This window comes from Microvirga lotononidis, assembly GCF_034627025.1.
In the GTDB taxonomy this organism is placed as follows: Bacteria; Pseudomonadota; Alphaproteobacteria; order Rhizobiales; family Beijerinckiaceae; genus Microvirga; species Microvirga lotononidis.
In genome coordinates this window covers 168,520-222,300 of sequence record NZ_CP141050.1, presented here as the reverse complement: position 1 = coordinate 222,300, position 53,781 = coordinate 168,520, and the positions used below count along the sequence as shown (strand labels likewise).

The window sequence follows — 53,781 nt, the reverse complement described above, 5'->3', positions numbered from 1 at the left end:
GCCGCCCTCTCCGCCGAACAGGTATCCTGGATGAGCTCGTGATGGAGCATGCGCCGCAACTCGCCGGCCAGCGATTGGTGGCCACTGTGAGGTTGGGGCAAGCCTGCCCTGCGAGGGGACGGCATTTTCATGGCGTCAGGCTGCGACAAGACGGAGAGACGTGCTTGCTCGAATGGGACAGCCTTTTGACAGTTCGGATAGGAGTGTACCTCAAGAGCCGGGGTCGTCGTGTCCCAGCCCTTCCTGTCGCTCGATTTCCTCCAGGATGATCTGCCGGTGCCACCGCCATTGCTCCAGGGTGTCCTCAAAATTCTGGAGCACCTTTTCGGCTGCGGTCACGTCGTGACCATCCCGGGCCAGTTCCTTGATCAGGAGGATCTGCTCGCTCACGCGCTTCTCGCCTGCGGTGATGTCAGCTTCCGCCTTGACAAGGTCCTCACGTTCTTTCCAAGCATTGGGCATGGTCTGACTTCTGTCCTTGGTCTCGAACAACAGGCCAATGCTGCCGGCGTTCGACGAGGGGCTTGGTTGCGGCCAGCAACTCGCGTGAGTGCTTGACCAGTTCCCAGGAGACTTGGATGAGCGATGTGTCGTCTGGGTTGTCGTCAGGCCTTGGGGACGTCTTCGCCATGACGATGCTCCTGGCGGTGCAGGCGGGAGCACACGTCTCTCTCTGCCACCAGCGCCTATGGTATCGGACCGGCTGGTGATGGTCCCACTATGCGCCGGCTTTCCCCGAAAGTCCAAGCAAAGCACGCTTGTCGCTGAAGTTATGCATGAAACCGCGCCCGCCCTGCGTCAGGCGAGGTTCTCTACCAGGAGCGCGAGGCGCTGGTCGAGGTGAAGTCGGTTGATGCAACCGAGCCCGCGCCGTGAGGTCGGGGTTGCAGGGATGGCGTGCGGCAAATGCGGCCCGGCAGGGCACCCCAATGTGTCCGACCCGGCGGGCATATGGTCATGCATGCGGCATCCCGCCAGCAGGTATTGCCAAGCTTAGAATCCGACACATTTCGTGACTGGTTCGCTCCCGTTCATCTCAGGTACGGTAAAAGCGAAACGAGCGAGCGTACTGCATGAGCAACCCTCCAGGTTTGCTTCTGGCTTTACGCTCCGGTTTCGCCCGAATTGAGGGTTGATCGACTGAGGCGCGGAAGATTCATGGCACGCTGGTGGCAACAGACCCTCATCGCGGTTGCAGGCCTTGCAATTGCCCTTCCCGTGCGCGTTCAACTGGACCTCGGCCACGGTTCGAGCCTGCCCATCCTGAACGGATCCGCCCTCGCCAAGGGTGACGGTGGTGGGAACGGCAACGGTGGCGGGAATGGGAATGGCGATGGCAATGGAAACGGGGGCGGCCGGGGCGACGGCGGCGGACGTGGCAACGGCAATGCTGGCGGCAACGGCAATTCCGATGGCGGCGGACGCGGTGGTGGAAACGGGAACGCTCGCGGTAACGGGAACGGCAGTGGCCCAGCAGGCGGTGCAGGAAACGGCAACGGTGCCAATAACGGCAATGCCAATGGAGGCGGCGCGGGTAGTGGTGCCGGTAACGGAAACGCCGGAGGCAACGGCAACAATGGAGGAGGCCGAGGCGGCGGAAGCGGCAACGCAGGCAATCAGGGGAATGTCGGTGGGAACGGAAATGGCAACAACAACGGGATTGGCAACAGCAATGGCGGCAGAGGCAACTCCAACGCCGGCGGTCTGGGCGGCGGCATAGGCGGCCAGGGGAACGGTCGAGGCAACGGAAACGCAGGCGGCAACGGAAACGGCGCTGGCAACGCGGCCGGTGCGGGCAAGGGCAACACCAATGCCGGTGGCACCAGCGGCACGGCCAGCTCCGGCAACAACGGGAATGCCAATCCCGGCAAGGGAGCGGGTGCGGCCGCGGGCCCCAGCGGCAGCAAGGGCAATTCAGGAGCTAGCACGCCGAGTGCCGCAACCGCATCGAGCGGCACGAGCCAACGGACCCAAGCCGGCACGGGCACGGCTCCGGCGAGCCGAAGCAAGGCTGCGGCATCTCCTCAGCCACCCAGCCGAGCCAAGGCTGCCGCTCAGGTGCAGGCGGCAAAGACCGCACCTGCGGTTACAGCCCGGCTCAACCGTGCCGTGCCTGTGGCCGACGAGATCGACCGCCGTCCCAAGCCGCGGCGATCCACGCGCTCCATCGTGGCCTCGGGCCTATCCCCGGCCGACCTGGCCCGGCTAACCGCGCAGGGCTTCCGGATCGAGAGCCGGACCCAGGGCAGCCTCACGGCTCGCGTGATCAGGCTCCAGGTGCCAAGCGGTGTCCCGGTCGCGCAGGCCCGGCAACAGGTCCGTCTCGTCGATGCCCAGGCCTTGGTCGACTTCGACCAGTTCTACTATCTCGATGAGGGCAGCCCGGCCTGCACCGGCGTCGAGTGCAAGTCTCCCTCGCTGGTGAACTGGGCCTCCCTTGTGAAGTGGTCAGCATCAAATACCTCTCAATGCGGCTCCGCTCCTCTCATCGGGGTGATCGATACGGGGATCAATGTCGAGCACGCCGCCCTGAAGGGTCAGGCGATCGAGATCGTGCCCCAACCCACCCGCCGCGCTACCGCCTCGTTGCAGGATCATGGCACAGCCGTTGCGGCTCTCCTCGTCGGCCGGCCGGGAAGCCAAACCCCTGGCTTGGTGCCGGACGCACGGCTCGTTGCCGTGGACGCCTTTTATCGCGACGGCGGCACCGCTGACCGGACGGACGTGACGTCGCTGGTCACAGCGATCGAAGCCTTGGCAGAGCATGGGGTGCGGGTGATCAACATGAGCCTGTCGGGTCCGGCGAACGAGGTTCTTCAGAAGGCCATTGCCGCCGCCCAGGCGAAGGGCATCGTCTTCGTCGCGGCGGCCGGCAACAATGGTGCCGGTGCCGAGCCGTCCTATCCCGCCGCCTATCCAGGTGTCGTGGCCGTCACGGCCGTCGATCAGGAATTGAACGTGTACCGACGGGCGACGCACGGCCCGTACATTGATCTGTCCGCACCCGGCGTGAATGTCTGGACGGCCTCGGCCCAGGGGACCGGCTCCCTCAAGTCGGGCACGTCCTATGCCGTGCCGTTCGTGTCCGCTGCCACAGGAATCCTGCTGGCCTCGCGTCCCGATCTCGACATGTCAGCAATGCGGGCCCGGCTGGAGACGGCCACCCTCGATCTGGGCGAGCCCGGGCGGGATCCCGTCTTCGGCTTCGGCCTCATCCAAATGGCCAGCCTGTGTGAGCCGTCAGCGGATCCTCCAGCGATTGCAACCGCTCCGAGGACCCGACCTGCGGTGCCCTACACGGGGCTACGCGTCGATGTGCCCTGACTTACACCTGTCCAGCCGCTCCGGATCTGGTCCTGCGACCGTGCATTGCGCTTCGATGTCGGCAGACGTGGGTGGGCGACCTTCTCGCGAGAGCTGCGGCGTCATCATCCTAACGGTGCGCTGGAGCAGCTCGGCATCCGTCATCTGCCGGATCGGGCGCACGTCACAGTGCCCCATGCCCCGGATCCTCTTCAGGAGGGTTGGGCCGATGGCCGGAGTTGCAAGCCATCGGGGATCCGCGACCCCATCGTCAGAAATCGGTCAACCTTTCACCTTCCAGCCGGCCAATGAACGTCGCCTCATGACCACTGAAGCGGACCAAGCGCTTACGTCTCGGGCGTGCCAAAAAGTGATCCTCCGCGTTAGCGGCCTTCACAATAGGCTGTTGATTGAGCTGACGACCAAGGCTTCGTTCGTGCAGCCAGCCACCATCACAGGGCTGTATTGGTCAGGCCTCTCCGTTTCGTGCCTGATGATAGGCCACGAGAGCGTTGGCATGTCCTTGGCCCATTTCGTGTTGTGACTTAAGGGCAGCAACCATTTCCATGTGCTTCTTGCCCTTCATGGCATCCAGAACGTTCATCCAATGGCTGATCGGATGGCCGTACTTCTTCTCGATGGAAGGGAAATATGAAGCGGGACCTTTGACTTGGTTTCCTTGAGTCATCTGACGGACGCTTTACCAACCCAGTGTGAATGCGAGGGCTCAAAAATCATGGAGGATTCGCTGACGTCAAGCGACAGACAGACGTGGTTCTGTGCACAAACTCTGTAAGCCCGGCTAACTGAACTCGGTTTGGTCATTTGAGAAAATTGCTGGCGCGCGAGGAATGTCTGTTGTCCCCTCCGTCCGCAGACATTCGCTTTACTTCGCAAATGTGCCGAAAGCGACATTCCTGAGTTTATTTCCGGCCCTTCGGACCTGGAACAACGGACGCATGATGAGACGCAAAAGTGTGGCATCGAGACCGCCCACACTCCAGACTGGCTTTAGAAAAGCCCCTGCATCGCAACCCAGGCCAGGACTGGATACAGAGCGATCCCTATGATGTTGCCGATGACGCTCCCCGCACGGACGGCCGGATCGTTGGTGGGCTCATCGCCGAGCAATCTGTCGAACATTTATAACCTCCTTGGGGTGAACCTGGCTCTCTTACCCGCTTCAGGGCATTGTTCAACATCCCAAATGCTTCCAGGCCATAGACCGAGATCACGTTCCGGCTATGTAAGACGGTCATAAGGCGCCTCGTTGCCGCCGACCTCACATCGCGGGAGACCTGATCGTGACCGAAACGACCCGACGCCAAGCCCTTCTCATCAGCGCCACCCTTCTGGCCGGCACAGCCTTCGGCCTTACGCCTGCTCTCGCTCAGACCTTCCCGGCCCGTCCAATCACCATGGTGGTGCCTTTCGCAGCCGGCGGCTCCACGGACGTGGTCGCCCGCATCATCGCCCAGAAGATGTCTGAGGGGCTGGGACAGCAGGTGATCGTCGAGAACGTCGCCGGGGCGGGCGGCAGCACCGGGGCGGCCCGCGTCGCCAAGGCCGAGCCCGACGGCTACACGATCCTGATGGGCACGGTGGCTACGCATGCGCTCAATCCGCTCATGCTCAAGCGCAAGCCCTACGATGCGGTGACGGACTTCACGCCGATCTCTTTGCTCGTGGTCGTACCGAACGTGCTGGTGGTGCATCCCAGCCTGCCGGCCAAGACCGTGCCGGAGCTGATCGCGCTCCTCAAGGCTGATCCGTCCAAGTACAACTACGCCTCATCCGGTGTCGGCACCCCGCTGCACCTGTCAGGCGAGCTTTTCAAAACCATGGCCAAGGTCAACATGCAGCACATTGCCTACCGCGGCGCCGGCCCGGCCCTGAACGATGTGGTAGCCGGCCAAGTGCCCATTATGTTCGACAACCTTCCCTCATCCTCCGAGTTCATTCGCGCGGGCACGCTGCGCGGCATTGCCGTGACCACCAAGGAACGGGCCCCGTCCTTCCCGGACATGCCGACCATCGCCGAGGGCGGGCTTTCCGGCTATGAGACCTATACCTGGAATGCCCTGTTTGCCCCGCCCAAGACCCCGAAGGAGATCGTCGATCGGTTGAATGCCGAGGCGCTCAAGGCTGTGAAGGACCCGGCCGTGCAGGAGCGGCTGAAGACCTTCAGTGCCACGGTGGTCGGATCGACCCCGGAGGCCCTTGGCGAGCACGTCAAGGCGGAGATCGCCAAGTGGACCCCGGTCGTGAAGGAAGCTGGTGTTCAGATCGACTGATTGAGGCCGAGGGTGGGCTGATCGTTAAAGGGAGCGAAGCGTTCGCACCCGTTGCTTGGGGAACACCGGTCGATCACCCGTGTTCTCTGCCCAGTGACCAGAGTGTACAAAGAGCGCGCCTTCCCCAAGGAGGGGGCACATGGCGAACCTTCTGAAATCCCTCGATGAGCAGTTGTCGGATAATCTGCAACAGCATGGCCACTACCTGACCGATCCTGAAGCCCTGGACGAGGAGCAGTTGAACGCTGCAATCAGCCAGCTTGCTCCCTTTGTCCCGGAAGATCGATGGCCCCAGATGCGGGAAGAACTGCTGCGCATCATACGTGCCAGTCGGGAACCGCGCTGAGCGGACACCGGGCGGCCTCCTGTTCGACCGGCCGCCCGAGAAAGTGATGGATGCACTGCAAAGGTCGTGATCCGTGATTTCGAAGCGGCTCGAACACATGCCCTCCTGGTGAGTTAAGTCCGCTCCCGCCACCGAGTGAGACCCCATGCACCAGAAGCTCCGTGAGCCCTTCGACACCAGGGAACAGGGCCACCCGCCTCAGAAGGGCGGCCTCTTTCGCGTTCTTGGCTCTGGCATCATCACGGGTGCGGCCGATGATGACCCGTCTGCAATCGGCACCTACGCCAGTGCAGGCGCCAAGTTCGGGCTCGGCTTCCTGTGGATCGCGCCCGTCCTGCTGCCGATGATGTACGTGGTGGTTTATCTTTCGGCCAAGCTCGGGCAGGTCTACGGCAAGGGTCTGTTCGCCATCATCCGGGATCAGTTCCCGCGCTGGGTGCTCTACCCGACCATGATCGGCGCCTTCATTGGCAACATCATCGAGGCGGCGGCTGATCTGGGCGGCATCGGCGCGGCCATGAATCTCCTGATCCCGCTTCCGGTTCCGGTGCTGGTGGCCGGAACGGCAGCAGTGATCTTCGCGCTTCAGTACTTCGGCTCGTACTCGACGATCCGGAAGATCTTCCGCTGGCTCGCCCTGATCCTGTTCGCCTATGTGGTGGCCGCCATCCTGGCCAAACCGGATCCGGTGGAAGTCCTCATAGGCACCGTCATCCCGCGCATCCAGTTCAACATCGAGTTCCTCTCGATCGTGGTCGCCTGCATCGGCACCTCCCTCTCGGCCTATGTCTACACCTGGCAGTCCAACCAGGAGGTCGAGGAGGAGATCCTGAAAGGGCGACGCCACCTCTGGCAGCGCAAGGGAGCCACAAACGTCGAGATCGAACGCACCCGGCGGGATGTGCTCACTGGTATGATCTTCTCGAACGTGATCCTCTACTTCATCATCCTGGCCACCGGCAGCACGCTGCACGCCTCCGGTCAGACGCAGATCGAGACCGCCGCGCAGGCCGCGACCGCGCTTGAGCCCTTGGCCGGGCCCGCAGCGAAATGGCTGTTTGCCGCCGGGATCATCGGTGTCGGCTTCCTGGCCGTCCCGATCATGACCACGGGCGCCGCCTACGACATCGTTCAGGGCTTCGGCAAGAAGGGCAGCCTGCATGCCAAGCCATCGGAGAACAAGTTCTTCTACGCCACGATCGGCGTTGTGACGGCATTGGCGGTGGGGCTGAACTTTCTCGGCTTCAACCCAATGAGAGCCTTGGTCTGGTCGGGTATCGTGCAGGGCTTCTCCGTGCCGCCCCTGCTGTTCATGATGATGCTCCTGGCAAATGACCGGAAGGTCATGGGCGAGCGGGTGAATGGCCGGTTCACCAATATCCTGGGCTGGGCCACCACCGGCATTACCTTCCTGGCCACCGTTTGCCTGGTCGTCACGTGGTTCCTCTAGGGGGCCCTGCAAACCCTCGCGATATGTTCCGGCGTCGCCTGATCGTGTCGGGGATCGTCATCCTTGTGGGTATTCTCGGCCTCGTTCTTGAGAAGCTCATGATCCAGGGCAGTAGCGTCATACAGAGCCTCAGCGCCCTGCTGGTGACAGGTGGGGCAGCGCTCGAATTGGGAGCTGTCTGGTACTTCGTGCGGCAGGGCCGCCATTGAGGTTGCTGCCCGCCTCACAGGATTTTGGGATGCAGTTCGCGGACGACCAAAATACCAAGCTGCAAGCAATGGTTGGAACTTCTCCCTTGTGTCAACCACGGCCGTTCAGCATGGCGGTGACAACGGCTGCTCACGCCGCCAAAGCGGAAATGCGGCCAAGGTCCGCCCTGTGCCAAGAGGAGACCTTCGCACTCCGTGACGTTCCAGCCCTCGGTTCAGAGAAACCTGGCGAGCAACCGCCTCGACGTGCGTTATGACTGGAATGTGAAGACGATCATCCATGACACGGCTCTACGTAGCAACGTGATAGATTTGTGTGTCACCGGTTTAAGAGTCTGACCAAACCGGAGCATATATTGACCCGGGTGGTGCAAGGGACTGTCTCTCCGTCTTGCGCAGCCTTTGTTGCACCTTCCGCCTCAGCGGTTCGCTTCCCATTTCCCTAAGGATCCAATCAAAGCCCACTCTTCGCTCGGAAGGGTGGGCTTTCTTGCGGTCCGTGATCGACGGCTCCGGCATCGAGCCCTTAGGCCGAGTCCGGCACCGTCGTGCCCCACCGAGCCAAGCGCGACTAGGATTTGAACAGGTTCTTCGTGACTGAGTCGAAGAAGCTGAAGAGAGCGTCCCCGGCGATGACACCGGCCGCGAACACCTCCATGTCGCCTTCCCCTTCCGGCCCACGCAGTCGCTCCCAGGCGATGCGGGCCACGATGCCGGTCAGCACCGCCCAGCCGGCCATCGGGAAGCTGATCAGGAGCCCTGTGGCAAACAGCACCCCGATCTGACGTTTCGAGCCGCCCAGGAATTGGAGGACAGCTCCCGGAATGGCCCAGATGAACAGAGACCAGGCGACTCCCGGCGCCACGCCCGCGTTGATCGTCGCCGCATAGACGCGGTTGACCGGCGCTACGAGGTTCTGGGCAAAGAAGGTCTCATACGAGAAGAACACCATGACGCCCGCGATAACGAACGCGAACATCGCCGCGTAGAGCTGCTGGCGCCGTCCTGCGAGCTCGAAAGCGGGATCCGCGCCATTGCCGCGCAGGATGTAGCCGGCCTTGAGGTCGTAGCCCATGTCGGCAAAGGCCGGCCCTGTCGCCGCCGAGAATCCGACGAGCATGGCGAGCGCCGGAATCGGAAAGCCGATCAACATGCCGATGATGAGCGTGATCAGGGCCACCGCGAAGGCCGGGAACCAGCCGGAATGCATGGCCGCGAGGCCAACGATCAGTTCGTGGACGTAGGCCGCAAACGCCGCATAGAGCACGAAGAGCACCAGCATGCCAAACGACATTTCCATCATCAGGCCACCGGTGACGGCGATCAGCACGGCGATCCCGATGTAGGCGATGGTGCCGAGACCGAGGGCCTTCTTGAGGCCGATATCCGCGGGTCCGGCTGGGGTTCCGTCTCGGCTGCGCTGCATCAGCACCTGACCGACTTGCACGAGAGCGACCAGGCCTGCGCCGATCATGAAGCCATGCGGGATGTAAGCCTTCATGAGATCGCCGCCCGGAATGACGGACGAGAACAAGGGCGTGTTGAAGATCGTCGTCGAGTAGCCCCTGAGCAGCAGGCCGATGCCGAACATCGCGAGTGCCCAGATGTTGCCGATGAAGGCGACACCGAACGCCGACATCGGAATCTTGAACCAGGAGCCCACCACGCCGACGGCAACGCCGATGCCCATCAGCACCGCCTTGCGCCCGCCTTGGTCGCCGGCCTTGATCGCCTCGGCCGCCGCGACGCCGGGAGGCCAGGCTCCCGTCGCCGGGAACACCTTCGTGTCGAACATGCGATACAGGAGATAGGCATCGAGCAGCATCGCCAGGAACACGCCGGCGAACATGGGCAGGATCAGATCGGGTCGTCCCAAGACGAAGGGAATGCCGATCGGCAGGAGCAGGCTGTTTCCGGCCCCGAACGTCGACGATGAGATCGCGGTCTGGGCCAGGTTCTGAACGTGGATCGAGCGATAGCGCGTCAGGGCCGCGAGCGGCACCCGGGCCAGCGCCATCGCGGCAAGGGCACCGATGAGTGACGTGTTCGCGGTGATCCCGAGCGAGACGAGCAGTTGCATCCCGATGATGGCGCCGAAGATGCAGAGCACCGTGATCAGGAGAAGGGTGGTCGGCTCGAACAGGCTGGGATGAGCCCGCGAGGATGATACGGCCGCGGCCGGTGGCGGCTCACGGCTGGTCAAGGGATGCAGATTGTCGGTCATGGACGTTTCCCACTGTCTTGGTGTTGGCGCCGCCCCGGGGATTCCCGGGGCGGATGAAGCCGGAGGCGCTTGTCGCGCTCTTCACGATGCGTACGCGGCGGTGTCGAGCGGGGCTGGCGCCCGACGCTCGTCCTGCTTCGGCGCAAGCCCCTCGCGGTCCTCCGCATGCAGGCGGCGCCGGGTCTCCGCGGTGGCGGCCTCCTCGATGCGGCCGTCACCGCTGACGACGACACCGTAATCATGAGCAGCCGCGCGGGCGGTCACGTAGCCGTTGGCAAGGTCATCCGCGACCTTGTCGAGGGCCCGCTCGAGCGGATCGCCGAATCCGGCTCCGCCGGCCAGAACCACTTCGGCCACCTCCTCCGTGGAGGTCAGCGACACGAGATCACCTGTGCCGCAATCCTTGAGCAGCTTGCCGTCGAGGGTCCGCACGGCACCGGAGGCTGCTCCTCCGGGACGGCCCCGGAAGGGCCCTGGCAGAACGACCTTCACGCCCTCGGGATAAATCGAGACGAGCGTCGTCTGCCCATCGTCCTCGAGCTTGCGGAACCGGACCCGCTGACCCAGGCCGCCGCGATGACGCCCCGGCCCGCCGCTGTTGGGCAGGTAGGCTTTCTCGAGAACGAGCACCGGCACGCGGGACTCGAACAGCTCGATCGAGGTGTTGGCCGCGGAGGTCGGCCACATCAGGCCCGACTTGCCGTCACCGCGGTCCGAGCCGCCCTGTCCACCGCCGACGAAGAGATGGTCGGCATAGAGGCGTCCGGAGGGATCGTATCCATAGATGCTGGTCGCAACGGGAAGCCCCGTGGCGGCCTGGACCTTGTCGGGCGCCGCCTCGGCCAGGGCCCGGAAGACGTTCGGCGCGATGTACCACCCGGTGCGGGTGCGCAGGTTGACGGCCGCGGGCTTGCGGCAATTCAGGATCGAGCCCTCGGGAGCCTTGACGGTAAAGGCGCGATAACAGCCCGCATTGCCGCGAACGCCTGGCGTCAGCATGCACTTGAGCGGATACGTCGCGTGCGCGGCCGTATAGTTCAGCGTCGAGTTGAAGCCGCCTTGGGCCACCTGCGGCGGAGCGCCCTCAAAATCGAGCTCGACTGTGTCGCCGCTGACCGTCAGCTTGAGCGGGAAACGCATTGGCTCGCCGAGAGGATTGTTCGAGATCTCCGACGTGTAGATCCCGTCCGGCAGGGCACGGATGGCGTCCCGCATGGCCTTCTCCGAGCGGCCCTGGACTACCGCGGCAAGCGCCTTGAGGTCCTGCATGCCGTACTCATCCATGAAGGCGACCAGGCGCTCGGCTCCGAGCGCATTGGCCGCCACGAAGGCGTGGATGTCCCCGATCACTTGGGCGGAGTTGCGGACGTTTTCGCCGATCAGGGCGAACAGGTCCTCACTGGGCTGCCCAGCCTTGAACAGCTTCATCGGAGGAATCTGGAGGCCCTCTTCGTAAATCTCGCGGGCGCTCAGACTGGCCTTGGTGCCACCTATGTCGGCCACGTGTCCAACGGTCCCCATGAGACCGACCAACCGCCCGTCCTTGAAGGCCGGCGTCACCACGGCAATGTCGAACAGGTGTCCGGCGCACAGCCACGGATCGTTGGTGACCAGGACGTCTCCGGGCTGGAGGGTCTCGGCCGGGAACTTCTCGAGCAGCGCCTTCACGGCCCGCGGCAGAGTAAGATTGAACACCGGCATCGCGCGGGGCGAATGAGCCAGTGTCTCCCCCGTGGGATCGAGCAGTTCGCAGGCGAAGTCCTGCGACTCGGCAATGATGAGCGAGAACGCGGTGCGCACGATCGTGAGCCACATCTCGTCGACGACCGTGATCAGGCGGCTCCACATGATCTCAAGGGCAATCGGATCGGCCTCGATCTGCCGGATTGCATCCTCGAGCGACATCTCGGAGGTCACGACCGCATCGCGAGCCGAGACTTCCGCGATTGCGATGCGAAGATTGCCAACCTCGTCGACCGTGACGTGATCACCCGGCGGCACGATCGTGGTGGCCTCGCGCTCCTCGATGATCGCCGGTCCCGCAATCCTGTCGCCGGACGCGAGCGCATACCGATCATAGACCGCGGCGTCGACGAAGCCTGCGCCATCGCCGAAGCAGGCCTGGCGCGTGCCCTTCTGCTTCCGGCCTTGCGCGTCGCCTGTCGCATCGCGCACTTGCAGATCGGGGGCCGGACCGGTGCACCGCACCCGGAAGTTGACCGCTTCCACTTGCGCGCCCGGATAGAGCGAGGTGTAACGGGCAGTGTAGGCCTTGGCGAACGCCGCGTGGATTTCAGGCAGGCTCGCCTCGTCGATGCGGCCACCCGGAAGGGGAACGGTAATCTCGTGCATCTGGCCCACGAGGCGCATGTCGGCCGAGCGCTCGACCGTCACCGCGGCCCCGCTGATCCCGGCCTCGGCCAGGAGTTCGCGCCCGTGGCTTTCGAGTTCGTCGAGAGTCCGGTTGAGGGCGACCGCGTCCAAGCCTTCCGACAAGCGCACGGGCAGGGAGCGCACCTGCTCGAAGGAGAGCGGAGCGACGAGGAAGCCAAGCGCGGAGGCTGCGCCGGACGCAGGCGGGATGATAAGCTCGCGCACGCCGAGCGTGCGGGCGACCTCCGCCGCATGAGCCGGACCGGCGCCGCCGAAGCCGACCATCGCATAATTCCGCGGGTCCTTGCCTTTCTCGACGAGGTAGACCCGCGCGGCATCGGCCATGCTCTCGACCACGACCTTGTGGATGCCCCAGGCCGCCTCCGCAGCCGACAGGCCAAGCGGATCTGCGACGGATCGCATGGCGTCCTCGGCGGCGCTTTTGTCGAGGCTCATCTTGCCGCCGAGAAAGAAGCCCGGGTCATAGTAGCCGAGGACGAGATTGGCATCGGTGACGGTGGGCTTCGTGCCGCCGCGGCCGTAGCACGCCGGTCCTGGATCGGCACCGGCGGAATGCGGCCCCACCCGGAGCAGACCGACCTCGTCGATGGCGGCGATCGAGCCGCCGCCGGCGCCGATCTCGATCATGTCGATGACGGGGGCCTTGATCGGGAGCCCCGAGCCCTTCTTGAAACGATGGACGCGGCCGGCCTCCAGCATGGGGGCGATTTCCGCGCGGCCGTCCTCGATAAGGCAGGCCTTGGCGGTCGTTCCTCCCATGTCGAAGGCAATCACGTCCTTCTTGCCGGCCCGCTCGCCGAAGAGCGCCGTGGCAAGGGCACCGCCGGCGGGACCGGATTCGAGCAGACGGATCGGAAAGGCCCGGGCGGTCGCAGGTGAGACAAGGCCCCCTGCGGAATGCATGAGGCGGAGGGTTCCGCTGAAGCCGCGCTGGTCGAGCTCGTGCTCGAGACGTGTCAGATAGCCGTTCATCAACGGCTGGACATAGGCATTGGCGCAGGTCGTGACGCAGCGCTGGTATTCCCAAAGTTCCGCGACAACCTCCGATGAGACCGAGACCGCGGCTTCTGGCATCTCCTCACGCACGATGCGGGCGGCCGCCTGTTCATGCGCAGGATTGCGGTAGGAATGGAGAAAGCAGATCGCGACGGCTTCGACGCCCCGCTCACGCAGACTGCGTGCCGCGCGTCGGACCTCGCTCTCGTCGAGGTCCGTGACGATGCTTCCATCGCGGTCGATGCGTTCCGTCACCTCCAGACGGTTGCGGCGTTCGACGAAGGGTTCCGGATAGGTGAGGAACAGGTCGTAGATGTCGTAGCGCTGCTCCGTGCCCATCTCCAGCAGGTCACCGAAGCCCTGGGTCGTAATGAGCCCGAGCCGGGCCCCTTTCCGCTCAATGACGGCATTCGTGACCAGGGTGGTGCCATGCACGATCTCGCCGATGTCCGACAGCGTCAGCCCGGCATCTTGCGTGATGGCGTTGAGTCCCTCGAGAGCACCGATGGACGGATCCTCCGGTGTCGTCAGGCACTTGTAGAGGCGGATGTCGCCGCTCCGCGCGTCTGAGAGCACGAAATCCGTGAAGGTTCCGCCGATGTCGAAGCCTATGCGATAGCGATCGCGGGTCATGCAAGCCTCCCTGTAAAGCGCATGTTGGTTCGTGGCAGCCTCAGGCTGCCGTGTGCCGGACCCGGGCCGATGGCATCGGACGGGAGGTCCAGAAGGAATCGTCGAAGCGGCGACCGAGCTCGCTCGCCCCGGAGACGAGTCTTCCCCGGATCGCCTGACGCTCGTCGGCCGAGACGTTCGACAGCGGAAACGAGATGCAGGCGGAAACCGCCTCCCTGGCAGCCGGGTCGGCAATCGAGACGGCCACCGAGCCGACCCCCCTGTTGCCCTCGTCGTCGGCTTCGGCGAAGCCCGCCTGGCGCACGGTGGCGAGGCGTGGGAGCAACTCGTCCAAGGTCCCTGGAGCCTGGTCCGAAATCCTTGGCAGGGGACGCTGGAACAGTTCGCGGACGTCCTCGTCCGAATTGCGGGCGAGAAGGCTGCGCCCCACGGCGGTTGCGAAAGCCGGCAGGCGCAGGCCGATCGGGGTCACGACCCGGAGATGATGGCTGCCGGGATGCATCCGGATGGCGAAGACGTCCGTCCCATCGAGGATCGAGATGTATCCGGTGTGGCCGACCTCGGCGACGACGACGGCGATGAATTCGTGGACGGCCCCAACCAGCGACGAGGTTGTGCGGAAGAGGTGGCCCGATGCGATGAGGAGAGGTCCGGGTCGATAGCGACGGCTGGCAGCGGCCACCTCGAGAAAGCCCTCCTCGGCCATCAGCTTCAGGAGCCAGGAGGTGGTGCTTTTGGCGAGGCCGAGACGCTCGACGATGTCCGTGACGGACAGCTCCGGCGTGGCCGCGGTGAAGCAGCGCAGGACGGCGGCGGCATTGCGAAGTGCACTCATCGGCGCTTGTCCAAATATGTTGAACTAGGTTCGATATAATTGGACTGTAATTGAGGCTCAGGCTTTCGCCAAGGCAGTCCCTCTTGCCCAGCTTGTTATCCATTAGTTGGACAAACAGGCCGGCGAATGATCCCCTATATGGCAACCCCTGAAAGTCCCCTGTGGGTCTCCTGAGTCCTTGGGCGACGTTCTGCGAAGGTCCCGATACCGATCCATTGCGGAAATACGGCCAAGTTCAGCCCAGTGCCATTTGGAGACCTTCCCGCCGAAAAAGGGTGCAGGTCGCAGAGGAACCCGGCTGCACCGTGCAGCCGGTCCAAAACCAACGCCCATTTAAGTGGTGCATCCGGTATGTTCAGGGGGTATAATCGCGGCTTGCTGGCCTGCGGGCGGGAGGTGACCCATGACACCGATCTGCTTACGGGATTTGACCGCTGAGGAGTGTGCACGGGTCCAGACGTTGGCTCACGCGCGCACCGCTCCGGCTCAGATGGTGCAACGGGCTCAAATCATCTGGCGCGCGCGTCACGGCGAGAGCGCATCCGCCATTGCCTCTCGCCTGGGCCTGGATGTCGAGACGGTGCGAAGGCGCATCCACCGCTTCAATGCAGAAGGAGTGGAGGCCCTGAAGGATCGGCATCGCTCCGGCCGCCCGCCCACCTATCCGCCTGAGCAAGCCGCCACCGTGATCGCCACGGCGCTGATCAAGCCAGAGACGCTCGGGCTGCCGTTTGCCGCCTGGACGCTCGACCGGCTGGCCGCCTACCTGCACGAGGTCAAAGGCATTGCGATGCAGCGCAGCCGCATCGACGAGATCCTGCTCCAGGAGGGCTTGCGCTGGCACAAGCATGAGACCTGGTTCGGCGAGCGGGTCGATCCGGCCTTCGCCACAAAAAGGGGGCGATCGAAACGCTCTACACCGCACCGCCTGCAGGCAGTTGTGTGATCTGCCTGGATGAAATGGGACCGGTGAGCGCGAAGAGCTACGCGGGTCGTGCGCTGGTGCAAACAAAGACACGGCCGGCCGAGCGCGCGAGGCAGGAGATCGACTATGGTCGGCGCGCCAAGGGCTACATCTTCGGGGCCTTCTGTCCAGCGACCGGCGCAGCGTTCACGCATCCCTATCCCGGACGGGGTGGCGCGCACTGGGTCGACTTCCTGGAGCACGTTGAGGCCTGGATCCCGAGTTCGACCAAGCGGGTCTATGCGATCATGGATAATCTGAGTTCGCATCGCACGACCGACGTGTTGCTGTTTCTGCTCGCCCATCCGCGCTGGGAGATGGTGTTCCAGCCCAAGTACGCGGCTTATCTCAACCTGATCGAGCCGTGGTGGAAGATCCTGCGCTCGCTGGCATCGGCGGGCCGGCGGTTCGAGAGCTGGGACGAGATCATCGATGCGATCGACCGCGCCACGACCTACTGGAATGCGCATCGCCATCCCTTCGTCTGGGGTCAACGCCGCCGCCATCGGACCCGCCGCTCACCCGGCATCGCCCTGCTGCCCAAGGCAGCATGACTTGCCGGATGCACCACTTATACCCGCTCATGGAATTCCTGACGCAGTGAGATACGGGTAGGCCGTCAATGTTGTGAGACGGCCTGTCTCATCGAGGAGCCGGTTCCAGGCGCGGCAGACCGCGTCCAACACGGCTTCATAATCGTCGAGCATCCGATGCGAGAGATAGCGCTCACGCAGGTAGAGCCAGACCCGCTCCACCGGGTTCAGCTGGGGTGACGCCGGCGGCAAAGGCAACAGCGTGATCGTCTCTGGCACGTGCAAGGCCCGCGCGTCGTGCCAGCCAGCCTGATCCAGCACGAGCACTGCATGTACGCCGGGTTCGAGCTGCCGGGCAAACTGCTCCAGAAAGATCGTCATCGCGTCGGCATTCACCCGCGGCAGAGCCAACGCGAAGGTCTCATCCGTGCCGGGACGGCAGGCGGCAAACAGGTACAAGCTCTCGAAGCGCTGATCGACCACGCCGGGCGGACGTACCCCACGCTCGTACCAAACGCGGGTGGTCCGGCCCTTCTGGCCAAAGCGCGCTTCGTCCTGGCACCAGAGCTGAAGACGCGCCTCAGGATGCTCTGCCGCGACGGCCTGCAGCGCTGAGGGCAGCTCCTTTTTTGAACGCCGCCTGGGCGGCCGGATTGCCTTTCGGGTGCGAGGGCCGGGTCTTCTGCCGTGACAGGTCCAGCCGCTTGAGCAGGCACGAGAGCCCCCACTCACTGTAGCTCACGCCATACGTCCGCTCGACGTACTCGCACAGATCGACCAGACGCCAGGCGCTCACCCCATCGCGCTCGGGCTCCGGCCCGTGCAGGATGTGGGCCTTGAGAGCGGCCTGCTGACCAGGGCTGAGCTGCTCCGGGCGACCGGAACGATGGCGGTCATGCAGACCGTCCGGTCCCTCGGCATTGAAGCGCAGGATGGCATCGTGCAGAGCCTGACGTTCCATGCCGGCCAGGCGGGCGGCCTCCGTTCGGGTCATGCCCTCAAGCGCATTGGCAATGGCCAGCAACCGCAGGCTGGCCCGGGTGTCCCTCTCACGAGCAGCCCGTTGGCGTAAGTCGGATGGTGAGTAGTCCTGGCGGATCCGGAGGGCAGCCATGCTGATCCCCTCAACAACGCCCCCGCTCCGCAGTGAATCACGTCAGGCGCCCCGACGCAAATCCGAGTCAGCAATTCCCTGGCTGGGTATTAGTACTACTATGTCATAAACTTTGTATGGCAGCAGGGACATCGTGGGAGCCTTCGCACGAGAGCGCAGATGAGTTCAGCCCGGATGGTGGCGATCGACTGGGCGACGTGGCGTTCGGGGCGGATGGGCGCAGCCACGAGGCTGGTCGGCTTTCGAGAGGCGGGACGCTTGGCCGGTCGTGAGCCGGACCGGCGCTGAGGGGGGAAACCGGCTCCGCTCGGAAACCAAGAAGCCGTAAGCCGCAAGGCACAGCGTGGCGTGGTGATGAAACCCGCGCCAGCCCCGTCCCTCAAAGTGTCCCAGACCGATCTCCTGCTTGAGCTCCTGATAATCCCGCTCAATCCGCCAGCGCAGTTTCGCCAGATCAACAAGGTCCCGCAGGACGGTGTTGGCCGGCAGGGTCGAGAGCCAGTACTTGGTCGGCCGCTTCTCGCCTTCAGGCCATTCGATCAGACACCACTCCTCCGGCCGCAGGGTCGCACGCCAGTAGTCGCGGTGCGCCGGCCGCACCCGCACGGCCGCAAAGCGCGACGTCAGCGGAGCCTTGGAGCCTTCCCGCCACGGAACTATGTGCCAAGCGCTTCGAGGCAGATCTTTCGCTAACTTCAGGGCTGAGACCGGCTTGTGCTGAGCGTCCCGCCGCAACAGTGTAGGCGGACGCCCACGCCCGCTCCAGGGCTGCGGCGGCACGAGCCCGGTGCCGGGCGCCCACAGGCTGGTGCTCGACGCAATGCCCACGATGTAGGTCAGGCCCATGGTGGTCAGCGCGGTGCGAAACGCCGTCTCTGAGCCATATCCGGCATCGGCCAGCACCACAGCCGGTGACCCCCCCCGCCAACAGCGCCGCCCGGATCTGGGCGAGCGCGATGGTGGGTTTGCTGCGAAACGGGATCGAATCCGGCACGCCGGCCTTGATCCGTCGCTCGGGATCCAGCGCCCACTCCTTGGGCAGATAAAGCTGATAGGCGATCGGCAGGCTTGCGTGAGCGTTGGCCAGCGACAGGCTGACCGCGACCTGGCAGTTGTCCTGCTTGCCCAACGGCCCGCAGTATTGCCGGGCCACTCCAACCGAATGGCTGCCCTTCTTGGGAAAGCCGGTGTCATCGACAATCCAGGCGCGGATGGCCCCATGCCGTTCAATGACGGGCAGCACCTGCTCACGCACGCACGCCAGCAGGATCTCATCCGACCACTCGGCCTGCGCTACGAGATGATGCAGGGATTGGTGGGCCGCCCGGGCGCGGTGAGGGGCGAGCCGCGCCGCCATGGGCTCGATGCTCTTGCGTTCACCCGGCAGGAGAAGCCCGGTACAGTAGGCCTGCATCGGGGCGACCCGGTCGGCATGGCCGAGCCCTTCCGCAAGGGCATCAACATACGTGGCAAACCGCGCCTCGCGCGTCTCCGATGGGATAGGAAGGTTCATCACACGCCCTCCGTATGATGGCACTTCCGACTATACCTCGACCCGTCAGTTTATGACACGGTAGTACTAGGCCGATCCGGGCCTGTGTAGAGGTCACAGTTCCTGATGAATCCCACAACTTATATTTGATCGACATCTCGACTCCGTCGACTATCCTGACTTGCGATGTTCTCCGCAGGTCCAAGGACGCTATGCCTCGTTAACGCTTGCACCTGCATGGTGGGTTGAACCCTGTTCCCAACGAAAATAGCGGCGAGTTCGAGATCCTCGCCGCGGTGTGAGGAGCATCCCGTTGGCTTGAGATCAAGCCCCACCGAATTCGACGGCCGATGACTCATTGCGAGCTGTTGCAGGAGACGCAATGGTCGGCGGAGGTTTCGCGTGGCTCCCAGCACGGAGGAGTGCAGCATGGCCGACTTCAACATTGGCTTTGTGATCTTTCCCGGGATCACGCAACTTGACTTCACCGGCCCGTTCGAAGTCCTCAGTCGGCTGGGAACACCTCCGTCACCTACGGTCCTCAGCCGGTTTCCACAATCAGCGGCTCACGTGATCGCCAAGACGTTGCAGCCGGTTTCGAGCGACCGTGGATTGGGGATCATGCCGACGTGCACGTTCGACACCTCTCCCAGGCTCGACCTGATCTGCGTGCCGGGTGGGGCTGGCGTTGTCGATGCGCTGGCCGACACCGAGACGGTTGAGTTCGTCCGCACCCAGGGTGGGCAGGCCCGGTACGTGACGTCCGTATGCACGGGGGCCTTTCTTCTCGGGGCGGCCGGGTTGCTCGTGGGGCGTCGCGCGGCAACGCATTGGGCCTATGTCGACCTGTTGCCGCTGGTCGGCGCTCGTCACGAAAAGGCGAGGATCGTGCACGACGGCAATGTCTTCACCTCAGGTGGCGTGTCAGCGGGGATCGACTTCGCAATCAGCGTCGTCGCCGAACTAGCAGGGGCCGAGGTCGCCCAGGCTATTCAACTCGCCATCGAGTACGATCCTTCTCCTCCGCTTGATGCCGGCCACCCTGATCAGGCGCCTGAACCCGCCACCGCACTCATGATCCAGCGCAACGAAAGCGCTCATGAGGGAATCCGCCGCCGGCTGGAATCCCAGCGGCCCTTGCAATAGATCACCAGCGAACGTGTCCGAGCATCGTTTGACCCATCGGCAATTGGTCAAGATTAATGGCGCCGTGAGCGGTGTCTGCGCTGGGTCAACGAGTAACGAACAACAAATCAAATGAAGGTCGGCTCACCGCGTCATGGGCAGACCAAAGCCTTAATTCCGAGAAGTGTCAAAAGGCGCCGTCGCTGCTGCGGGAGCAGGAATCCCTCTGCCGATTGGAATCGGACGCCCCCGGGATCAATCCGCGCTGTGCTCGCTCCCTGGTAAAGATCAGGTCGGGGTGATGAGTTCGCCCAACCGATGGCGTTCTCCCTAGGGATGGGCATTATTCTTGGCCATCCGATGACCGAACACGACAGTGAACGGAAGTTCGGAGACGAACTCGTGCGCGGCATTGGCGATCACGATGGAAAAGTCCTGCGGAGACTGGCCCCGGGCCACAAACTCATGCCTCAGGTCCAGGCCAGCCCGGCACGCCTCAAGGTAGGCAGCCTCCACGTCAGGGCAGTCGAGCCCCAATTCGTCGCGACTCAGTCCGAGACGAACGTCCCGGATGTGGAAAAAGAACCGAGGCATGACCCCCTCCGGCTTTGCCCCGTGTCAACTGTTTCGTCATGCTGATCCGATCCGCGGCATCTGCTTGTCCGGTTGGGACATTCGCTTTGCATTTCGTGACGAGGGTCGCGTATGCGCATCGCGTTGGCTGCAATGGCCTCACAACTGCGGATGGATCAGCACCGAGCTTCACGGATTGCGGAGCGGCGGAGTGATGCCTGGCCGTGTCCCAAACCTGGAGCGGAGGAGGTGTGGGAAGGACGCCTGCGTGTCCAGCGCGACTTCAGAAGCACCCCAGTTCTATAGGCTGTCAAATTCCTCAGGTGAGCCCTGCTTGCTGCGCTTACTGCTTTTCCGCCCGCCATTGTCCGGAACAGTTCAATCGTCCCGCCATGGTCCATTGGCCTGACCCGGAGCGTCCTGACAAGTTGCCGGTAACATCGACCCTGGTCCTGTTGCGTTCGGCACTTCCCTGAACGCGACCACTCGGGTCCAGCCGCCCCCTGATCACGGCACGCCTTGGGGTGTTGCTGCGGATGGTGCCGTTTTCAACGGTGACGGCGTATCGGTAGACCCTCTTACAGGCCCCCTTGGTCGGGATCGCCTCGATACCCCAACGTCCGTCGAACTGCTGCTGCGCCCCGACAGGGCTTGCGCCCACGACGAGGAGGCCCATCAATCCAAGGCCAGCCACAAGACGATGCATGGAGGTCTCCTGGGTCCCAGACAGAGCCCGCTTGGTCAATCGAACGGATCTCAGCCGTGGCTTTCGCTGCGCCACGCGCTGGGCGTCTGGCCCGACCAGCGCCGGAAGGCACGGGTGAAGGCGCTCGCCTCGGAGTAGCCCAGCGCTGCCGCGATCTGGCCGAGCGACACGTCAGTGTCCTCCAGCAACTGGCGGGCGATCTCGAACCGGGTCTCGTTCGTCATCGAGCGATAACCCTGACCGCTATCCTTGAGCCGCCGGCTCAACGTACGGCGGTGCATGGTCAGCAGCTCGGCGATGTCTTCGGCCGAACAGCGCCGGCTCATGATCCGCGTGCGTAGCAGCCGCCGGATGTCGTCCGAGAACTCGGAGCCCTGAACGCCCTTCAATTGCTGGATCCGCTCCTCCAGCATGGCCCAGAGGATGGGATCGGCACCGGCAATCCGGAGTCCCAGGTCCCGGGCCCGGAACACGAGAGTGGCGATCTCCTGGTTGAACCGCACTGGAGCACGGAAGTGGCGCCGGTATGGCTCGGTTTCCGCCGGAGCAGCTCGGGGCACCAGAGCCTCGGTTGGGTGCCAGTTCGCCCCGCACAAGCTCCGCAGGATGTTGACGGTCACACCCAGGGCGGCGTCGAGGACCTGCTGCACGCCCGCGCTCTCCGCTTGGTAGGTCGCAAAGGTGAGCAGGGCCATGCCGTCGCTGAGCATCAGCGCGGGAGCCACCGCCCGGTCGTGGAGGCTCAGGTGCGCCACCAAGGCCCGCATGGCATCGCCAACCGTGTCCGCGTGCTGCATCAGGCGGCCGACCAGACCGAGCGACAGGATGCTCGCCCGCCGGCCGACCAAGAGCCCGAAGTGAGGACAGTTCGTGCGGGTCCCGCATAGGGCATACAGCCGGCCCAGGGCTGCAAACGGGATCACGCTCGTCCCATCGGCGAACAGGCGCGGGTCGAGGCCTGCCGCGCGGATGAGCGGCTCGGGATTGAGGCCGAACTCGTGCAGGACCGGCACGATCTCCTGGGAGACGCCGGGGTAGACGTAGCCGGGAGGCAGGGTCAGGCTGGCTGGTGATTGGGATGAGGCAGGCTGTACGCTGGCACTCGCAGGCGGAAGCACAATGTCTGTCATCGCCGTCGCCCCTAGTGGAGGTCCGAGAGTAGAAGCACGGTCCACAAGGTCGGCATGACTGAACACGCAGGCTGCGATCCGCAAAAGTTAACGTAGGTTAATAAATAATTGGGGCCAAGATGTGGGGATGATCGATCCCTTTTCTTGCAAGCGGCGCAGCTAAGCTGTTCCGTGACCTGTCCCGCGCAAGTCTTGCGTCTGACCTTATGGGAAGGCTCTAAAGGCCCATCAGGACCTGATCCGCGTGCTGACGGAACGCCTCGCCGATTTCCGCTAGGGCGTTATCGAACAGGGATGTCGTGGCCAAGCCCCTCCAGACGCTCGATCGCCTCCAGGATCAGGCGACGATGCTCGCGCCACCCCGCAAGGGTGGTCTGGTAATTCCAGAGCAGCTTCGTTGCTTCCTCTGTATCGTGCCTCTTCTGGGCCATCCACCCGATCAGGGTGATCTGCTGGGCCACGCGCCTCTCGCCCTCGGAGATGTCAATGTCTGCCTTGGCAAGGTCTTCGCATTCTTTCCAGGCATGGGGCATGGCCTACCGATCATGTGCCGAATTGCGCGCGAGGCTATGGAAATTCTGATAACCGTTTATCGGCTCGGATAGAGTTCCGTTCGAGCGTCTTCGGAAGACGATTTCCCGGATGCACAGTCTGCTCCACACGCTCGGTCCATCCACATGCTCCGATCACGGGATGGTCCGCACTGGGTCAACCCTTCACGTTCCGGCCGACCAACGAACGTCGGCTCCTGGCCGCTAGCTCTCGGACCAATAAAAGCACTGTTAAACCGAAACCGAAAAGGGCCGATGAACCGGCGGTATAGCTGTGGGACACTTAGTGGTGCATCCGGCAAGTCATGCTGCCTTGGGCAGCAGGGCGATGCCGGGTGAGCGGCGCGGCCGATGCCGGCGGCGTTGACCCCAGACGAAGGGATGGCGATGCGCATTCCAGTAGATCGTGGCGCGGTCGATCGCATCGATGATCTCGTCCCAGCTCTCGAACCGCCGGCCCGCCAGTGCCAGCGAGCGCAGGATCTTCCACCACGGCTCGATCAGGTTGAGATAAGCCGCGTACTTGGGCTGGAACACCATCTCCCAGCGCGGATGGGCGAGCAGAAACAGCAACACGTCGGTCGTGCGATGCGAACTCAGATTATCCATGATCGCATAGATCCGCTGGGTCGTGCGCGGGATCCAGGCCTCAACGTGCTCCAGGAAGTCGACCCAATGCGCGCCACCCCGTCCGGGATAGGGATGCGTGAACGCTGCGCCGGTCGCGGGACAGAAGGCCCCGAAGATGTAGCCCTTGGCGCGCCGGCCGTAGTCGATCTCCCGCTTCGCGCGCTCGGCTGGTCGCGTCTTTGTTTGCACCAGCGCACGACCCGCGTCGCTCTTCGCGCTCACCGGTCCCATTTCGTCGAGACAGACTACCCAACTGCCTGCAGGCGGTGCGGTGTAGAGCGTTTCGATCGCCCCCTTTTTGTGGCGAAGGCCGGATCGACCCGCTCGCCGAACCAGGTCTCATGCTTGTGCCAGCGCAAGCCCTCCTGGAGCAGGATCTCGTCGATGCGGCTGCGCTGCATCGCAATGCCTTTGACCTCGTGCAGGTAGGCGGCCAGTCGGTCGAGCGTCCAGGCGGCAAACGGCAGCCCGAGCGTCTCTGGCTTGATCAGCGCCGTGGCGATCACGGTGGCGGCTTGCTCAGGCGGATAGGTGGGCGGGCGTCCGGAGCGATGCCGATCCTTCAGGGCCTCCACTCCTTCTGCATTGAAGCGGTGGATGCGCTTGCGCACCGTCTCGACATCCAGGCCCAGGCGAGAGGCAATGGCGGATGGGCTCTCGCCGTGACGCGCGCGCCAGATGATTTGAGCCCGTTGCACCATCTGAGCCGGAGCGGTGCGCGCGTGAGCCAACGTCTGGACCCGTGCACACTCCTCAACGGTCAAATCCCGTAAGCAGATCGGTGTCATGGGTCACCTCCCGCCCGCAGGCCAGCAAGCCGCGATTATACCCCCTGAACATACCGGATGCACCACTTAGAGGACGTCACCGAGGTGTTTCACTTTGGGTGTCATTCAAATGAACTGGACGTGATAGAGTGGCTTCGACAAGCGGTTTTGTCCCGACAGGGAGCGTTTCGTCATGACCACCGCAATCGCAGAGACTTACCGCCGCTTCGCCCGGGAGGAGGCCCGGGGTCGCTCACCGCTGTATGAGGCGCTCAGCGAGAGTATCGCAGACGACCCTGACATGCTCGCGCATCTCGCCGATCTGCCTCCGGCGAAGCAGCAGCCCAACCTTCTTCTTGCTGCTGTACGTCACGTCACCGGCGTGCCGGGGGGCTGGGCTGACTTTCGGCGCAATGCGCTCGCGCATTGGGGCGAGATCCGCACCGTAATCATGGAACGATCGACGCAGACCAACGAGGCTGGACGTTGCGCAGCCCTCCTGCCGGTCCTCGCATTGCTCCCGCAGCCCCTCGCCCTTCTCGAAGTTGGCACGTCGGCTGGCCTCTGCCTGCTGCCTGACCGCTATGCTTACGACTACGGCGTCCACGTGCTCAGGCCGGTTGACATGACGGCAGACACTCCGGTTTTTCCGTGTCGCGCGGATGAGGCCACGCCTGTGCCCAAGAGCTTGCCTCGTGTGGTTTGGCGGGCCGGCTTGGATATTCGTCCGCTTGACGTCAAGGACGCCGATCAAATGGCCTGGCTTGAGACGCTCGTCTGGCCCGAGCAGTCGGATCGGCTGGCGCGCCTACGCGCCGCCGTGCAGGTCGCCCGCGCAGACCCGCCTTCCATCGTGCAAGGAGACCTTACCCGGGATCTCCCCCTGCTCGTGAAGGAAGCTCCCCGTGACGCAACTCTGGTGGTGTTTCACACAGCCGTGCTCGCTTACGTGTCTGATCAAGCTCAACGTGACGCGTTCGCCGCGCAGGCGCTCTCATTGTGCGACTATTGGATCAGCAACGAGGAGCCGAGGGTTTTCCCAAGCATCGCAGCGAAGATCGATCGCGAGTTGCGCCCCCCTCTCTTCATGTTGGCTGTGAATGGGCAACCTGTCGCTGCGGCCCATCCCCATGGTGCGACCCTCGACTGGATTGCTGAACCGCCCCCGGCAAACGGTCGAAGGAAGAGCACCATGTGATCTCTAGCACCCGCCAGTCGCCGCGCAGTCTTCACGTGTGACGTTCGTATCAGCCTCAGGACGTATTTGTGAGATCCATGCACGTGATGTGTTTACGCACCTTCCGTCGAGCGTCTTCCTGATCCTGACTGCCTTCGCGCCGACGCTCTGGATCGCATTCGGGCTGCTGATCCTCCGGAGCCTGCTGTCCCAGATGGATGTTCCGACCCGCTCCTATCCGGATGGCTGCTGACGGGGTCGCCTTTCGGCCGGCCGCTTGTTCCCGCGGGAGCCCTGAAGACAGCCTACGACCTCCTGCGGACAATTCTTCAGGTCAAGACGCCGGCAGGGCGCACCAGGCTCCTCGTACCTGCCAAAGTAGTGCTCGGCGGCCCTATTAATGTCCGGAGGTCCGGAATGGGTCACGAGGAGGAGATCGACGCCAAGTAACGAACGTCCGGGTTACCTTGGTGAGCTGACGAAGGCTTTGAACGGAATGCTCAGCCTGGGTTTCCTGTCGGCATAAACGGCCAAGGTTCATTGCGGGGGCTTCACTTCGGGAGCACTGCAATGCAAGACATGATCGCTAACCATCCCTGCCGAACCACCGCACCTTGGAACCGGGGCAAGCTGATCGGTCCCAAACCGCCTCTTAAGGCGAAGAGATCTGGTCCATTCGGGTCAGGCTTCAGGTTGCTCATCGCATCCGGGATTTGGCTCTGTTCAATCTCGCCCTCGACAGCAAGCTGCGAGCTTGTGACCTCGTCGCGCTCCGCGTCGATGATGTGGCCCTCAATGGGCGGGTGCGCTCCCGAGCTACGGTCATGCAGCGGAAGACGGGCCGGCCTGTTCAGTTCGAGATCACAGAGCAAACCCGGGAGGCTGTGGGCCGCTGGCTGGAGAAGAAGGATCTGCACAAGGGGGAGCCGCTGTTCCCGAGCAGGGTCAATCGGCGAAAGGCAATGACGACGCGCCAGTACGCCCGCCTGCTGGCATCCTGGCTTCGCGCGATTGGGCTGGATCCCCTCGCCTACGGTACCCATTCCTTGCGGCGTACCAAAGCGTCGATGATCTATCGGAGAACCGGCAATCTCCGAGCCGTCCAACTTCTGCTCGGCCACACCAAGATCGAGAGCACTGTTCGGTATCTTGGGATCGACGTCGGCGATGCCCTTCTGATTGCGGAGCAGATTGAAATCTGAACTCTAAGGCGGCTCCCCGACGAGCCACCTTAGAGTTCACCAAGCATCACGAATGCAACGCCCGGACTTGAGGCTTAAGCAGCCACGGAACAAACGACCGGCATGTGCCAGGAGCGGTCCTTAGAGACCTGCGCATTGCGGGTTGCTCCCAGGTGCGGCGTACGGCCATCCCCGTTTGGGTGACGCCGGGTGACCGGATCAGAACGGGTCGACATAGTTCAGGATGGCGGTCTGCCGCAGCACGACCTTGCGGATCATGTGGGCCGCCTGCACATGATCCGTGTAGATCATCCGGCGGAACATCGGGGCCATTGCCCTTTTCCGGGCTATGGCCTTCAAGGGCCGGGCAGTGCGTTGGAGACGAACGCACCCGGTGCCTCATCGGACAGGCGGAACAGCAAGGATGTCGAGGGACCGCAGCACCTCCTCGGTCACGCTGCCCAGTTGCATCCTGGCGAGGACCGAGCGGCCATGCGTTCCCATGACCAGGACGTCGGGCTCCACCTGCGCCACGGCCTTGGAGATCACCTCGAACGCGGTGCCCTCCTCCACCACGCACATCGGTTGCCCGTTATCGTCGAGACCGTTCGCCTCGAGGAACGCGATCAGCTCGTTGGTGGCCCGGATGCGCTCGTCGGCCACGTACCCGTTGATGGTGTCCTGGCTGAGCCCGGCATAGAACATCTGGCCCTTCGCCAGCGGCAGGAAGGCATGAACGAGCCCGAGCCGGGCACCGGCAGGCAAGCCCAAGGCTATACCGGTCCTCATGGCGAGAACGGACGGCTCGGACAGGTCGATGGCAGCCAGGGCCGTCCGGTAAGGCTGCTCCACCTCCCCGTTCAACATCAGGACTGGAAACGGACCCGCGCGGATCACCCGCTCGATGGTCGTCCCGACAAAGACGTCCCGCAGGAGCTGCTTGCGGTGGGCACCCATGACAATGAGGCCTGCCTCCGTTGATGCTGCGGCGCGCAGGATGCCGTCGAACGGGTCGCCAGCGATGACGAGGGCGCGCGAGGGGAGTCCGCGCAATTCGGCCACCGCGCCGATCTGCTCGCCGAGGATCCGTTCGGCCTCGCGCGTTTCGAGCGCGACCAGGTCCGTCGGCTGGTCGTCATCGACGACGTGCAGGAGGGTCAGCTCGGCGCCGATGTCCCGGGCCAACAGTCCGGCCCGCCGCACCGCCCGTTGCGGCCAGAATGTGCATGGGTTCGTCTCCTGTGGGTCGGGAAGTGGAGGCGCGTCCGTCGCGGGATTGCGGCAGACGCCGCCGCTATCCGATCTGGTCGATCACGATCTTCCGGATCTCCTCGCGGGTCATCGGACTGGGTTGCGGTGCCCACTCCCGGACCACGACCGCCTTTGCCTCGGTCGGCCGATGATCAGGCGGCCCTTTTGGAACTGGGACCTTGCCCGTGTCTGCAATCTTGTCTGCGGCTTTCATGTTTCTTCTCCTTGGCTGCTCGGCAGCATATCCCGGCTGCATGTTGCGTGTTCGGATTCAGGCGCTCAGTCCGGCCATGCGCTCGGGCTGGAAACGCACCCGATGCACCGTTAGCTTGCGCCGTCCGCCCGTCGGCCCCTGCCATTCCATCGACTGTCCCTCCGACAGTCCGATCAGGGCCGCCCCGACCGGCGTCAGGACCGAGATCCGTCCGGCGTCGAGATCCTCCTCGCCCGGATACACCAGGGTGGCGCGCCGCACCTCGCCCGTGACCTCGTCCCGGTACTCGACCTCCGAATGCATCGTCACGATGTCCGGGCGGATGGCGCCCGGCGCCGCGACCGTCGCACGATCGAGTTCGTCAGCCAGCATCTCGGCGACGGTGTAGCGTTGGCCGTTGACGCCGGCGGACGCGATCCAGGCCAGACGGTCGTAATCGACCGTGGTGATCGTGATGGGGGGAAGGGTTACCTGTCTCATTGTTGTCTCCGATGTGTCGCTGCGCTCCGACATGGGGAAGCGGCAAGCCTTGTGATTCCCGGAATCAGGACCGTCCGCAAATGATGACCGAGACCGGGTCGCTGGCCGGGAAGGTCTCCATCAGGGCCTCGTCGAGCCGGCGATCGAGATCGTCCCGCGCGTTACCGTCGCCGGGTTCCGAGTGGTCGGTTTCATCCGGCAGGAGCCTGAATTGGACATCCTCCACCACGACCTCGTGCAATGGACCGTCCCGGTCAGTCCGATAGGACATCCGGTCGCCCACGCGAAGCCCCAGCAGCGCTATCCCCAGGGGCGTCAGTACGGACAATTCCGCGCCCGGCCATTGCAGATCCTGCGGGTGGACCAGGACGTGCGCCCTCGGCTGTCCGTCATTGATCCGGTACGTGACCTTCACGTTGGTCGAGACCACGTCGTCCGGCAACGCCGCGGGATGACAGAGCGAGGCCCGCCGCAGCTCCGACAGCAGGAACTCGCGATGCGGCTTGCGCCGATTGTGCTCCATGGCCGCGACGGACATGAGGCGGTTGTAGTCGCGCGTCGCGACGGTGACGGGCGGCAGGTCAACGGTTGTGTGCATGAGATCCTCCTGGGCAATGCCGATCCCGGCCTGCGGACGCGCGTCGTCGAGACGAACGGCGGCATCCAGGACCCGGCGTGCTGAATTCGAATTGTTTGCGAGATTGGTCATGACCCCGAACGACGGCGGCGCAGGACGTGCGCCCGGGTTCGGGGATCAGCCGCCTGCGAGGAGGCGGCCTCCGCAGAGGTGGAGGATATGATGCGAAGTAATCATGACAATATAAACATAATCATCAATAGATGAAATTCAAGCGCGCCGATGCAGAAGGAGCATGCGCGCCAGTTTCCTCCCTGCAAGGATTCCGTCAGATGCTTGGGGCGGCGCTCATGACCTTGACGACGCCCCCTTTGGGGCGTGAGCGCACGTAGTCGATGATCGTGAAGATCAACTACGTCGAATACATTACGAATGACGGCAGATTGAAATCAATGACGAGAGAGCAAAGTATTGCCAAGGCCCCAATACCATTGAGCGCTACGAATTGGCCATCGTCGACCTTCACCCTGCCAAGTAGCAGCAGTCCGTAGGCCGACAAGCAGGCCGCAGCCCCAATCAACCTCACGAAGTTGGCTGTGCTCATAATCCCAATACCCAGGTGATCCTCGAACCTCCCCTGCTTCAAGCCAGGCTGTCCTGGGGTTAGCCCACAATGGGGCGGTCCACCCCATTCCCTCGCGCCGCCGCGACCTCCTGCCGCTTGCTGCCGAGCCCGCCGGTCACCATGTTTCAGGAAATTCTGAAATTTCGGAACGACTCATGAGCATGAACCACAGTGCCAAGGAGGCCATCTTCAAGCACGGCCTGCTGTGCCGCTGCCCCCGGTGCGGCAAGGGCCGCCTGTTCAGCGGATTCCTCAAGCTCGCCCCGCGCTGCGAGGCCTGTGGCCTGGACTACTCCTTCGCCGACCCGGCCGACGGCCCGGCCTTCTTCATCATGATCATCATGGGCATCCCGGCGGCCGGGTTCGGCGTCTGGGTCGAGATCATGTGGGAACCATCCGTCTGGGTTCACCTGCTCACATCGGGGCCGTTCCTCCTGCTGACCTGCATTCCGCCCATCCGCATCGCCAAGGGCATGCTGGTCGCGAGCCAGTACTTCCACAAGGCCGAGGAAGGCCGCTTCGCCGTCCCGCAACATGCAGCCGCGAAGGACCCCTCCTCTCCCAATAATCCCATTGGGACCAGCGGCTGAACCGCCTGTCACCATCGAAGGCCACCGCCATGTCCAATGCCGCTCCCTCGCCCGAACGGATCGATCCGGCCTCCGATGAACTGGCCTCCCAACCCAAACAATCCCGGCCTCCTGTTGCGGCAGTCGTGATTCCGTCGACATTCTTCGGCATGGTCCTTGGCCTTGGCGGGCTCGGCAACGGGTAGCGCACTGCCGCCCGGGTATGGGGAGCTCCCGCTCCGGTCGGCGAGGCCCTGTCCCTTGCAGCGGCATTCGTCTGGCTCATCTGGATGGCGTTGTACGTCCTGAAGTGGGCGACTTCCCGAGATGAGGCGCTTGCCGAGTTCCGACATCCGGTTCAGGCGTTCTTCATCGCGCTGGTTCCGGTTGCGACCCTTATCGCGTCAATCGCAATCGCCCCTTATCTCCCTGCCGTGGCATCGGCGATGTTCATGCTGGGCGTCGCAAGCCAGGTCATGTTCAGTGCCTGGATGGTCGGCGCATTGTGGCAGGGCGGACGCCACACGGATGCGACCACCCCGGCACTGAACATGCCCACGGTGGGTGGGTGCTTCGTCAGTGCGATCGCCTGCGGGTCCTTCGGTTATCCCGACGCCGGGCTGCTCTTCTTCGGGGCGGGTTTCCTGTCGATGGTCGTGCTGGAATCCATCGTGCTGCACCGCCTGATGACCCATACCTTGCCCGTAGGGTTGCGCGCCACGATGGGATTGCATCTCGCCACCCCGGCAGTCGGATCCGTCGCATACCTCGCCGTCACCGAGGGTCCGCCGGACCGCTTTGTCCAGATGCTGTTCGGATACGCCCTGCTCCAGGCGCTCGTTATGTTGCGCCTCGTGCCCTGGCTTCGGCAGCCGTTCTCGCCGGCCGCGTGGGCCTACACCTTCGGCATCTCCGCCCTGCCACTCGCAGCCCTGCGTCTCGTCGAGCGGGGACAAACGGGGCTGATCGCGTTCCTCATGGCCCCGCTCTTCATCGGCGCCAACCTGATCATCGGCTGGATCGCGCTGCGGACGCTGCGGCTCGCGGTGTCGGAGAGGCTCCTGCCGCGGAGCTTGTCGGCATAGAATTCCTCGAAATGGGGCATCTCATTTCACTCCGTTCACCATGCCCGGCCTTCGGCCACGGGGAATGACATCTGCCACGTCATGGCCGGGCCTGTCCCGGCCATCCCGATAGATTGAAACGCTGCGCTCTTCGCATCGAGATCACCGGCACGAGGCCGGTGATGACAACAGACGCGTGTTACCGCACCAGCACGTTCCGGAACTGCCACGGATCGGAGGTGTCGATGTCCTCCGGAAAGAACCCGGGCCGGTCGGTGAGCGGCGTCCAATCCGTGTAGTACCCGTTCACCGGACCAAGATAGGGCATCTGCACCTCGAGGCAGCGACGGAAATCGATGTCGTCAGCCTCCACGATCCCGGCCTCCGGGTTCTCGAGTGCCCAAACCATGCCGGCGAGCACGGCGGAGGTCACCTGAAGGCCCGTGGCGTTCTGGTACGGCGCGAGCTTGCGCGTCTCCTCGATGGAGAGCTGCGAGCCGTACCAGTAGGCATTCCTGTCATGGCCGTAGAGCAGCACGCCGAGTTCGTCGATGCCGTCGACGATCTCATCCTCGGTCAGGATGTGGTGCTTCCCCTGGAACTGTCCGGCATTGCCGAACATCTCGTGCATCGAGAGAACGGCATCGTTCGCCGGGTGGTAGGCGTAGTGGCAGGTCGGCCGATAGGCGACCTCGTCGCCTTCGCGCACGGTGAAGAAGTCCGCGATCGAGATTGCCTCGTTGTGCGTGACAAGGAAGCCGTATTGCGGGCCGGGCGTCGGGCACCAGGTGCGGACACGCGTGTTGGCGCCGGGCTGGAGCAGGTAGATCGCGGCACCGCAGCCCTTGTCGTGCGTGCGGCCGTTCTCCGGCATCCATTTCTCGTGCGTGCCCCAGCCGAGTTCGGCCGGCTGCAAGCCCTCGGACACGAAGCCTTCCACGGACCAAGTATTTACGAAGACCCCCATGGGCTTCGGCTTCTCGGCGCGCTGCGTGTCGCGCTCGGCGATGTGGATGCCCTTCACGCCGACGCGCTGCATCAGACGCGCCCAGTCCTCGCGGCTCTGCGGATCCTCGTGCTCGATGCCGGTGTCTCTGGCGACGTTGAGCAGTGCCTGCTTCACGAACCAGGACACCATGCCGGGATTAGCGCCGCAGCAGTTCACCGCCGTGGGACCGCCCGGCGACTTGCGGCGCGCCTCGAGGATGTTCTCACGCAGGGCGTAGTTGGTGCGCGCCTCCGGCCCCACGCTCTTGTCGAAATAGAACCCGGCCCAGGGCTCGGCCACGGTGTCGACGTAGAGCGTACCGAGTTCGCGGCAGAGCTCCATAATGGCGCGGGACGACGTGTCCACCGAGACGTTCACGCAGAAGCCCTGCCCGCCGCCTTCCGTCAGCAGTGGCGTGAGGATCTCGCGGTAGTTGTCCGGCGTCAGGGCCTTGGTGATGAGCGTCACGCCGCGCACGTCCAGCATGTCACGGTCGGTGTCGACCGGATCGATGACCGTGAAGCGGTTCCTGTCGAACTCGAAATGCCGCTCGATCAGGGGCAGCATGCCCTTGCCGATCGAGCCGAAGCCGATCATGACGATCGGGCCGGTGATGCGGCCATGGATGGGCGAGTGGTCGTTCCTGGTTTCGGTTCTGTCCATGGTGGTACTCCTGACCTCGCGAGAGGCAGCGAAAAGGGTTCGGCAGGGATGGCCGCAGCAGGGGCATCAGCCGATAGGAATCGTCCGGGATGATCCATTCACCCGCGCCTGATGGCCTGGATGCCGGACGAGGAAGAGGGAAGGGTCGGTTGGCGCGCGGCACGGTCAGGTGCCGCTGCAACCGGACGCTGGCGATCAATGCCGCTGGATGGGGCGGGCAGGTGCCCTTGGTCCCCGAGCTCGGACGCGTGTTGAGCTCGGGGCTAATTGCCCGCGATCAGATTCCCTGCTCGGTGCAGGCCACGACGGAATGGTACGAAGCTCGGCATGATGGACGGTTCATGCGTATCTTTGGCCCGAATGTCAAATGGCCGGGCAGATGGCTGGCCCTGAGCAACACCGGACGTCAGCTCGTGAAGAACTGCCGGGTGCAGTGCGCCTCAATGCTGGGAATCCCGTCGAGGCACTTGGACTGCGGCCAAACGCCGATCCTTCCCTGTCCGAGTTGAACTCCAGGAGCTGGGCTCCATGTTGATGGGATCATGTTCGGCCCCTTGTCGCCGGAGACGCTGCCGTTCTGCCGACAGGGCTTCTCATCTCGCTCGTTGTCGTTCTCCTCCTGATCTATACGGGCTGGCGCGGGTGGGAGATGGTCTACCGCCACCGGGTCGCCGTCTCGGAGCGGGTTCCCTGATCCGAATGCTTCATGCGGCAGAGAATTTAAGGAAATCGGGGATGGATCTGACCCGACTTGTTGCAGAAGCCATTCTCTCCGCTGCCGCCAATGCCGTGGTGGCGATGGACCCCGACGGGATCATCCGGGTGTGGAACCCCAGTGCCGAGCGGATCTTCGGCCATCGCGCCGCCGAGGCGCTCGGGCAGTCCCTCGATCTCATCATCCCCGAGCGCCTGCGTGCGCGGCATTGGGAGGGGTTCCGCCGCGTGATGGCCTCCGGCGAGAGCCACTACGGCGCGGGCGACCTCCTGTCGGTGCCGGGCCTCCGCAAGGACGGGCAGCGCATCTCCTTGGAGTTCACCATCGTGCCGCTCAAGTATGAGCAGGGTCAGATGCACGGCCTCGCCGCAGTCATGCGCGACGTGACCAGCCGCTTCGAGGAGATCAGAAGGCTGAAGCAGAAGCTGGCGGAAGCAACCGCACACCCGAGTCCCCACTGACCAGCATGGCAAACCCGTTCTACACCATCGGGCACTCCACCCGCACCATTCCGGAATTCGTGGACCTTCTCCGCGAGGCGAAAGTCGGCCTCGTGGTGGATGTCCGAACGGTTCCGCGCTCCCGGACGAATCCACAGTTCAACCGTGATGTTCTATCCGACAATCTTGCCAGCTATCAGATCGGATACGAGCACATCGCCGAACTCGGCGGGCTCCGCGGCAAGCAGCGTCTGGCCCAGCCCTCACCAAACACGTATTGGGAGAACGACAGCTTCCGGAACTATTCCGACTATGCCTTGACCGACAAGTTCCACATGGGCCTAGCGATGTTGCGCGAGCTTGGTGATGCGAACGTCACGGCCATCATGTGCGCCGAGGCGGTGTGGTGGCGCTGCCACCGCCGGATCATCGCCGACTACCTGCTCGCCTCCGGCCATGCGGCATTCCACATCCTCGGACCCGGCAAAATCGGGCCGGCGTCGATGACGCCCGCAGCCCGGTTGACGCCTGATGGGAATGTCTACGCGGACCTGCCGGAGCCGGACCCGTCGAGCGGAGCCGAGGCGGCGTCGCGCCACATCTGATAGAGATCGCCCTCCGCCCCAGCGCGCAAGGGCAGATGAGTGGCCTTGAGCGACTGCTCCGCCAGCGGCTTTGCCAGTTCAGCATAAATGGCCGCCGTCGACAGGCCATACGGCTCTCCGTCCTCGTTGGAATAGGCGTAGGTCACTTCGCGGATGCCCGTAAGGTACATCGCCGAAAGGCACATCGGGCAGGGATGGCCGCTGGCATAGATCACGCAGCCGTCGAGGCGCGGGCTGCCGAGCGCCCGGCTCGCCGCGCGGATCGCCTGGAGTTCGGCATGGGTGGTCGGGTCTTGCGTCATATGGATTTCGTTGACGCCCGTGGCAATGACGGCGCCGTCCTTGACGAGAACTGCACCGAACGGCCGTCCGCCCTTTCGGACGTTGTCACGAGCCAGATCGATGACCTCGCAGAGAAAATCCCGGCTGGTGGACATCTCGTTCCTCCCCTCCTCGCGTGGTCAGCGGCACCGGCCGCCGTCAGGAGCTGCTCGATCTCGCGGTAGCCGCGCTGGCGCGCATGCTGCAACGGCGTGACCCCGTCGCGGTCGGCAAGGCTGGCCTCCGCATCCGCGTCGAGCAGCAGCCGAACAATTTCCACATGTCTCGGCCCACCGTCCCCGAGGATGATCGCCTCCAGCAGCGCGGTCCAACCCAGCTTGTTCACGTGGTCGACATCGACACCAGCTTCGATCAGGGTGTGCACCGTCTCCACGTGCCCGCGCTCGGCTGCGGGGATGAGAGCCGTGCCGCCATAGCGGTTCGTGCTCCGGAGATCGGCACCATGGGCGAGGGTGAGGCGCAGGATCTCAAGATACCCCCTGGCGCCGGCCAGCAGGTAGGGACTGTCGTTGATCTCGTCCTTCGCGTTCACGTCGGCGCCGGCCTCGATCAGGGCTCTTGCGGCCGCGACCTGGTTGCTCTGGACGGCTGCCATGAGAGCCGTGCGCTGGCGACCGTCACGCGCGTCGATGCTCGCTCCTTCGCCCAGGGCACGCCTGACGGCATCGACGTCCCCCCGCTCCGCGGCGGCGATGAGATGGCGGTCGAGCGGCGGAGGGGAGTCCGTCGAACCGAGCCCCGGAAACGTGCTCATCAGCAAGGCTCCCAACACCATGACGGGGAAGAACAGTCTCATCATCATGCCAACCACGCCATCATACAGCTCCTTCCCAGCCAGAGGCGATCTGGACCGGAACGTCCAGCATCGCCTTCTCGGCGGGCGTGAGTGGCCGGACGGTGCCCCTCGGAAGATCGCCCAGCCGCACACCGCCCACATCGATGCGCACGAGCCGGAGCACCTCCGCGCCAACGGCGCCCAGCAGGCGCCGGATCTGGCGGTTTCGGCCTTCGCTCAGGATCACCTCGATCCACGCGTTGCGTGCGCCGGCACGGAGCAGGCTCGCCGACCTTGCGACCAAGCGCTCGCCATCGAGCGTCATGCCCGCCTGAAGCCGCTCCAGCATGCCCTCATCCGGCACGCGGTCGATCTGGACGTGGTAGACCTTCTCGACGTTCGATGCGGGATCCAGCACGCGCTGCGCCCAGCGCGTGTCGTTGGTCATGAGCAGCAGGCCCTCGCTCGCCTTGTCGAGGCGTCCCACGGGCGCAACGAACGGGAGATCGAGTCCTTTGAGGCAGTCGTATACCGTCGCCCGCTCCTCTGGGTCGTCGCGGGTCGTAACGAGGCCGCGCGGCTTGTTGAGCATCAGGTAGACCTTGCGCTCGGCCACGAGCGGCTCGCCGTCGACGGTAATGCGGGCGCGTGCGGGATCGACGCGCGCCGTCACCGCTCGGATGACCCGGCCGTCGACGCGCACGCGTCCTTCCGCGATCAAGGCCTCGGCTTGCGTGCGGGAGCAGAACCCAAGCTTCGACAGGGCACGCGGCAGGCTGACTACGGCGCCGTTCCGACGCTGTGTCCGAGCCGCGCCCCGTAATCGGGGCGGTGGTTTCATGATGGTGTCGGACCTTGCGTCAGCTCGTGAAGAACTGCTGCGTGCCGTGCGCCTCGATGGCGCCCGCGAGCCGCGAGAGCGCATGCACGTAGGCCGCGCTGCGCAGGCTTATGCCCTTGTCCTGGGCGAGCGCCCAGATGGCGTCCCCCTCCCGCTCCATCATCGCCTTCAGCCGCGCATGCACGTCCTCGACGGGCCAGTAGTAGCCCTGCCGGTTCTGCACCCACTCGAAGTACGAGACAGTCACACCGCCCGCGTTCGCCAGGATGTCCGGCAGGACGACGACGTTCCCGTCGGCCAGGATTGCGTCGGCCTCGGGTGTGATCGGGCCGTTGGCGAGTTCAAGAACGATGCGGGCCTTCACGCTGGCGGCATTGCCTTCGTGGATCATGTCCTCCAGTGCCGCCGGAACGAGCAGCTCGCAATCGACGGAAACGAGCTCGTCGGAGGGAATGGCGGAGATGCCGTCAGCCCCGGCAAGGTACGTCACGCTCCCCTGCCCTTTGGCCTTGAACACCTTGTCGACATCGAGTCCAGTCGGGCAGTGGATGGCGCCCTTCGAATCGGAAACCGCCACGATACTGTACCCGTCGCCGGCGAGCAGCCGCGCGATGTGCTGGCCCGCGTTGCCGAAACCCTGGATCGCCACCCGTGCTCCCGGCTCCAATCCGAGTTGCCGTGCCAGGCGCTGGACGAGATAGTAGCCCCCGCGGGCGGTCGCGTCGTCACGCCCTAGCGAGCCGCCAAGGGCGATGGGTTTGCCCGTGATCACCGCCAGGGTCGCCTCGCCGACGATGGAGGCGTACTCGTCGGCCATCCAGCCCATGATCATCGCATTGGTGTAAACGTCGGGCGCCGGGATGTCGCGGTCAGGCCCGATGATCTTGGCGAAAGCCTGCACGTAGGCGCGCGAGAGGCGTTCCAGTTCGGCCTTCGACAGGGTATGCGGATCGAACTGCACGGCGCCCTTGCCGCCGCCATACGGCAGGTTCATCACCGCGCATTTGAAAGTCATCCAGAAGGCGAGCGTCTCGACCTCCTCCATGGTCGAATCCGGGTGGAAGCGGATGCCGCCCTTGGTCGGACCGCGGGTGTCGTCATAGCGGCAGCGCCATGCCATGAAGGATTTGCGCGAGCCGTCGTCCATGCGGATCATCAGTCGGACCTTCGTGGTCTCGCGCGGGTACTTCAGCTTTTCGAGAACGTCCGCGTCGAGGTCGAGGTGCCGGGCTGCGTCGTCGAGCCGTGTCAGGGCCTGGTCCAGCATGGAGGCTGCATGCAATTGATCTCACTCCTGTGTCGGTGATGTAGATGAGGCAGTTTGCCGTTCGAAAGCCTTAATGGCCACTTCCGTCACGCAGGGCAATATCCCGGCGATGGGTGCGTCCATTCGCTGTTCTTTCCGATCGCCTACTCCGTTCGCGTGAACGCCTGCATCGACCGCAGGCTTGCATTCGCGGGCAACGTGGCTATCTTGTAGACGTCATGAACACGGTCGTGAAAAACCTTCGCTTCTTCGCCCACGCGGGCTGCCTCAAAGCAGGCAGGTAAGCCCCGAGACCCGGCTGGACCGCTCCGGTCGCCGGCCCTCGGGGAAATGACGTCCTTCTCCATCCATCGTCGTGCCATCGCATGCGCCACCCCCGCATGCCGGGCCGATATGTCCGGTCCTCCTGCGGACGCGCGTGCGCCCCGCGGGAGGACCGTTCCCCGAGGAGATGTTCATGAACGCGCAGCGCCATCCCCCGCCGATCACCATCGCGACCAGCGACTACAACCGCCTGCTCTCCACGGCGATAATCCAGCAGGAGCACGACCGCAGGGCGTCCAACTTCCTGCTGGAGGAGCTGCGCCGCGCGAAGGTTTGCCATCCATCGGAGCTGCCTGAGGATATCGTCTCGACGAACTGCCGCGTGATCTTCCGTATCGACGACGAGCCGAAGACACGGGCGTACCTGCTCGTCCATCCCGACGACCTGATCTGGCCCGGCGCGGAGATCTCCGTGACGACACCGCTGGGTACGGCGCTTCTGGGTCTGCGCGTCGGCGACCGCATGTCCTTCATCGAGGAAGGCACGGCCCATGAGGTGGTCGTGGAGGGCATCGGCCTTCGCTTTCTCGACGACGGCACGGCTATCACGCGCACTCCCGGCAGCATCTGGTGGGTATGAGGGAAGTGGAGGACATGATGATCGAGCAAGAGACCCTTCCGCCCCTGACGATCTCGACGGGCGACTATGACCGGCTCGCCTTTCTCGCGTCGTTCGGCTTGAACTTCGAGCAGGACCGCCCTGCGGCGGCGATGCTTGCCGACGAGCTGATCCGGGCGACGGTCGTGACGCCACGGACCCTTCCGCCATCGCTCGCCACGATGCGCTCGCGGCTGGAATATCGTGACGACGTCACCGGGGACGTCCGGTGTGCGACGCTGGTCTATCCCGGCGAGGACGATGGGGATGCCGCCCGCGTCTGCGTGTTGTCGCCGGAAGGCGCGGCGTTGATCGGCCTCAGTGTAGGCCAATCGATCGCGTGGCGGACGCCAGAGGGATTGCGCAGCCTGACGCTCCTGCGCGTGCTGTACCAGCCGCATGGACGGTTCGTTGAGCCGTGGAGGGAACTGTCATGAAATCGATCGCGGAGCGCCGGCGATGATGGATCAGGTACTTTCCTCCGTCGTGCTCATCATGGCCTGCCTCCTTGTCTACCAGGCAGTCGTCCGCTCAGGATCTCCACGGCATCCTGATGATCGCAACGTTCGGGAGTGAGCCCGAGGGTCGTGCGGAACCATGTCGTCATCGGCACCAGGAGGGGATCCAGGGCAATGCCGGAGCGGATCGATGACATCAGCCTCCCTGTGGGCCAGGGACGCCCTTGGAAGCAACGCGCAGAACCGCATCGACAACGCCGTCGAGGCAGGGGGTGCCCGCAGCGACCACCCGGCTGAAGACCGCCGGACGCAGTTCCGTCGCCACCTTGCGGCTGATCGCGATGGCCGTCATGCGGGCGCAGGCATCCGCGATGCCGGACGTGATGACGAGGTCGCGGAAGATCGCCGCCGTGCGTGCCGACAGGAACACCGCCGCGTCGATCCGATTGCGGGAGATCGCGCGCATCACCTCCGCGCTCAGGCGCTCCACCGCGGCGGCACGGTATGCGACCACCCGGTCGACCACGAACCCGGCCGGCGCGAGGGCGACGGCGAGATCGCGCGTGATGTCATGGCCGCTGAGGTGGAGAAGCCGCCCTGCGCGCGGATCGACACGGCGACGGACATGGGCAATGAGATCCACCGCCGTCCCGCCCGCCGCCTGCACGTCCGTGAAGCCCGCCGCCAGGAGCGGCGCCGCGGTGCCCGGCCCGACCACGTGGATCGGCAGGTCCCGGCGGCCCCCGGGAACCCGAAGCAGTTCGCGGGACGCGTTGGGCGAAGTCAGCAGGAGCGCCTGCTTGCCCGCAAGGGTGCCGGGATCCCATGGAACCGGAACGATCCGGAGCAATGGCTCCCCGAGCCACTCGATGCCATGCCCCTCGAGGACCGTTCCAAGCTCCTGCGATTGCGCCTGCGGGCGCGTCAGCAGAATCCGCATTGCCGCATCGCTCCTAGAGCCTGACCGGCATGAGCCCACCCGTGACCCTCAGTCCGACGCCCTCGACCTCGACCCAGGCATCCATCGGCCCGTCGGATCCGATCACCGGCATCCGGTCCCCGGGGCGAAGCCCGAGAAGGGACAGGCCCACCGGCGTCAGGACGGACACCTCGGCGTGCGGCCACATGCCATCCTCCGAAAGGATGAGGGCCCGCCTTTCGACGCGACCCCCATCCGCGAGCCGATAGGTCACGAACCTGTCGAGCGTCACGACGTCGTCCGGGAGTTGATCGGGCGCGTGCAGGGTGGCCCTGTCGAGTTCCCGCCGGAGAGGCGACGCCAGCGGATGGACCTGCTCCGCGAGTTCCCGGGCCGTCCGCATCAGGCGCCTGTGGTCTTTGTGCGTCATCATGACGGGTGGCAGACTAGCGTGCATTGCAATCCTCCTCATGTCGGATGCCTCGGCCATTGGCCTTGGGGGCGGCGCCTCAAGGATTGAGGGGACTGCCCGCAGGCAGGGGCTGGCCACCCGACGGAAGGATGGCGGTCGCCGAGATCTCCACGATGGCGGCCGGGTCGACCAACCCGGAAACCTCCACCAGCACCATCGCCGGATAATGGCTCCCCATGACCTCGCGATAGACCACCCCGAGCTCCTTGAGTCGCGCCCGGTAGTGATCGACATCGAGTACGTACCAGGTCATCTGCGCGATGTGCTCGGGTGCCCCGCCCGCTTCGGCCAGCGCCGTGCGGACGTTCCGCAGCGCCTGGCGCGCCTGGAGCAGGAGCCCGACGGTCGTCACCTTGCCCATGTGGTCGGTGGCGGTCTGGCCGCTGACGAACACGAAGGTGCCCGTGCCCGCAACCGCGTGCGAATACCCGCGCGGGCGCGGCAACTCCGGCGGGTTGATCTTGCGGAGCGGGGGCGCCAGCGGCTGGGCGATGGTCATGATGTCCTCCTTGTTGGCGGGACGATGCCGATGGGGATGCGAGGAGGCCTCCGCGACCAGTGGGACGCGCGGGGCGCATGTCTTCGGTGGAGGGCACGGGGGCATGCGCACTTACGCGTGTCGCGGCTTCATGGAAGCCGGGTCGAGCGTCGGAGCAATGAGGATCGCAAGAATGCCGATGGCTGCCCAGGCTTTCGCCGCGTGCCGATCAACCCCGGACGGGAAGCGTCCGGGGTTCAGTCTCCCGTTTTCAGGCGGCCTGCGCGAATGGAGGAAATGGCATGGGTCGTGGGCATGATGCTCCCAATCTCGGTTGTGCCCTCCCCGAAATCAAGGATGCCCGCCCGCGTCAGAATGCGGCGTTTGGCAAAGCCCTGGCGCGGCCTAGGCTCGCCCGCTATGTCGATGTCCGCAAGACACATCCGTGGCCTCTGCCACGCGGGAACCCTGATCACAGGACACTGCCCCCGAGGCCCGTCGCTTGAGCCCCGCGGCCCCGGGGCACCTAACCTGCCGAACATTCAAGCAAACACGGCCTCGCACGCTCGGGTCCGCATGAGGCGTCGGCCGACGCGCCTGCACGCCGGCTTTACCATGCGCCGATGAGCGCGACGATGCCGCGATCAAAACAGGGAGAGCAAGATGTCCCATCATTCGCAACGTTCCTCGAGCCCGCGCGACGATGCATCCACGCGCGCCGACGCCGAGGCATTGGCCCGTGAACTGTTCGAGCGGACCCGCCGCGACGAGGCCTTCGACGACCTCAAGCGACGGGCCGCGTTCAATCGGCAGGACGCGGGCAGGATCCGACATTGGATCAGGGCCGCGCGTGCCATGGCCGCGAAGAGGCAAGCTTGATTTCGAGGATTCCGTGCTTACGTGTAGGACGTCATGATTACGCTGTCTTGCATCTCAATCCTTCGTGCGGGTCGCCTCCTCGCAGGCCACTGAACCCCGAAGGCAGGCCTGCCGCATCGCGGGGCCCGCCGTTCGGGGCCATGACGTTTCCTGAACAATCATCGGACACACGGCGCCCTGTCAGGACCGTCCCCCAGCCTTCTGCATGCTGCGCCGCGCGGAGGAGGAGACATGACCGCAAGACATAAGCGCTCGACCGAGCCGCTGTCGCCGCACCCGTTGCCATCGCCAGCCTTTGGCCCGTCCTCCGTTCCGGGTGATGGCCCCATCGACATTCTGCCCTGGCGCCTGAGGCGGGAAACCCTTGGCCGCTCTCCGCAGGGCACGCCCGACAACCAGGATCGCGGGTCGCGGCATCCGCCCGAGGACGAGGCGCCACGTCCACTCACCGTCGCGGATGTGATGACGCGCGACGTGGTTTCCGTCTCGACGGCCAGCCCGGTGAGTGAGATCGCCGGCGTCCTCGCCGGCAAGCGGATCAGCGCCGTGCCGGTGGTCGGTGCGGATGGGCATGTCGTAGGCATCGTCAGCGAGAGCGATCTGATCCGGCGGGCCGAGATCGGAACCCAGCGCCGGCGCTCCTGGTGGCGCAGGATCCTCGCCGACATCGAGGCGGAGGCCGCCGAGTACGTCCGGACCCATGGCCGCAAGGCACGGCACGTCATGACCTCGCGTGTCGTGACGGCCACGGAGGACATGACGCTCGCCGACGTCACCGACGTCATGGAGAAGCGGCGGCTCAAGCGTCTTCCCGTCGCGCGCGGAAAGCATCTCGTCGGCATCGTCAGCCGCAGCGACCTCGTCAAGGCCGTGGCGCGCCACCGCGATCCCCTGTTCGCCGATCCTCCCACGGATGATGCCGTCCGGCAGGACCTGACGGAGCGTGTGAAGTCGGTGACGCCATCCCATAGGCTCATCCACATCTCGGTGCATCGCGGCAACGCGGACATTGCCGGCGTCGTGGACTCGGCGGCCGAGCGTGAGGCGATCCTCGTCGCCGCGGAGAACACCCCGGGAATCCGCTCGATCCAGAACCGGATGCTCGTGCGATCCCGCTCGATTTCCTGATCCGGAAGGAGGAACCGATGATGCGATTTCGAGCGACCATGATGGCAGCCATCCTGTTCGGCGGCGTGTGCCTGATGCTCGGAACCCTCGGGGCGATGATGATCGAGTCAGGCAGGATTCTCTCGATCTACGGCATCGCCGTTCTCGGCTTCGCCGCCTGGGTGTCCCGGGACTCGTTCCAGAGAAACAGGGCAGGACAAGGCGGGTCGAAGCCGAAGGGATCGCTGCCATGAGGGGCCTGGCGCCCTGCACCGCCTTTGGGGAGGGTTGGGTGCAGGCGTGTCCAGTGTCACCTGCGGGGTCCAGGCCAAGGCCGGCAATCAAGCAGCAACGAGAGGAAGCCCATGACCGGCAAACGCGAGCGCTCGCCCTTCCGATCGGAACCGCATCTTCCCCGCATGTACTCCCCCGAGGTCGGACCCTTGCTGCAATCGCTCCTGGTCACCCTCGCCGACCTCGATTTTGCGCATCAGAGCGACATCGAGACGGTCAGGAACAGCTCGGCGGAGGACTGGCTCAAGCACTCCACGATCCACAGGCTGCAACAACTCCACCGCGAGCGGCGCGAACCCTACGTCCGGCAGCTCGAGGCCGTGCAGAAGCGCATCCGGGCCATGGCGGCCTAGCGGCCACGCCCAGGGCCGGCATCGCGGCCCGCCCGCTTTGCACCCGACGAACGAATGTCGGGGCCGATGGGCCTGGCACCGTCGCACATGAACCTCGGACGCTGTAGAGTGTGCGATGGCGGTCGGCAGACCGGGTCCATAAAGAAGGCATCGGTCCCGGACTGCACCATCCGCCTGACCCGGGGAGTTCATGATCCAGGATACCGCCGGGCGCGCATCCCGGCCGTCCGAAGCGGCACGAGACATGGAGGCGCTGGCGGAGCAACGCGCCCTGAAGCTGTCCATTGCCGTGACGGCGCTGACGGGCGTGGCGGGCATCCTCGGCGGCCTGGTGATCGGGTCGCGCGCGATCACGTTCGACGGCATGTACAGCTTCGTCGACGTCGCCCTGACTTTCGGGGCGCTCGCCGTGGCGAAGCTGCTGATGCAGGAGCCAAGTCCCCGCTTCCAGTACGGCTACTGGCATCTCGAGCCACTGATTGCTGCGGCCGAGAGTGCGATCCTGGTCACCGCCTGCCTCTACGCCGTCATCGACGCCCTGCGGGGACTGATGAATGGCGGGAACCCAATGGCTTACGGGGCCGGCTTGGCCTGGGCCGGCCTGATGGGCACCACCGGCTTCGTCATGGCGGACTACATGAGCCATCTGGCGCATCGCCAGCGCTCGATCCTGCTCGCCGTCGATGCCCGGGCCTGGCTCATGAGCGGCTTCGTGAGCCTCGCCCTTCTGTTCGCCTATGCCATCGCAGTGGGTCTGACAGCCTCAGGGCATCACGGGTGGGCGCCTTACGTCGATCCGGCGGTCCTGCTGTGCATCTCGCTTGCCTTGCTGCCCGTGCCGCTGAAGACCTTGCGCCGCGCCATGCGGGACGTGCTCGAGGTGGCGCCGGAGGAACTCGACCGCCGCGTCCGGCAGGTCGTGGACGAGCTCGTGCGGGAGCGCGGCTTTCTCACCTATTCGAGCCACGTCGCCCAGATCGGCCGCGGGCAGTTCGTCGAGATCCACATCCTCGTGGCGCCCGATTACCAGGTCGGGACGGTCGCGGCCGTCGACGGCATCCGCCGCGATGTCGCCGCCCGGCTGGACGCGAGCTGGCCGCAGGTCTGGCTCACCGTCGACGTGACGACGGACCCGGACTACCTGTGACCGTAGCGTAGGGTATCCGCGGCAATCACCATTGCACTTGATTGCCGGATCCGGCGATCCAGATCGATTGAAGCCCTCACGCTCTGGCGGCCTGCGGGCCGATCGAGGGAGGAGCACCATGCCCACCAACCAAACGAGGCCTGACGACCTCGATGCCGTGGACGAGGCCAGCCTCGAGTCGTTCCCGGCCAGCGACCCGCCGGCATGGACCGGGACGGGTTCCGGCCCGGTCGATGTCTCGGCCCTTCTGGAGCGTGCCAGCCGGGCCCGGGCAGTCTGGAACCAGGCGCTGGAGGAGGCCGCCCGGCTGTGCGACGAGAACGGTACACCAGAACTGTCCTCCCGCATCCGATCCCTGAAGCGGCCGGAGCCTGATGTCTGACACGCCGCCAGGCCTGCTCCGGCGACTTTGCTCGGTTACTTGGTTCCTCCGTGTGTCACCCGGAAGATCGTGCCGTTGGCATCGTCGCTGACAAGCAACGCGCCGTCAGGCGCAACCGCGAGACCCGTCGGCCGCCCCCAGACCGTGTCCTTGTCGAGCACGAACCCCGTCATGAAGTCCTCATACACGCCGGTCGGCTTGCCATCCTTCATGCGGGCACGGACCACCTTGTAGCCGGTCCTGTCCTCCCGGTTCCAGGACCCGCGCATGGTCGCGAAGGCATCGCCGCGGTACTCGGCCGGGAACGCGTCCTTATCGTAGAACACGATCTGCATCGTGGATGAATGCGGCTGGAGCAGGACATCGGGCACGAGGACCTTGTCCTTGAGGTCCAGGCGCTCGCCGGCATGGGCCGGATCCTCGTTGCCGCCCGTGTAGTACCACGGCCAGCCGTAGAACCCGCCCTCGCGCACGCTGGTCAGGAAATCCGGCACCAGGTTGGCGCCGAGGTGGTCGCGCTCGTTGCCCGTGCACCACAGGGTGTCGGTACCCGGTTGGATGGTCATGCCGGAGCAGTTGCGCAGGCCGGTCGCAAAGTTGCGGACGTCGTTGCCTTCCGGATCGAACACCTGCACCACTGCGCGGTCCTCCTCCTCGCCCCAGGCGGCACCGACCCCGTGCGTCTTCTCGAATGCCTTGATCTCCTCAGCCGACTTGTTCGGCATCACGGCGGCGACGTTGGAGGCCGAGCCGATCGAGACGAACAGGCGCTGGCCGTCACGGGAGACCGCGAGGTCGCGGGTCCAATGCCGTTTGGTCGGGATGTCCGCAATGATGACCTCGGCCGGCCCCCGTGCCTTGCGGTCACCGTTGCGGTACGGGAAGCGCACGACCTGGTTGGCCGCCGCCACGTAGACATAGCGGGGGTCGGTCGGCGGATAGAACGCGATGCCGAAGGGTCGGTCCAGGTTCTCGGCGAAGGCCTGGGGTGTCGCCGACCCGCCCTTGGTTGCTTCTGCGGGGACGACCAGGACGCGCCCACCGCCGCTCTCCGCCACGAAGACGTCGCCGTTCGGGGCGATCCGGATTACGCGGGGCTTGTTCATGTCTTTCGCGACCACCTGCACCGCGAAGCCCTGCGGCACGGCCGGCAGCTTGCCTTGCGGGGCATCGACGACCTTCGGCAGCCGCTCGAAATCAGGTGCTTCGGGGTCGTTCTGGTGAAGGCTCGGCGGCGGCAGGTCGGCGGGCGTGATGTGCCGGCTGACGCCGGGGGCATCATCCTGCCAGGTGCCGAAGGCATTGGCCCCGGTGCGCATCTCCTGGGCGTGTAGGGGCGTCAGCAGGAGGAAGGCCAGTGGAAGACTCATCACGGTCGCCGATTTGCGCATCGATGCCTCCCGACAACGCTCCCCGGCCCAGCCCTGAAGAAACGGGTGCCGATGGTTCCCAGTTCCGCGGAAAGGCCACCACGGACGTCCGTCCCACCCGTCCTTCCGTGAATCGACCTGTTGAAGGGTCGGCAGAGCGGCGCGGCTCAAAGACAGGCCGACGTCGTGACGACCGGGACCAGCGTCCACAGCGTGGCGACCAGGGCCACGACCGCCAGCGTCAGGCTGACCCCGCGCACGAAGGCCGAGCGCGATGCGAAGCGGGGCGAGCGCAGGGCGAGGAGGAAGGCAACCTGGAGGATGGCGGCGGCGATCCAGGCCGCCGTCATGGCGGCGCGGCCCGCGGCGAGGTCGAAGCCCGCCTCGGCCCAGCGCGGCGAGCAGACGAGGCCCTGGAGCCCGTACACGGCACTGAAGGCGGCGAGCCAGGCCGTGAGCGGGACCGCGATCCGGAGGATGTCGGTCATGTCGGCACTCCCGGCAGCCAGGCGGCCCCGAGGCCGAGCAACGCGACCGCGACGGCGTAGTCGGTCCAGAGCCGCACCACCCGCGCCTCGCCGACGCGCCGGGCCGAGAGGTACCCGCCAGCCGCGCGCAGCGCGAGGAACACCGTCATGAGGCCCGCGACGGTCGCGTGGAAGACGACGTAGCCCGCCACCACCCAGAGCGTGGCGTCGTAGGCGTGGGCGTCGTGGGACGTCCGCGTGAGCACCGTGACGGCGGCGGCCCCAAGCGCGGAGAGACCCGCGAGGCTCAGGAGCAGGCCGAGCCAGGGTCCACCGTCGCGCCGGAGCGCACGGTCGGCCAGGCGGATGCCTCCCAGGGCCAGGACCGCGCCGCCGAGTGCCAGCAGCGGTCCCCGAAGGCCAGGTTCGAGCCAGGCGGGCGGCGGCCAGTTCGGCGCCACCGTCCAGAGGAAGGCGTAGCCGAAGAGGAGCGAACCGAAGAACACCCCGTCGGCGAGGAGCAGGAACAGCGAGCCCCACCAGCCCGGCGGCCGCTCCACCTCCGTGGCCGGCGGCAGGACAAGCCCATGCCCGACCGGGCGTGAATCCTGGTCCTCGCGGCTCCCCAGGCTCCAGGCCCACCAAATCCCGAGCGCCGCCACGCCCACGAGGGAAAGCGGCACGAGCCAGTACGCCTTGATCAGCATTCCGACGAAGAGACCGCCGGTGACGAAGGCCATGACGATCGGCAACGCCGAGTTGGTCGGGAAGATCACGAGGGAGTTCGGCCGCCCGCTCGCGATCTCCACCGTCAGGATCTCGCGCAGGCCGCTGCCCGGGTCGCCGAGGTAGCCCTCGCCGCGCGCGATGCGCACGGGCAGGTCGGGATCGTCATGAAGGGGATTGCGGCTGTGCACCTTGGGGATCGAGGCGAGGTTGTAGGAAGGCGACGGCGCAGGCATGGCCCATTCCAGCGTTCCCGCCTGCCAAGGGTTGCGCCGACCGCGGACGGCCACGACCGCGTTCACCACCACATCGATGAGCACGAGCGCGAACCCGATCGCCATGACGAAGCCGCCGATCGAGGCCAGGAGGTTGATGAGTTCCCACCCCGACCCGGGCTCGATGTGGTCGATCCGCCGCCGCATCCCCAGGAGTCCTGCCCAGTGCAGCAGTAGGAAGGTTCCGTGGAACCCCACCACGACGAGCCAGAATGCCGTCTTGCCCAGCTTGAAGTAGCGCCTCCGCCCGGTGAAGTTCGGCAGCCAGTAGTAGAGTCCCGCGAGCATCGGGAACACGAACCCGCCCACCAAGACGTAGTGGAGGTGCGCCACGATGAAGTAGGTGTCGTGCGACTGCCAGTCGAAGGGCACCACCGCCACCATGACCCCGGTGAGCCCTCCCATGACGAAGGTGGCGAAGAAGGCGAGGATCCAGAGCATTGGCAGATGCATCTCGGGACGGCCCTTCCAGAGCGTCCCGATCCAGGCGAAGACCTGCACCCCCGTGGGCACCGCCACCAGCGTCGAGGCCGCCGAGAAGAAGGCGAGTCCCATGTGCGGGATGCCGGTCGCGTACATGTGGTGGACCCAGATCCCGAAGCTCAGGATCCCGAGGGAGACGGCGGCGGCCACGATCCAGCCGTAGCCCAGCAGCGTCGTGCGTGCCATCACCGGCAGGACGGTGGAGATGACACCCGCCGCGGGCAGGAAGATGATGTAGACCTCCGGGTGGCCGAAGAGCCAGAACAGGTGCTGCCAGAGGATGGAATCGCCCCCGGCGTCGGCCTGGAAGAAGGGCATCCCGAACGCGCGCTCGAGTTCGAGCAGGGTCGAGCCCAGGATCAGCGGCGGGAACCCCGTCAGGATCATCATCGCCACGACCAGCATGTACCAGGCGAAGATCGGCAGCCTGTCGAGCGACATGCCGGGTGCGCGGTAGAGCAGCACGGTCACCACGATCTCGGCCGAGGCCGAGATCGCGGAGATCTCGACGAAGGTGATCCCGAGGAGCCAGAAGTCGGCGTTGATCCCCGGTGAGCCGAGCGTCGAGGAGAGCGGCGGGTACATGAACCAGCCGCCGTCCGGCGCGATCCCGGCGAGGAGCGCGAGGATCAGCAGCGCACCCCCGAAGGCGTAGCACCAGAAGCCGAAGGCACTGAGCCGGGGAAAGGCCAGGTCTCGCGTCCCGAGCATCTTCGGCAGGAGATAGACCGTCAGCCCCTCGAACAGCGGGATCGCGAACAGGAACATCATGATGACGCCATGCATCGTGAAGACCTGGTTGTAGACGTCCGGTCCCATGAAGGCCGAGCGGGGGGTAGCGAGCTGCGCGCGGATCAGCATCGCGAGGATGCCGCCGATCACGAAATAGGTCACCGCCAAGGCCAGGAACATCAACCCGATGTCGTTGTTGTTGACGGTCGTGAGCTTGCCGCGCCAGCCCGGGCGCGGACCCCAGATGCGTTCGAGCGCGCGGTGACGGCGCAGGGCGTTCATTGCGCCCCTCCCTGGAGGAAGGTGTCCCAGGCGGCCGCGTCATGCGCCCGCACGGTGAAGCGGTGCCCGGTGTAGCCGTGTCCGTTGAACTCGGCACTGACGCCTGCGTAGTCTCCCGGCGCATCCGCCTCGATCCGCAGGACGTTCACGTGGCCCGGGATCGCGTCGAGCTTGCCCGCGAGGCGCGGCACCCAGAAGCTGTGGATCACGTCGGCGCTGGTGATCCGGACGTCCACCGGCCGCCCGGCCGGAATGTGGAGGATGCCCTCGGTCGCACGCCCCGGCGCATCGGCGTAGCCGAAGGACCACGCCCACTGCCGTCCCTCGGCGCGGACGGTCACGACCTCCGGTCCCGGCCGGGGCAGGAGCCGCTCGCCCACGTAGAGTCCGTAGGCAGTCAGGGCGGCCAGCACCGTGAGCGAGAAGCCGAGGCCGAGGGCGTGGATCCAGACCCGCTCGCGCCGGGCATCCGCCTCGGGTCCGGACGGCCCCTCGCCGCGGCGGAATGCCAGCACGAGCAGGAGCACGACGAGCAGGAGGATTGCGGTCGCCCCGCTCAGCAGGGCCCACCACAGGGTGGCGATCGTGGCCGCGGTGGGTCCCGCCGGGTGGACGGTCGAGAGGGATTCCGCGCAACCGGCCAGCGCGGCGGGCGTTAGGCTCCCGACCATGCCCCGCAGGAGAAATCGGTGGCGGAGACCCAGATCCAGACCAGGGACGAGACCCTCGTCGATCCCGTTGCCCAGCGTCCCGGCTTCGAGGAGACCGGGTCGAGGATCGCGGTCGCGGGCCACCCGATCCATGCCATGACCGTGGCCTTCCCCATCGCGCTGACCTTCTGCAACTTCGGCGCGGACGCGTTCTACTGGTGGACCGGTGACGTGTTCTGGGCGCGGGCCGGCGTGTGGGCGGCGGGGATGGCCTTCCTCATCGGCCTCGCCGCGGCCGCCTCGGGGACGATGGAGCTGCTGCTGGTTCCCGGCATCCGCGCGCGCGCCTCCGCTTGGACCCACGCCGCGATCGCGGTCGCGCTCCTGTCGGTCCTGGGCGCGAACTGGGGCTATCGGCTTAACGGCTACGAGACGGCGGTGCTGCCCTACGGCATCCTGCTGTCGGGCTTCTGCGTCGTCATGGTGGGCGCAACGGGGTGGCATGGCGGCAAGCTCGTCTTCGACTATCACCTGGGCACGTCGAACGGGAGCTGACCGCCCCTCGGCGTCATGAGCCAATCCGGCAGCGGAACCTCCTCCAGCTTCGGCTTGGCCAGGACCAGGACCAGGATCGCCAGGACCGGAACCAGCAGGAGGAGCAACGGCACCAAAGGCCCCGGCGTCTGGTGCTCTCCCTCGGTCTCGGCCACGGTGACGATCGTATGGCCGACCCAGGCGTGGAAACCGATGAGCAGCGCCACGAAGACGAGCTTCGCGAACATCCAAACGGCGAAGACCTCGCGTACGAAGATCAGGAGGGTTCCCGCGGCGATGGCGATCAGCGCGGCAGGGGTGACGACCAGGGTATAGCCGTAATGGGATGCCAGCCTGATCCGGGAGTAGTCCGCCTGCCCGATCGCCGGGTCATGGCGAGCCAGCATCAGGGGCAGCGCGAACAGGCCCGCGCACCAGAGCAGCAGGGCCGCGATATGGAGCGCCTTCAGGTACGGGATCGCGCCGTCGAGCCACGGGATCATGCGAGTCCCTGCTCTATCGCCTGCCATCCCCGGCGCGCGACGAAGGCGCCCCAGGCGACGAAGGGAATGCCGGCGAGAACCCACATGATGAGCCCGCCCAACTGCTGGTCGCCGAGCGGCGTGAGGCCCCAGTCCAACGGGGCCACCATGTGGATCGCGTAGAGGGCCTGCGGCGCGAAGGTGAGGAGCGCCCCGAGGAGCGCCATCTGCATGTAGCCGCCCAGGATCCCGAGGAGGCCCGCGCCCGGTGCCTGCCCGGGGTGGAGGACAGCTCGCCAGAAGGCGAAGGCCGCGCCAAGGAGCGTCGCCTGCATGATCCAGTAGGCTGCCATGTTCGACAGCGCCAGGTCGTAGGCCGGGGGCCAGTGCCAGGCCCAGAGCACCACAGTCGCGATAAGAAGCGGCACCGCTGGAGATCCCGGCTTGCGCCCCGGCCAGGCGAGCGCGAGGAGCGGTGCGGCCACCGCCACGAGGAGGACATGGTGCACCACCCGCGCCGAGAACAGCGCCGCCGAGAGCGCGCAGAGCGGCGAGACGAAGGCCACCACAAGCACCGCCACGGCAAGTGTCCCGGCCCTAGTGCGCCCCACCGCGAGGGCCAGCAGACCCAGCGCCAGGAGCAGCGCCGGGTCAAGGTTCCAGCGCTGCCAGATGTCACCTGGGAGAGGTGCCGGACCGCAATAGGTCCCCGCCAGCGCCGCCGTCATGCGCCTGCCCCGTCGGGGCGGATGCGGACGGGCACGCCCTTGTAGGCCGGCGTCTTGGACAGCTCGTCGTGATAGCCCACGGGGATCAGGGGATTGGCCTCGGGGTAGTAGGCCGCGACGCAGGCATCCGGCAGGTCGTAGGGCACGATCCTCAGCCCCCGCACCACCCGCTCGGTGCCGTCCTCCACCGCGCATTCGAGCGTCACCACCTGCCCCTCAGCGAGGCCCCTGCGCTGCATCTCCTCGGGGTTGATGAGGACGATGTCGCGCGGCCCCGAAAGTCCCCGCAGCCGGTCGGAAAAGCCGTAGATCGTGGTGTTGAACTGGTCGTTCGAGCGCAGCGTGATCAGCGTGATCTCCTCACCCTTGGGCGGCTTGCCCAGGGAGGTCATCACCTCGGGCGCGGTGAACTGGGCCTTCCCGCTCTCGGTCTTCCACTCGCGGTTGCGTGCCTCGTTGCCCTTGTAGAACCCACCCGGCGTGAAGAGGCGCCCGTTGAAGTTCCTGAACTTGTCGGGATAGGTGGCTTCTATCAGGTTTCGGATCAGCCCGTAGTTGCCCGTCCACTCATCCCACTTCACCTTCGGGTTGGGGGGCAGCGTCGCCATGGCGATCCCGGCCACGATGGCGACCTCCGACTTCAGATGCGGCGAGGCGGGCTCTCGCTTGCCCAGCGAGCCGTGGATCATGCTCAGCATGTCCTCCATCGTCACCACCTGCGGCCCCATCGCCTGCCTATCCTCCTCGGCCCGCACGAGGCAGGGCAGCAGCCAGGTGGCCCGGCCGGGCAGGAGATGCGATCGGTTGAGCTTGGTCGCGATCTGCACGTTGAGGTCGAGACCTTGCCATGCCCGCTCGGCACGGACCCGGTCTGGGATGGCACGGGCGAGATTGCCGCCGAGAGAGATGAACCCCCGCACCGAGCCGTCGAGCAGCCCCTCGACCAGGTCCACCGTGGATCGCCCCTCTTCCTGCGGAGGCTCGAAGCCGAAGAGCTCCCTGAGCTTGTCCATCGGCACGTTCTTGGGCTTCTCGGTAATCCCTACGGTGCGCTGTCCCTGCACGTTGGAATGCCCTCGCACGGGCGAGATGCCGGCGCCCTCCCGTCCAATGTTGCCGCGCAGCAGGAGCAGGTTCACGAGCATGGCGAGATTGAGCCAACCCCTGACATGCTGGGTCAGGCCCATCCCGTAGATGCCGATGACGTTCTTCGAGGTGGCATAGATCTCCGCCACCTCGTGAAGTTCCTCGCGGCGCAGGCCGGACTCCTTCTCGATTTCCTCCCAGAATACCCCGCGCAGCCGCGCCTCGAGTTCGTCAAGGCCCGTGGTGTGCTTCGCGATGAAGGCCCGGTCGAGGATGCTCCCTCCCCTCTCGGCGTCGAGTTCGAGCACGCGCTTGCACAGCCCCGCCAGCACCGCGATGTCGCCCCCCGGGCGGACCTGGAGGTAGATGTCCGAGATCGGAGTGGCGGGCGTCACCGTCATCTGGGCCGGATCCTGCGGATCCGCGAACTCGACGAGGCCTCTCTCGCGGATCGGGTTGAAGGTGACGACTTTGCAGCCCCGCTCCTTGGCAGCCTTGAGCGTGTGGAGGAA

At 65.2% G+C, this 53,781-nt stretch carries 58 protein-coding genes and 4 pseudogenes (2 of these 62 cut by a window edge); 26 read left to right on the top strand and 36 right to left on the bottom strand.

The annotated features are described in order from the left end of the window. Window positions 1-50, bottom strand: the 5' portion of a protein-coding gene (locus U0023_RS30685) for a helix-turn-helix domain-containing protein (RefSeq protein ID WP_009488887.1). Its footprint begins 253 nt before the window's first position; 50 of the gene's 303 nt are visible here — the first part of the coding sequence; its start codon is at window positions 48-50; its stop codon lies off the left edge, out of view. A gap of 160 nt (window positions 51-210) precedes the next feature. Next, the gene (locus U0023_RS30680; protein ID WP_009488885.1) at window positions 211-462 is read right to left on the bottom strand and encodes a hypothetical protein; all 252 of its coding nucleotides are present in this window, start codon (window positions 460-462) and stop codon (window positions 211-213) included. A gap of 116 nt (window positions 463-578) precedes the next feature. On the opposite strand from U0023_RS30680, the gene U0023_RS30675 reads away from it, so the two are divergent. Together U0023_RS30675 and U0023_RS30670 are read left to right on the top strand one after the other, a co-directional pair. Further along, complete coding sequence (locus tag U0023_RS30675) at window positions 579-710, top strand: hypothetical protein (protein WP_280940638.1); 132 nt, start codon at window positions 579-581, stop codon at window positions 708-710. Between the two features lie 448 nt (window positions 711-1,158). Further along, complete coding sequence (locus tag U0023_RS30670) at window positions 1,159-3,324, top strand: S8 family serine peptidase (RefSeq protein WP_009488881.1); 2,166 nt, start codon at window positions 1,159-1,161, stop codon at window positions 3,322-3,324. Window positions 3,325-3,772: 448 nt separating this feature from the next. Here the strand turns inward: U0023_RS30670 and U0023_RS30665 are convergent, their stop codons facing one another. Both U0023_RS30665 and U0023_RS30660 read right to left on the bottom strand, forming a co-directional pair. Further along, on the bottom strand, window positions 3,773-3,991 hold the full coding sequence (locus U0023_RS30665; protein ID WP_009488875.1) for a DUF4287 domain-containing protein: 219 nt from the start codon (window positions 3,989-3,991) through the stop codon (window positions 3,773-3,775). Window positions 3,992-4,314: 323 nt separating this feature from the next. Next, window positions 4,315-4,446 (bottom strand): hypothetical protein, encoded by a 132-nt coding sequence (locus tag U0023_RS30660; RefSeq protein ID WP_009488873.1) that lies wholly within the window; start codon window positions 4,444-4,446, stop codon window positions 4,315-4,317. A gap of 155 nt (window positions 4,447-4,601) precedes the next feature. Here U0023_RS30660 and U0023_RS30655 point away from each other — a divergent pair, with 155 nt between their 5' ends. The 4 genes from U0023_RS30655 to U0023_RS30640 all read left to right on the top strand — a co-directional run bounded on the left by U0023_RS30655 (window position 4,602) and on the right by U0023_RS30640 (window position 7,602). After that, window positions 4,602-5,597, top strand: coding sequence for a Bug family tripartite tricarboxylate transporter substrate binding protein (locus tag U0023_RS30655; RefSeq protein ID WP_040637797.1), 996 nt, complete (start codon window positions 4,602-4,604; stop codon window positions 5,595-5,597). Between the two features lie 139 nt (window positions 5,598-5,736). Further along, a complete protein-coding gene (locus U0023_RS30650) occupies window positions 5,737-5,943 on the top strand; it encodes a hypothetical protein (protein ID WP_009488869.1) in 207 nt (68 codons plus the stop codon). Window positions 5,944-6,088: 145 nt separating this feature from the next. Beyond that, a complete protein-coding gene (locus U0023_RS30645) occupies window positions 6,089-7,393 on the top strand; it encodes an NRAMP family divalent metal transporter (RefSeq protein ID WP_009488867.1) in 1,305 nt (434 codons plus the stop codon). Window positions 7,394-7,416: 23 nt separating this feature from the next. Continuing rightward, window positions 7,417-7,602, top strand: coding sequence for a hypothetical protein (locus U0023_RS30640; RefSeq protein ID WP_009488865.1), 186 nt, complete (start codon window positions 7,417-7,419; stop codon window positions 7,600-7,602). 571 nt (window positions 7,603-8,173) lie between these two features. Here the strand turns inward: U0023_RS30640 and U0023_RS30635 are convergent. The 3 genes from U0023_RS30635 to U0023_RS30625 all read right to left on the bottom strand — a co-directional run bounded on the left by U0023_RS30635 (window position 8,174) and on the right by U0023_RS30625 (window position 14,684). Next, window positions 8,174-9,826, bottom strand: coding sequence for an OPT/YSL family transporter (locus U0023_RS30635; protein WP_009488863.1), 1,653 nt, complete (start codon window positions 9,824-9,826; stop codon window positions 8,174-8,176). An 81-nt stretch (window positions 9,827-9,907) separates the two neighbouring features. Continuing rightward, window positions 9,908-13,849 carry a hydantoinase B/oxoprolinase family protein gene (locus tag U0023_RS30630; RefSeq protein WP_009488861.1) on the bottom strand — a complete coding sequence of 1,314 codons (3,942 nt, stop codon included), beginning with the start codon at window positions 13,847-13,849 and terminating at the stop codon, window positions 9,908-9,910. Window positions 13,850-13,889: 40 nt separating this feature from the next. Continuing rightward, window positions 13,890-14,684: an IclR family transcriptional regulator gene (locus U0023_RS30625; RefSeq protein ID WP_009488859.1), complete on the bottom strand. Its 795-nt coding sequence runs from the start codon at window positions 14,682-14,684 to the stop codon at window positions 13,890-13,892. A gap of 403 nt (window positions 14,685-15,087) precedes the next feature. On the opposite strand from U0023_RS30625, the gene U0023_RS30620 reads away from it, so the two are divergent. Together U0023_RS30620 and U0023_RS30615 are read left to right on the top strand one after the other, a co-directional pair. Then, window positions 15,088-15,630, top strand: coding sequence for a helix-turn-helix domain-containing protein (locus U0023_RS30620; protein ID WP_322883901.1), 543 nt, complete (start codon window positions 15,088-15,090; stop codon window positions 15,628-15,630). A gap of 14 nt (window positions 15,631-15,644) precedes the next feature. Next, window positions 15,645-16,202, top strand: a complete 558-nt coding sequence (locus U0023_RS30615; RefSeq protein ID WP_322883900.1) for a transposase — start codon at window positions 15,645-15,647, stop codon at window positions 16,200-16,202. A gap of 27 nt (window positions 16,203-16,229) precedes the next feature. On the opposite strand, the gene U0023_RS30610 is transcribed toward U0023_RS30615, so the two are convergent. The 3 genes and pseudogenes from U0023_RS30610 to U0023_RS30600 all read right to left on the bottom strand — a co-directional run bounded on the left by U0023_RS30610 (window position 16,230) and on the right by U0023_RS30600 (window position 18,808). Continuing rightward, complete coding sequence (locus U0023_RS30610) at window positions 16,230-16,790, bottom strand: IS630 family transposase (protein ID WP_083861334.1); 561 nt, start codon at window positions 16,788-16,790, stop codon at window positions 16,230-16,232. After that, window positions 16,762-17,295 carry a winged helix-turn-helix domain-containing protein gene (locus U0023_RS30605; protein ID WP_009489870.1) on the bottom strand — a complete coding sequence of 178 codons (534 nt, stop codon included), beginning with the start codon at window positions 17,293-17,295 and terminating at the stop codon, window positions 16,762-16,764. The genes U0023_RS30610 and U0023_RS30605 overlap by 29 nt, the downstream gene beginning before the upstream one ends. A gap of 103 nt (window positions 17,296-17,398) precedes the next feature. Continuing rightward, window positions 17,399-18,808 (bottom strand): annotated as a pseudogene (locus tag U0023_RS30600) (IS701 family transposase). Between the two features lie 408 nt (window positions 18,809-19,216). Here U0023_RS30600 and U0023_RS30595 point away from each other — a divergent pair. Further along, entirely contained in the window at window positions 19,217-19,933 is a 717-nt protein-coding gene (locus tag U0023_RS30595; protein WP_009762867.1) for a DJ-1/PfpI family protein, read from the top strand. Between the two features lie 309 nt (window positions 19,934-20,242). On the opposite strand, the gene U0023_RS30590 is transcribed toward U0023_RS30595, so the two are convergent. The 6 genes from U0023_RS30590 to U0023_RS30565 form a co-directional block, all read right to left on the bottom strand. After that, the gene (locus tag U0023_RS30590; RefSeq protein WP_009762866.1) at window positions 20,243-20,506 is read right to left on the bottom strand and encodes a DUF6894 family protein; all 264 of its coding nucleotides are present in this window, start codon (window positions 20,504-20,506) and stop codon (window positions 20,243-20,245) included. A 322-nt stretch (window positions 20,507-20,828) separates the two neighbouring features. Beyond that, complete coding sequence (locus tag U0023_RS30585) at window positions 20,829-21,191, bottom strand: hypothetical protein (protein WP_009762865.1); 363 nt, start codon at window positions 21,189-21,191, stop codon at window positions 20,829-20,831. A gap of 50 nt (window positions 21,192-21,241) precedes the next feature. Further along, entirely contained in the window at window positions 21,242-22,321 is a 1,080-nt protein-coding gene (locus U0023_RS30580) for an AraC family transcriptional regulator (RefSeq protein ID WP_009762864.1), read from the bottom strand. Window positions 22,322-22,602: 281 nt separating this feature from the next. Beyond that, entirely contained in the window at window positions 22,603-22,854 is a 252-nt protein-coding gene (locus tag U0023_RS30575; RefSeq protein WP_009762863.1) for a hypothetical protein, read from the bottom strand. 321 nt (window positions 22,855-23,175) lie between these two features. Further along, window positions 23,176-23,733, bottom strand: a complete 558-nt coding sequence (locus tag U0023_RS30570) for a transposase (RefSeq protein ID WP_040638622.1) — start codon at window positions 23,731-23,733, stop codon at window positions 23,176-23,178. 14 nt (window positions 23,734-23,747) lie between these two features. Continuing rightward, window positions 23,748-24,290: a helix-turn-helix domain-containing protein gene (locus U0023_RS30565; RefSeq protein WP_009762819.1), complete on the bottom strand. Its 543-nt coding sequence runs from the start codon at window positions 24,288-24,290 to the stop codon at window positions 23,748-23,750. A 172-nt stretch (window positions 24,291-24,462) separates the two neighbouring features. Between U0023_RS30565 and U0023_RS30560 the strand changes: the two genes are divergently transcribed. The 3 genes and pseudogenes from U0023_RS30560 to U0023_RS30550 all read left to right on the top strand — a co-directional run bounded on the left by U0023_RS30560 (window position 24,463) and on the right by U0023_RS30550 (window position 26,648). After that, complete coding sequence (locus tag U0023_RS30560) at window positions 24,463-25,467, top strand: DUF2332 domain-containing protein (RefSeq protein ID WP_009762862.1); 1,005 nt, start codon at window positions 24,463-24,465, stop codon at window positions 25,465-25,467. Between the two features lie 88 nt (window positions 25,468-25,555). After that, window positions 25,556-25,681: pseudogene (locus U0023_RS35795) on the top strand (MFS transporter); the annotation flags it as partial. A gap of 344 nt (window positions 25,682-26,025) precedes the next feature. Then, window positions 26,026-26,648 (top strand): annotated as a pseudogene (locus tag U0023_RS30550) (tyrosine-type recombinase/integrase). Window positions 26,649-27,026: 378 nt separating this feature from the next. Here U0023_RS30550 and U0023_RS30545 read toward each other — a convergent pair. From U0023_RS30545 to U0023_RS35960, 5 genes are all read right to left on the bottom strand, one after another. Next, window positions 27,027-27,830: a universal stress protein gene (locus U0023_RS30545; protein WP_009762859.1), complete on the bottom strand. Its 804-nt coding sequence runs from the start codon at window positions 27,828-27,830 to the stop codon at window positions 27,027-27,029. A 91-nt stretch (window positions 27,831-27,921) separates the two neighbouring features. After that, window positions 27,922-28,092, bottom strand: coding sequence for a hypothetical protein (locus tag U0023_RS30540; RefSeq protein ID WP_009762858.1), 171 nt, complete (start codon window positions 28,090-28,092; stop codon window positions 27,922-27,924). Window positions 28,093-28,149: 57 nt separating this feature from the next. Then, on the bottom strand, window positions 28,150-28,572 hold the full coding sequence (rnk, locus tag U0023_RS30535) for a nucleoside diphosphate kinase regulator (RefSeq protein WP_009762857.1): 423 nt from the start codon (window positions 28,570-28,572) through the stop codon (window positions 28,150-28,152). Between the two features lie 64 nt (window positions 28,573-28,636). Continuing rightward, window positions 28,637-29,281, bottom strand: coding sequence for a GreA/GreB family elongation factor (locus U0023_RS30530; protein ID WP_009762856.1), 645 nt, complete (start codon window positions 29,279-29,281; stop codon window positions 28,637-28,639). A gap of 280 nt (window positions 29,282-29,561) precedes the next feature. Continuing rightward, the gene (locus tag U0023_RS35960) at window positions 29,562-29,753 is read right to left on the bottom strand and encodes a CBU_0592 family membrane protein (protein WP_425339684.1); all 192 of its coding nucleotides are present in this window, start codon (window positions 29,751-29,753) and stop codon (window positions 29,562-29,564) included. 176 nt (window positions 29,754-29,929) lie between these two features. Between U0023_RS35960 and U0023_RS30525 the strand changes: the two genes are divergently transcribed. After that, on the top strand, window positions 29,930-30,364 hold the full coding sequence (locus tag U0023_RS30525) for a DUF983 domain-containing protein (protein WP_009762855.1): 435 nt from the start codon (window positions 29,930-29,932) through the stop codon (window positions 30,362-30,364). A 233-nt stretch (window positions 30,365-30,597) separates the two neighbouring features. Then, window positions 30,598-31,428 (top strand): SLAC1 family transporter, encoded by an 831-nt coding sequence (locus tag U0023_RS30520; RefSeq protein WP_280942592.1) that lies wholly within the window; start codon window positions 30,598-30,600, stop codon window positions 31,426-31,428. Window positions 31,429-31,606: 178 nt separating this feature from the next. Here the strand turns inward: U0023_RS30520 and U0023_RS30515 are convergent, their stop codons facing one another. Further along, window positions 31,607-33,058, bottom strand: a complete 1,452-nt coding sequence (locus tag U0023_RS30515) for a homospermidine synthase (RefSeq protein ID WP_009762852.1) — start codon at window positions 33,056-33,058, stop codon at window positions 31,607-31,609. Between the two features lie 577 nt (window positions 33,059-33,635). Here U0023_RS30515 and U0023_RS30510 point away from each other — a divergent pair. From U0023_RS30510 to U0023_RS30500, 3 genes are read left to right on the top strand one after another with little or no spacing between them, the layout of a single operon-like run. Beyond that, a complete protein-coding gene (locus tag U0023_RS30510) occupies window positions 33,636-33,752 on the top strand; it encodes a DUF2231 domain-containing protein (protein WP_407667466.1) in 117 nt (38 codons plus the stop codon). A 41-nt stretch (window positions 33,753-33,793) separates the two neighbouring features. After that, window positions 33,794-34,234, top strand: coding sequence for a PAS sensor domain-containing protein (locus U0023_RS30505; protein WP_009762850.1), 441 nt, complete (start codon window positions 33,794-33,796; stop codon window positions 34,232-34,234). Between the two features lie 5 nt (window positions 34,235-34,239). After that, window positions 34,240-34,818, top strand: coding sequence for a DUF488 domain-containing protein (locus tag U0023_RS30500; RefSeq protein WP_009762849.1), 579 nt, complete (start codon window positions 34,240-34,242; stop codon window positions 34,816-34,818). Here the strand turns inward: U0023_RS30500 and U0023_RS30495 are convergent. From U0023_RS30495 to U0023_RS30480, 4 genes and pseudogenes are all read right to left on the bottom strand, one after another. Continuing rightward, complete coding sequence (locus U0023_RS30495; protein ID WP_040638909.1) at window positions 34,755-35,255, bottom strand: nucleoside deaminase; 501 nt, start codon at window positions 35,253-35,255, stop codon at window positions 34,755-34,757. The two genes, U0023_RS30500 and U0023_RS30495, sit on opposite strands and share 64 nt — an antisense overlap. Before the next feature lie 29 nt (window positions 35,256-35,284). Next, window positions 35,285-35,956, bottom strand: a pseudogene (locus tag U0023_RS30490) (ankyrin repeat domain-containing protein); the annotation flags it as partial. A 19-nt stretch (window positions 35,957-35,975) separates the two neighbouring features. Continuing rightward, window positions 35,976-36,776, bottom strand: coding sequence for a pseudouridine synthase (locus U0023_RS30485; RefSeq protein WP_009762846.1), 801 nt, complete (start codon window positions 36,774-36,776; stop codon window positions 35,976-35,978). 19 nt (window positions 36,777-36,795) lie between these two features. Then, window positions 36,796-38,043: a Glu/Leu/Phe/Val family dehydrogenase gene (locus U0023_RS30480; protein WP_040638907.1), complete on the bottom strand. Its 1,248-nt coding sequence runs from the start codon at window positions 38,041-38,043 to the stop codon at window positions 36,796-36,798. Between the two features lie 457 nt (window positions 38,044-38,500). Here U0023_RS30480 and U0023_RS30475 point away from each other — a divergent pair, with 457 nt between their 5' ends. Together U0023_RS30475 and rnk (U0023_RS30470) are read left to right on the top strand one after the other, a co-directional pair. Next, on the top strand, window positions 38,501-38,947 hold the full coding sequence (locus U0023_RS30475) for a GreA/GreB family elongation factor (protein ID WP_009762844.1): 447 nt from the start codon (window positions 38,501-38,503) through the stop codon (window positions 38,945-38,947). A gap of 14 nt (window positions 38,948-38,961) precedes the next feature. After that, window positions 38,962-39,402, top strand: coding sequence for a nucleoside diphosphate kinase regulator (gene rnk / locus U0023_RS30470; RefSeq protein WP_052600571.1), 441 nt, complete (start codon window positions 38,962-38,964; stop codon window positions 39,400-39,402). 217 nt (window positions 39,403-39,619) lie between these two features. Here rnk (U0023_RS30470) and U0023_RS30465 read toward each other — a convergent pair whose 3' ends face one another. From U0023_RS30465 to U0023_RS30455, 3 genes are read right to left on the bottom strand one after another with little or no spacing between them, the layout of a single operon-like run. Then, window positions 39,620-40,363 carry a uroporphyrinogen-III synthase gene (locus tag U0023_RS30465; protein ID WP_009762842.1) on the bottom strand — a complete coding sequence of 248 codons (744 nt, stop codon included), beginning with the start codon at window positions 40,361-40,363 and terminating at the stop codon, window positions 39,620-39,622. Window positions 40,364-40,376: 13 nt separating this feature from the next. Then, window positions 40,377-40,799: a GreA/GreB family elongation factor gene (locus U0023_RS30460; protein WP_009762841.1), complete on the bottom strand. Its 423-nt coding sequence runs from the start codon at window positions 40,797-40,799 to the stop codon at window positions 40,377-40,379. 52 nt (window positions 40,800-40,851) lie between these two features. Further along, a complete protein-coding gene (locus tag U0023_RS30455) occupies window positions 40,852-41,418 on the bottom strand; it encodes a RidA family protein (protein WP_245272972.1) in 567 nt (188 codons plus the stop codon). 537 nt (window positions 41,419-41,955) lie between these two features. Here U0023_RS30455 and U0023_RS30450 point away from each other — a divergent pair. The 6 genes from U0023_RS30450 (at window position 41,956) to U0023_RS30425 (ending at window position 45,454) form a co-directional block, all read left to right on the top strand. Then, on the top strand, window positions 41,956-42,171 hold the full coding sequence (locus tag U0023_RS30450) for a hypothetical protein (RefSeq protein ID WP_009762838.1): 216 nt from the start codon (window positions 41,956-41,958) through the stop codon (window positions 42,169-42,171). A 231-nt stretch (window positions 42,172-42,402) separates the two neighbouring features. After that, window positions 42,403-43,299 (top strand): CBS domain-containing protein, encoded by an 897-nt coding sequence (locus U0023_RS30445; RefSeq protein ID WP_009762837.1) that lies wholly within the window; start codon window positions 42,403-42,405, stop codon window positions 43,297-43,299. Between the two features lie 17 nt (window positions 43,300-43,316). After that, window positions 43,317-43,532: a hypothetical protein gene (locus tag U0023_RS30440; RefSeq protein ID WP_009762836.1), complete on the top strand. Its 216-nt coding sequence runs from the start codon at window positions 43,317-43,319 to the stop codon at window positions 43,530-43,532. 111 nt (window positions 43,533-43,643) lie between these two features. After that, on the top strand, window positions 43,644-43,925 hold the full coding sequence (locus U0023_RS30435; protein WP_009762835.1) for a hypothetical protein: 282 nt from the start codon (window positions 43,644-43,646) through the stop codon (window positions 43,923-43,925). Between the two features lie 190 nt (window positions 43,926-44,115). Beyond that, entirely contained in the window at window positions 44,116-45,072 is a 957-nt protein-coding gene (locus U0023_RS30430) for a cation diffusion facilitator family transporter (protein ID WP_009762834.1), read from the top strand. Between the two features lie 118 nt (window positions 45,073-45,190). Beyond that, a complete protein-coding gene (locus U0023_RS30425; RefSeq protein ID WP_009762833.1) occupies window positions 45,191-45,454 on the top strand; it encodes a hypothetical protein in 264 nt (87 codons plus the stop codon). Window positions 45,455-45,489: 35 nt separating this feature from the next. Here U0023_RS30425 and U0023_RS30420 read toward each other — a convergent pair whose 3' ends face one another. The 4 genes from U0023_RS30420 to U0023_RS30405 all read right to left on the bottom strand — a co-directional run bounded on the left by U0023_RS30420 (window position 45,490) and on the right by U0023_RS30405 (window position 50,460). Then, complete coding sequence (locus U0023_RS30420) at window positions 45,490-46,560, bottom strand: PQQ-dependent sugar dehydrogenase (RefSeq protein WP_407667465.1); 1,071 nt, start codon at window positions 46,558-46,560, stop codon at window positions 45,490-45,492. A 431-nt stretch (window positions 46,561-46,991) separates the two neighbouring features. Then, window positions 46,992-47,312, bottom strand: coding sequence for a hypothetical protein (locus U0023_RS30415; RefSeq protein WP_009762831.1), 321 nt, complete (start codon window positions 47,310-47,312; stop codon window positions 46,992-46,994). Further along, complete coding sequence (gene ctaD, locus U0023_RS30410; protein WP_009762830.1) at window positions 47,309-49,789, bottom strand: cytochrome c oxidase subunit I; 2,481 nt, start codon at window positions 49,787-49,789, stop codon at window positions 47,309-47,311. The genes U0023_RS30415 and ctaD overlap by 4 nt, the downstream gene beginning before the upstream one ends. Beyond that, the gene (locus tag U0023_RS30405) at window positions 49,786-50,460 is read right to left on the bottom strand and encodes a cytochrome c oxidase subunit II (protein ID WP_009762829.1); all 675 of its coding nucleotides are present in this window, start codon (window positions 50,458-50,460) and stop codon (window positions 49,786-49,788) included. The genes ctaD and U0023_RS30405 overlap by 4 nt, the downstream gene beginning before the upstream one ends. Before the next feature lie 18 nt (window positions 50,461-50,478). On the opposite strand from U0023_RS30405, the gene U0023_RS30400 reads away from it, so the two are divergent. Next, window positions 50,479-50,994, top strand: coding sequence for a DUF2231 domain-containing protein (locus tag U0023_RS30400; RefSeq protein WP_009762828.1), 516 nt, complete (start codon window positions 50,479-50,481; stop codon window positions 50,992-50,994). Here the strand turns inward: U0023_RS30400 and U0023_RS30395 are convergent. The 3 genes in view from U0023_RS30395 to U0023_RS30385 are tightly spaced (each overlapping or abutting the next) and all read right to left on the bottom strand, a layout consistent with a single transcriptional unit that may run on beyond the window. Further along, window positions 50,967-51,476 carry a CopD family protein gene (locus U0023_RS30395; RefSeq protein ID WP_009762827.1) on the bottom strand — a complete coding sequence of 170 codons (510 nt, stop codon included), beginning with the start codon at window positions 51,474-51,476 and terminating at the stop codon, window positions 50,967-50,969. The genes U0023_RS30400 and U0023_RS30395 overlap by 28 nt on opposite strands. Then, entirely contained in the window at window positions 51,473-52,183 is a 711-nt protein-coding gene (locus U0023_RS30390) for a cytochrome c oxidase assembly protein (RefSeq protein ID WP_009762826.1), read from the bottom strand. The genes U0023_RS30395 and U0023_RS30390 overlap by 4 nt, the downstream gene beginning before the upstream one ends. Further along, window positions 52,180-53,781, bottom strand: the 3' portion of a protein-coding gene (locus tag U0023_RS30385; RefSeq protein ID WP_009762825.1) for an FdhF/YdeP family oxidoreductase. Its footprint extends 696 nt past the window's final position; only the last 1,602 of its 2,298 coding nucleotides appear in the window; its start codon lies off the right edge, out of view; its stop codon occupies window positions 52,180-52,182. The genes U0023_RS30390 and U0023_RS30385 overlap by 4 nt, the downstream gene beginning before the upstream one ends.

What these genes read in the sequence shown, in the direction of transcription:
- U0023_RS30505 (WP_009762850.1), top strand. Translation starts at nt 33,794, where the DNA reads ATGGATCTGACCCGACTTGTTGCAGAAGCCATTCTCTCCGCTGCCGCC.
- U0023_RS30580 (WP_009762864.1), bottom strand. Translation starts at nt 22,321, where the DNA reads ATGACAGACATTGTGCTTCCGCCTGCGAGTGCCAGCGTACAGCCTGCC.
- U0023_RS30615 (WP_322883900.1), top strand. Translation starts at nt 15,645, where the DNA reads ATGGGACCGGTGAGCGCGAAGAGCTACGCGGGTCGTGCGCTGGTGCAA.
- U0023_RS30405 (WP_009762829.1), bottom strand. Translation starts at nt 50,460, where the DNA reads ATGGTCGGGAGCCTAACGCCCGCCGCGCTGGCCGGTTGCGCGGAATCC.
- U0023_RS30625 (WP_009488859.1), bottom strand. Translation starts at nt 14,684, where the DNA reads ATGAGTGCACTTCGCAATGCCGCCGCCGTCCTGCGCTGCTTCACCGCG.
- U0023_RS30445 (WP_009762837.1), top strand. Translation starts at nt 42,403, where the DNA reads ATGACCGCAAGACATAAGCGCTCGACCGAGCCGCTGTCGCCGCACCCG.
- U0023_RS30595 (WP_009762867.1), top strand. Translation starts at nt 19,217, where the DNA reads ATGGCCGACTTCAACATTGGCTTTGTGATCTTTCCCGGGATCACGCAA.
- U0023_RS30460 (WP_009762841.1), bottom strand. Translation starts at nt 40,799, where the DNA reads ATGCACGCTAGTCTGCCACCCGTCATGATGACGCACAAAGACCACAGG.
- U0023_RS30620 (WP_322883901.1), top strand. Translation starts at nt 15,088, where the DNA reads ATGACACCGATCTGCTTACGGGATTTGACCGCTGAGGAGTGTGCACGG.
- U0023_RS30585 (WP_009762865.1), bottom strand. Translation starts at nt 21,191, where the DNA reads ATGCATCGTCTTGTGGCTGGCCTTGGATTGATGGGCCTCCTCGTCGTG.
- U0023_RS30420 (WP_407667465.1), bottom strand. Translation starts at nt 46,560, where the DNA reads ATGAACAAGCCCCGCGTAATCCGGATCGCCCCGAACGGCGACGTCTTC.
- U0023_RS30530 (WP_009762856.1), bottom strand. Translation starts at nt 29,281, where the DNA reads ATGACCAATCTCGCAAACAATTCGAATTCAGCACGCCGGGTCCTGGAT.
- U0023_RS30650 (WP_009488869.1), top strand. Translation starts at nt 5,737, where the DNA reads ATGGCGAACCTTCTGAAATCCCTCGATGAGCAGTTGTCGGATAATCTG.
- U0023_RS30565 (WP_009762819.1), bottom strand. Translation starts at nt 24,290, where the DNA reads ATGACACCGATCTGCTTACGGGATTTGACCGTTGAGGAGTGTGCACGG.
- U0023_RS30680 (WP_009488885.1), bottom strand. Translation starts at nt 462, where the DNA reads ATGCCCAATGCTTGGAAAGAACGTGAGGACCTTGTCAAGGCGGAAGCT.
- U0023_RS30480 (WP_040638907.1), bottom strand. Translation starts at nt 38,043, where the DNA reads ATGCTGGACCAGGCCCTGACACGGCTCGACGACGCAGCCCGGCACCTC.
- U0023_RS30465 (WP_009762842.1), bottom strand. Translation starts at nt 40,363, where the DNA reads ATGCGGATTCTGCTGACGCGCCCGCAGGCGCAATCGCAGGAGCTTGGA.
- U0023_RS30485 (WP_009762846.1), bottom strand. Translation starts at nt 36,776, where the DNA reads ATGAAACCACCGCCCCGATTACGGGGCGCGGCTCGGACACAGCGTCGG.
- U0023_RS30450 (WP_009762838.1), top strand. Translation starts at nt 41,956, where the DNA reads ATGTCCCATCATTCGCAACGTTCCTCGAGCCCGCGCGACGATGCATCC.
- U0023_RS30515 (WP_009762852.1), bottom strand. Translation starts at nt 33,058, where the DNA reads ATGGACAGAACCGAAACCAGGAACGACCACTCGCCCATCCATGGCCGC.
- rnk (WP_009762857.1), bottom strand. Translation starts at nt 28,572, where the DNA reads ATGAGACAGGTAACCCTTCCCCCCATCACGATCACCACGGTCGATTAC.
- U0023_RS30475 (WP_009762844.1), top strand. Translation starts at nt 38,501, where the DNA reads ATGAACGCGCAGCGCCATCCCCCGCCGATCACCATCGCGACCAGCGAC.
- U0023_RS30570 (WP_040638622.1), bottom strand. Translation starts at nt 23,733, where the DNA reads ATGGGACCGGTGAGCGCGAAGAGCGACGCGGGTCGTGCGCTGGTGCAA.
- U0023_RS30390 (WP_009762826.1), bottom strand. Translation starts at nt 52,183, where the DNA reads ATGACGGCGGCGCTGGCGGGGACCTATTGCGGTCCGGCACCTCTCCCA.
- U0023_RS30395 (WP_009762827.1), bottom strand. Translation starts at nt 51,476, where the DNA reads ATGATCCCGTGGCTCGACGGCGCGATCCCGTACCTGAAGGCGCTCCAT.
- U0023_RS30455 (WP_245272972.1), bottom strand. Translation starts at nt 41,418, where the DNA reads ATGCCCCCGTGCCCTCCACCGAAGACATGCGCCCCGCGCGTCCCACTG.
- U0023_RS30645 (WP_009488867.1), top strand. Translation starts at nt 6,089, where the DNA reads ATGCACCAGAAGCTCCGTGAGCCCTTCGACACCAGGGAACAGGGCCAC.
- U0023_RS30525 (WP_009762855.1), top strand. Translation starts at nt 29,930, where the DNA reads ATGAGCATGAACCACAGTGCCAAGGAGGCCATCTTCAAGCACGGCCTG.
- U0023_RS30635 (WP_009488863.1), bottom strand. Translation starts at nt 9,826, where the DNA reads ATGACCGACAATCTGCATCCCTTGACCAGCCGTGAGCCGCCACCGGCC.
- U0023_RS30605 (WP_009489870.1), bottom strand. Translation starts at nt 17,295, where the DNA reads ATGGCTGCCCTCCGGATCCGCCAGGACTACTCACCATCCGACTTACGC.
- U0023_RS30440 (WP_009762836.1), top strand. Translation starts at nt 43,317, where the DNA reads ATGATGCGATTTCGAGCGACCATGATGGCAGCCATCCTGTTCGGCGGC.
- U0023_RS30435 (WP_009762835.1), top strand. Translation starts at nt 43,644, where the DNA reads ATGACCGGCAAACGCGAGCGCTCGCCCTTCCGATCGGAACCGCATCTT.
- U0023_RS30415 (WP_009762831.1), bottom strand. Translation starts at nt 47,312, where the DNA reads ATGACCGACATCCTCCGGATCGCGGTCCCGCTCACGGCCTGGCTCGCC.
- ctaD (WP_009762830.1), bottom strand. Translation starts at nt 49,789, where the DNA reads ATGAACGCCCTGCGCCGTCACCGCGCGCTCGAACGCATCTGGGGTCCG.
- U0023_RS30425 (WP_009762833.1), top strand. Translation starts at nt 45,191, where the DNA reads ATGCCCACCAACCAAACGAGGCCTGACGACCTCGATGCCGTGGACGAG.
- U0023_RS30575 (WP_009762863.1), bottom strand. Translation starts at nt 22,854, where the DNA reads ATGCCCCATGCCTGGAAAGAATGCGAAGACCTTGCCAAGGCAGACATT.
- U0023_RS30500 (WP_009762849.1), top strand. Translation starts at nt 34,240, where the DNA reads ATGGCAAACCCGTTCTACACCATCGGGCACTCCACCCGCACCATTCCG.
- U0023_RS30630 (WP_009488861.1), bottom strand. Translation starts at nt 13,849, where the DNA reads ATGACCCGCGATCGCTATCGCATAGGCTTCGACATCGGCGGAACCTTC.
- U0023_RS35960 (WP_425339684.1), bottom strand. Translation starts at nt 29,753, where the DNA reads ATGAGCACAGCCAACTTCGTGAGGTTGATTGGGGCTGCGGCCTGCTTG.
- U0023_RS30590 (WP_009762866.1), bottom strand. Translation starts at nt 20,506, where the DNA reads ATGCCTCGGTTCTTTTTCCACATCCGGGACGTTCGTCTCGGACTGAGT.
- rnk (WP_052600571.1), top strand. Translation starts at nt 38,962, where the DNA reads ATGATGATCGAGCAAGAGACCCTTCCGCCCCTGACGATCTCGACGGGC.
- U0023_RS30560 (WP_009762862.1), top strand. Translation starts at nt 24,463, where the DNA reads ATGACCACCGCAATCGCAGAGACTTACCGCCGCTTCGCCCGGGAGGAG.
- U0023_RS30670 (WP_009488881.1), top strand. Translation starts at nt 1,159, where the DNA reads ATGGCACGCTGGTGGCAACAGACCCTCATCGCGGTTGCAGGCCTTGCA.
- U0023_RS30495 (WP_040638909.1), bottom strand. Translation starts at nt 35,255, where the DNA reads ATGTCCACCAGCCGGGATTTTCTCTGCGAGGTCATCGATCTGGCTCGT.
- U0023_RS30675 (WP_280940638.1), top strand. Translation starts at nt 579, where the DNA reads ATGAGCGATGTGTCGTCTGGGTTGTCGTCAGGCCTTGGGGACGTCTTC.
- U0023_RS30430 (WP_009762834.1), top strand. Translation starts at nt 44,116, where the DNA reads ATGATCCAGGATACCGCCGGGCGCGCATCCCGGCCGTCCGAAGCGGCA.
- U0023_RS30665 (WP_009488875.1), bottom strand. Translation starts at nt 3,991, where the DNA reads ATGACTCAAGGAAACCAAGTCAAAGGTCCCGCTTCATATTTCCCTTCC.
- U0023_RS30540 (WP_009762858.1), bottom strand. Translation starts at nt 28,092, where the DNA reads ATGAAAGCCGCAGACAAGATTGCAGACACGGGCAAGGTCCCAGTTCCA.
- U0023_RS30660 (WP_009488873.1), bottom strand. Translation starts at nt 4,446, where the DNA reads ATGTTCGACAGATTGCTCGGCGATGAGCCCACCAACGATCCGGCCGTC.
- U0023_RS30640 (WP_009488865.1), top strand. Translation starts at nt 7,417, where the DNA reads ATGTTCCGGCGTCGCCTGATCGTGTCGGGGATCGTCATCCTTGTGGGT.